Origin of the sequence: Streptomyces sp. NRRL S-340, assembly GCF_000720185.1 — a bacterium.
In the GTDB taxonomy this organism is placed as follows: Bacteria; Actinomycetota; Actinomycetes; order Streptomycetales; family Streptomycetaceae; genus Streptomyces.
Window position 1 is genome coordinate 1 of the sequence record NZ_JOIY01000060.1, and the last position, 41,676, is coordinate 41,676.

The window sequence follows — 41,676 nt, forward strand, 5'->3', positions numbered from 1 at the left end:
AGCGGGCCGAGGCCACCGCCAAGCTCAAGGACCTCGCCGCCACCCGCACCGAACTGGGCAGCAAGAAGAAGGAAGTCCAGGGCAAGCTCGCCGAGGCGCAGAAGCTGCTCAACACGCTCACCGCCCAGGAGAAGCAGCAGCTCGCCGCCGCCGAGCAGACCCGCGCCACCCGGGGCACCGAGCGGGTCTCCATGGGCAAGATCACCCCGGGCAGCGGCCACGCGGGCGCCGCCTTCTCCGCCGCCCAGAGCAGGATCGGCAGCCCGTACGTCTACGGCGCCACCGGCCCGTCCTCCTTCGACTGCTCGGGCCTGACCTCCTGGGCGTACGCGCAGGCCGGCGTCTCCATCCCGCGCACCTCCGAGGCGCAGGCCAACGCCGGCCAGCGCATCTACTCGCAGAGCCAGCTCCAGGTGGGCGACCTGGTCCTGTTCTACGGCGACCTGCACCACGTCGGCCTCTACGCCGGCAAGGGCATGGTCCTGCACGCCCCGCACACCGGTGCCAACGTGCGCTACGAGTCGATCGGCAACATGCCCTTCCAGTTCGGCGTGCGCATCTGACGCGGAGGCACCCCGTCCCGCACCTCGGCCACCGCACGCACACCGTCTGCCCCGGCCTGCGCACCGCACACCCCCGCACGCTGTCACACCGCCCGAACGGGCGAATCGCATCAACGCACGCTGACCCCACGCCCCGCCCCTGACCTGTGTCGGAGGCGGGGCGCCCGGTTGCGCGCCCTCCGAGGTCTTTGGCCGGTGCCCGTCGGCGCGGCTACTGTCGGGCGCGTTTCCCCCCTGCCGCCGCGGCGCATCCGCCCGGCCCACGGCAGCGGGGGAGGCAGTCCGTGCTGGCCAGTGGAGGAGTTCGGCTTCCTGTGGGGTCCCATCGCCGCCTTGCACCATCCGCGTCCGACCGGGGCACCGGTGCCGCCCGCGCCGCCGTCACCCTGCTGTCCGCGGCGGCCGCCGCGCTCGGCGCCCTCCCGGTCACCTCGGCCGCCGCCGCACCGCACGGCGACCCGCGGGCGGAGGTGGACCGGCTCTACCACGAGGCCGAGCAGGCGACCCAGGCCTACGACCGGGCCGACGAGCGCGCCGATGTGCTGCGCCGTCAGGTGCGCGACGCGCAGGACCGCATCGCCCGGCACCAGCAGCACGTCAACACGCTGCGGGAGTCGATCGGTTCGCTGGCCGGGGCGCAGTACCGCTCCGGCGGCATCGACCCGTCCCTGGCGCTGCTGTTCTCCCGCGACCCGGCCGAGTACCTCGACAAGGCGACCACGCTCGACCGGATCGGCGCCCACCAGGCCGGCGAACTCCAGGAACTGCGCCACGCCCTGCGCGCACTCGCCCAGGAACGCGCCGAGGCCACCGGCGCGCTGGCCGAACTGGAGAAGAGCCGCAGGGCCGTCGCCGCCCACAAGCACACCGTCGAACGGAAACTGGCCCAGGCCAGGCGGCTGCTCAACTCCCTCGACCGCTCCCAGCGCGACGCCTACGAGCGGGCCTCCCGCTCGGCCGGCGACGGCCCCCTGTCCGGTCGCGACGACCTGCTGTCCGGTCCCGGCGGGGGCCTCGCCGCCTCCTCGCGCGCGGCCGCCGCCGTCGCCGCGGCCCGCTCCGCCCTCGGCCGCCCCTACGTGTGGGGCGCCAACGGTCCGGCCGGGTTCGACTGTTCGGGCCTCATGCAGTGGTCGTACGCCCAGGCCGGGGTGCACCTGCCGCGCACCTCGCAGGAGCAGCGCTACGCCGGCCGGCGGATCCCGCTCTCCCAGGCCCGCCCCGGCGACCTCGTCGTCTACCGCTCCGACGCCAGCCACGTGGCGATGTACGTGGGCGGCGGCCGGGTGATCCACGCCCCCTACCCGGGCGCCCCCGTGCGCTACGACTCCGTGCACATGCTGCCGGTCTCCTCGGTCACCAGGGTCTGACGGCGCGCCCGAGCGGTCGTACGATCGGAAAATGGCTGGTCGAGGGCGGGTGCCGGGAACGATGGCGGCGGCGGCGTCCCTGCTGCTCGCCTCACTGACGGCCTGCGGCGGGCACTCCGCCACCGACACCGCCCGTGACCAGGTGCAACGGCTCCTCGACTCGCGTGCGGCGGCGGTCCTCCACCACGACCCGGCGGCCTACGCCACCACCGGCGACCGGGCGCCGTACACGAAGCTCGACGCCGTCCCGTTCACCGCCTGGTCCTATCGCGTCACCGCCCTGCACCGCAGCGGCGGCCGCACCACCGCCGACGCCGACCTGAGCTACCGGGTGACCGGCTACGACACCGCCCCCGTCACCGTCGGGCGCACCGTGACCCTGTCCACCACCGCCGACGGGAAGTGGTACGTCGACTCCGACCGTCCCGCGCGCGGCTTCGCGCAGCAGCTGTGGGACCAGGGGACCGTGTCGGTGGTGCGCGGCCGCAGCAGCATCGTCCTCGGCGTCGGACAGAGCGCCGGGGCGCTGCGCGGTTACGCCGGGCTCGCCGACCACGCGGTGCCCGCCGTCTCGGACGCGTGGGGCACCGACTGGAGCCGGCGGGTGGTCGTGCTCGTCCCCGGGTCGCTGGACGGGATGGCCGCGCTGCTCGGCTCACCCGCCGACGACTACCGCGGCATCGCCGCCGTCACCACCGGCGAGGCGGGCGGCGGCGGGCGGGCGCCGGCCGACCGGGTCGTCGTCAACCCCGACGCCTACAGCCTGCTCGGCCCGCTCGGCAGACAGGTCGTGCTCACCCACGAGACCACCCACGTCGCCACCCGCACCCACACCGACGCCGCCACCCCGCTGTGGCTGTCCGAGGGCTACGCCGACTGGGTCGGCTACCGGCGCTCGGGCCGCACCCCCGAGCAGGCCGCGCCCGAACTCCAGCACGCCGTGGCCGACGGGCAGGTGCCCGCCGCGCTGCCGTCCGACAAGGACTTCGGCTTCGCCGGGGACCCCACCCGCCTCGCCCAGGCCTACGAGGGCGGCTGGCTGGCCTGCCGGATGATCGCCGCGCACTGGGGCGAGGACCGGCTGGACGCCTTCTACCGCGCCGTCGGCGCGCACCAGCGGCGGGCGGGGGCGGTTGAGGACGCGCTCCGCACGGAGCTGGGCACGACCCTGCAGCGGTTCACCGGGCAGTGGCGGGAGTACGTGCGGGCGCAGCTGGGGTGAGGGCGTGCGGGGGCCGCGGGGCCGGGGGGAGCTTTCGGGAGGGAGAGAGCCTTCAGGAGGCGGGGGACGGCTGCCTGCCGTGGGCGGCGGTCTGCTCCGGCAGGGCCGGCTGCCCGCCCCCGGCGGCGGGGCGCCACAGCCCCCGGGCGGCGCTCACCGCGGCGGCCACCAGCAGCCCGTTGCGCAGGAACAGCAGCGTGACGCCGAGCAGGTCGCTCGCCACGACGTTCCCGAAGTACACCGGGAACTCCAGCACCGTCACGAAGGCCGCGGCCAGGACCAGACCGACCGGCAGCCGCATCCGGCTCCTCGCGAAGGTCCCGCAGACCGCGCCGAGCCCCACCAGCCACACCAGGTACTGCGGACTGATCACGCGGCTGGTGACCGTGAACAGCAGCACCGCCGTGAACGCGGCGTCCGCGACCGTGTGCGGCGCCGGGGACGGCACCTGGTGCCGCGCGGTCCGCCGTGAGCGCAGCCGCCACCACAGCAGCCAGCCGAAGGCCGCCGCCGTCAGCGCCTGGGCGCCCGCGCTCACCGCACCGACGTGCGGACCGATGAACTCCATCGAGCCGTAGTGGAGCTGGACCTCACCGCGCCAGCCGAGGTGCCGGGCCACGTGCAGGACGAGCGCGCCCACGGACTCCACCTCCGTGCCCCGGCCGCCCTGCGCGCCCAGGAACGACAGCGCCCCGGGCACGAGGGCCGCGCACAGCGCCACCGGCACGGCCGCCGTCACGGCCGCCGCCGTCCACGCCCGCCGCCCGGCCGCCGCCCGCGCACCCGTCAGGAGCAGCACCGGCCACACCTTGAGCAGCGCCCCGAAGCCCGCCAGCGCCCCCAGGACACGTGGTCTGCGGGCGCCCGCGAGGAGCGCGGCCACGGCGACCGCGGTCACCATCACGTCGTAGCGGGCGTACAGGGTCGGGCCCAGCAGGGGCGCGCCCGCCGTCCACACCCAGGCACCGCGCAGCGGGCGCCCGGGTGGCCGGCCGCCGTACAGCAGCAGGCACAGCACCGCCAGGTCCGCCGCGCACGCCAGGACGAAGAACGCCGGGGCGTAGCCGAGGAACGGCAGCGCCGCCGGGGCGAGGACGGCGAGCGCGGCGCCGGGCGGGTACTGCCAGGCGACGTCACCGGAGGGGAAGACGCCCTGCCGCAGCACGTCGTACCAGTCCCGGTAGATCACGGACACGTCGCTGGTGACGTCCGGCCCCGGGAAGTCCAGCACCCCGGACACGACGAGCAGCAGCACCGCCCGGGTCAGCACCCAGGACGCCAGGAGCCCCGCCAGAAGCCCCGCCCGGGGCACCGCCCGGGCCGCCGCAGGGAACCCGGCCGGACGCCCCGCCGTGCCCGCCTCGTCCACCACGGCCACTCCCCGTCCCTCCGCACCGGCTGCCGTCCCGGGCTCCCATGCTGCCCCGGGCCCCGGTGGGCGGGCCACGCGAGTACCGCCGCACGGGGGCCGGCGGGGCGGACGGACGGCCGCGAGGACTCCGGCCGGGCGGGGATCCGGGTCGGGCGGGCCGATTGGGTAGGGTCTGCGGCGATGCACAAGACCCTCGTCGTCACCAACGACTTCCCGCCCCGCCCCGGCGGGATCCAGGCGTTCCTGCACAACATGGCGCTGCGGCTGGACCCCGAGCAACTCGTCGTCTACGCCTCCACCTGGAAACGGAGCGCCGAGGGCGTCCGGGCGACGGCCGCCTTCGACGCGGAGCAGCCCTTCACCGTCGTGCGCGACCGTACGACGATGCTGCTGCCCACCCCGGACGTCACCCGGCGCGCGGCCGGCCTGCTGCGGGAGCACGGCTGCACGTCGGTGTGGTTCGGCGCGGCGGCCCCGCTGGGGCTGATGGCCCCCGCGCTGCGCAGGGCCGGGGCCGAGCGGCTGGTGGCCACCACCCACGGCCACGAGGTCGGCTGGGCCCAGCTGCCCGCGGCACGGCAACTGCTGCGCCGCATCGGGGAGTCCACGGACACGATCACCTACCTCGGCGAGTACACCCGCTCCCGGATCGCCGCCGCGCTGACGCCCGCCGCGGCCTCGCGGATGGTGCAGCTCCCGCCGGGGGTGGACGAGAAGACCTTCCACCCGGGATCCGGCGGTGACCAGGTGCGGGCCCGGCTCGGGCTCACCGGCCGGCCGGTGGTCGTGTGCGTCTCCCGGCTGGTGCGGCGCAAAGGGCAGGACACCCTGATCCGGGCCATGCCCGCGATCCTGGCCGCCGAGCCGGACACGGTGCTGCTGATCGTGGGCGGCGGCCCCTACGAGAAGGACCTGCGGCGGCTGGCGCGCGAGACCGGCGTGGCCGCCTCCGTACGGTTCACCGGACCGGTGCCCTGGAGCGACCTGCCCGCCCACTACGGGGCCGGTGACGTCTTCGCCATGCCCTGCCGCACCCGGCGCGGCGGACTCGACGTCGAGGGCCTCGGCATCGTCTACCTGGAGGCGTCCGCGACCGGACTGCCCGTCGTCGCCGGCGACTCCGGCGGCGCGCCCGACGCCGTGCTCGACGGCGAGACCGGCTGGGTCGTGCGCGGCGGCTCCCCCGAGGAGACCGCCGACCGCGTCACCGCCCTCCTGGCCGACGAGGAACTGCGCCGCCGGATGGGCGAGCGGGGCAGGCAGTGGGTCGAGGAGAAATGGCGCTGGGACCTGCTGGCGGAACGCCTGCGCGAGCTGCTTTAGAGCTGCGGACAAAAGGGGCGCCCGGCTCGCGACGCCCGGCACGCACGCTCGCGGCGTTGCCGGAAGGCCCTGGTAGCTCCGCTACAAGGACCTTCCGGCGCCTTGCGATCGCACGCACCGGACGCCGCGAGCTGCGGGGCGGAGCCCCGCGGGGGCCCGCCTTGCCGCTCACCGGGTCGGACGGCCGGCGGGCGAACTCCCTGCGGGGTCCGGATCCCCGCGAGGGCGCGTCTGACAACCGACCGGGTCGGACGGGCCGGCGGGTGGACTCCCCGTGGGGTCCGGACCCCCGCGAGGGCGCCCGGCGGCCCGCCGAGCCGGGCGGCGGGAGGGGCGGCGAATCCCGCCCTCCGCCGCACTACTTCGCGTAGATCGCCTCGATCTCGTCCGAGTAGTCCTTCGCCACCACGTTCCGCTTCAGCTTCAGCGACGGAGTCAGATGTCCCGACTCCTCGGTGAACTGCGCCGCCAGCACACGGAACTTGCGTACGGACTCCGCCTTCGACACCGCCGCGTTGCCGTCGTCCACCGCGCTCTGGACCGCCGCGAGCAGATCCGGGTCCTCGCGCAGCGACGCCGCGGTGGACCCCGCCGGCTTGCCGTGCTCGGCGCACCAGCGGCCCAGGAACTCCTCGTCGAGGGTGACCAGCGCGCCCACGAACGGCCGTCCGTCCCCGACCACCATGCACTCGGCGACCAGCGCGTGCGCCCGGATGCGGTCCTCGATCACGGCCGGTGCGACGTTCTTGCCGCCCGCGGTGACGATGATCTCCTTCTTGCGGCCGGTGATCCGCAGGTACCCGTCCTCGTCCAGGGTGCCGATGTCACCGGTGTGGAACCAGCCGTCCGCCAGCGCCTCCGCGGTGGCGGACGGGTTGTTCCAGTACTCCTTGAACAGGTGCTCCCCGTGCAGCAGCACCTCCCCGTCGTCCGCGATCCGGATCACCGAACCGGGCAGCGGCTGCCCGACGGTGCCGATCTTCGGCCGGTCCCAAGGATTGAAGGCGGTGGCCGCGCAGGACTCCGTCAGCCCGTAGCCCTCCAGCACGGTGAAGCCGATGCCGCGGAAGAAGTGACCGAGCCGCTCACCGAGCGGGGCGCCGCCCGAGATCGCGTACTCGCCGCGCCCGCCGAGCACCGCGCGCAGCTTGCTGTAGACCAGCTTGTCGAACGCCTTGTGCCTGAGCTTGAGGCCGAACGACGGACCGGACGCCGTGTCCAGCGCCCTGCTGTAGGCGATCGCCGTGTCCGCCGCCTTGTCGAAGATCTTCCCCTTGCCGTCCGCCTGGGCCTTGGCGCGCGCCGAGTTGTAGACCTTCTCGAACACCCGCGGGACGCCCAGTATCAGCGTCGGGCGGAACGCGGCCAGCTCGTCGGTGAGGTTCTTGATGTCCGGGACGCAGCCCAGCTTGATCGGCGCCATCATCGGCGCGATCTGCACCAGCCGCCCGAAGACGTGCGCGAGGGGCAGGAACAGCAGCACCGAGCACTCGCCGGTGCGGAACAGCGGACGCAGCCGCTCCACCACGTTGCCGCACTCGGCGAAGAAACTGCGGTGGGAGAGCACGCAGCCCTTGGGACGCCCTGTGGTGCCGCTGGTGTACACGATGGTCGCCGGGTCGTCGGCCTTCGCCAGCGAACCGCGCTCCTCGACCGTGGCGTCGCTGATCCCCTGGCCCGCCCGGCCCAGCTCCGCGACCGCACCGGCCTCGATCTGCCAGACGTTCTTCAGCGCGGGCAGGCTCTCGCGCACCGACTCCACGGCGGCGGCGTGGGCGTCCGTCTCCACCAGGCAGGCCGTCGCCCCCGAGTCGCCGAGGATCCACTGCACCTGCTCGGGCGAGCTGGTCTCGTACACCGGCACGGTGACGGCGCCCGCGCTCCAGATCGCGAAGTCCAGCAGCGTCCACTCGTAGCGCGTGCGGGACATCAGGCCGACCCGGTCGCCGGGCTGGACGCCGGAGGCGATCAGGCCCTTGGCGGCGGTGTGCACCTCGGCGAGGAAGTCCCGCGCGGTGACGTCCTGCCAGACGCCACCCGCTTTGCGGGCGATCACGGCGACCTCGGGATGCTGCGCGGCGTTTCTGCGGACGATGTCGGTCAAGTTCCCGTCCGTGGGGACCTCGTACAAAGCCGGAAGGCTGAACTCGCGCAAGACTGCTGCTCCTCATAGGGCGCCGGCGCCACGACGTTGTGTGATGCGACGGTGCGGTCCAAGGCTCGGTCGGGTGCCCAGGGGCTTCGCCAGGGAGCCGCTTCGGGCCCGGTGGTTGAAATCCAGAGCACGACTGGACTGCCCGGAGGTTACCCGTCGGTATGCCTTTTTCGACAGGGGGTCCCCGTGAGATGTTCGCTGCGTCACACGATGGGTGTTTCCTCGCGCACAGTAGTCGACCGGCTGAACGACTGGCCAGTAACCGCAGGTCCGGCCGCCAGTGTTCACCGCATACCCTTTGTCTCCATGGCACCCACACCACCCCGTCACAGCGGCACACGTGTCCATGTGGTCAGCGACGTGCACGGCAACGCCCGTGACCTGGCCCGGGCCGGCGAGGGTGCCGACGCCCTGATCTGCCTCGGCGATCTGATCCTCTTCCTCGACTACGCCGACCACTCGCGCGGGATCTTCCCCGACCTGTTCGGCGTGGAGAACGCGGACCGCATCGTCGAGCTGCGCACCGCCCGCCGCTTCGGCGAGGCACGCGAACTCGGCGCGCGGCTGTGGGCCGGCCTGGACGGCGACCGCGCCCAGGTCGTCGAACAGGCCGTGCGCAAGCAGTACGCCGAACTCTTCGCCGCCTTCCCCGCCCCGACGTACGCCACCTACGGCAATGTCGACATGCCGCCCCTGTGGCCGGAGTACGCCCGCGAGGGCACCACCGTTCTCGACGGCGAACGCGTCGAGATCGGCGGCCGCGTCTTCGGCTTCGTCGGCGGCGGCCTGCGCACCCCCATGAGAACGCCGTTCGAGATCAGCGACGAGGAGTACGCCGCGAAGATCGAGGCGGTCGGCGAGGTCGACGTGCTGTGCACCCACATCCCGCCCGACGTGCCCGAACTCGTCTACGACACCGTCGCCCGCCGCTTCGAACGCGGCAGCCGCGCCCTGCTCGACGCCATCCGCCGCACCCGCCCCCGCTACGCCCTGTTCGGCCACGTCCACCAGCCGCTGGTCCGGCGCATGCGCGTCGGCGCCACCGAGTGCGTGAACGTCGGCCACTTCGCCCGCACCGGCACACCCTGGGCCCTGACGTGGTGACCACGTCCACCCGCGGGCGCGTCCTTCCCGCCATGTCCGCAGGTGGGGGTGGAGTCCGCCGCTCGCCTGCGCGGTAGCCTTCACGCTGCACACCCGTGCGCACGACGACCGACTTCCGGCCCGTATCTGGAGGAGCCACGGCGATGGCGGAACACACCAGCTCGAGCATCACGATCGAGGCGGCCCCCGCCGACGTCATGGGGGTGATCGCCGACTTCGCCCGCTACCCCGACTGGACCGGCGAGGTCAAGGAGGCCGAGGTCCTCAGCACGGACGGCCGCGGCCGCGCCGAGCAGGTCCGCCTGGTCATGGACGCGGGCGCCATCAAGGACGACCAGACCCTCGCCTACACCTGGACCGGTGACGACGAGGTCTCCTGGACCCTGGTCAAGTCCCAGATGCTGCGCTCCCTCGACGGCTCCTACCTGCTCCGGCCGGCCGGCGCGGGCGCCACGGAGGTCACGTACCGCCTCACCGTCGACGTCAAGATCCCCATGCTCGGCATGATCAAGCGCAAGGCCGAGAAGGTCATCATCGACCGCGCCCTGGCGGGACTGAAGAAGCGGGTCGAGTCGGGCGAGACCCACGACGGGTTCCACGAGTCCGAGAAGTAGCGGAAGCCGCAGGGCCACGCCGCCACTGCCCGCCCCGCGTCAGGGCTCACCGTCCGCCGGGCGCGTGCCGCCGCGGGCCGCGCGTCCTGACGCGCCGGCCGCGGGAGGTCCGCAGGGGCGCGCCGGTGCCGGCGGCACGAGCGCGCGGAGCGCGTGGCGCCGAGCACGCACGCGCCGGCGGCACCGGCCCGGGCGCCCCGCAGGCGGACGAGCCGCCGGACACGGCTAGCGTTCAGCCCCATGCGCACCCTGCTGATCACCGGACCGGGCGGTTCCGGTCGTACCACCGTGGCCGCGGCCACCGCGACCGCCGCCGCCCGCGAGGGCACCCGCACCCTCGTCCTCAGCGGCGACCGCACCGACACCCTCGGCGCGGCCCTGGGAGTGCCCACCGGCGCGCGCCCCGGACCGGCCGCCCCGGACCTCACCGCCTGGCGTCCCGACGCCGCCGCCGGCTTCCGGGCCGACCTCGCCGCCTTCCAGGACCGCGCCGCGAGCGTCCTCGACCTGCTGGGAGCCTCCCGGCTGGACGCCGAGGAGGTCACCCCCCTGCCCGGCGCCGAGGAACTCGCCCTGCTGCGCGCGCTGCGCGACGCCGCCCTCAGCGAGCGCTTCGAGCTGCTGGTCGTCGACCTGCCGCCCGCTCCGCAGGCCCTGGCCCTGCTCGCCCTCCCCGCGGAACTCCGCCGCTACCTGCGCCGCCTGCTGCCGCCCGAGCGGCAGGCCGCCCGCGCCCTGCGCCCGGTCCTCGGCCGCCTCGCCGGTGTCCCCATGCCCGCCGACCGGTTCTACGAGACGGCCGCCCGCTGGGACGTCGAGCTGGCCGCCGTCGAGGCCGTCGTCGCCGACCCGGGCACCGCCGTCCGGCTGGTCGCCGAGCCCGGCCCGGCCGGCACCGACGCCGTCCGCGACACCGCCCTGGGCCTGGCCGTGCGCGCCCTGCCCGTCGAGTCCCTGGTCGCCAGCCGCGTCCTGCCCGACGCCCCGGCGGACTCCTGGCTGGCCGGTCCGGCCGCCCAGCAGCGCAAGGCTTTGGAGGAGTGGGGCCAGACGTACACCGTCCACCCGGCCGCCCACCTGGGCCGGGACCCGCGCGGCCCGGACGACCTCGGCGCCCTCGCCGTCCCCGCGACCGGACCGGCCCCCCTCACCGCCCCCGTCGAGTGGCCCGTCGAGGACCGGCTGGCCGAGGACGGCGTCCTGGTGTGGCACATCCCGCTGCCCGGCGCCCGGCGCGACGAACTGGACCTCGTGCGGCGCGGCGACGAACTCGTGCTCACCGCCGGCGGTTTCCGCCGCATCGTGGGCCTCCCCTCGGCGCTGCGCCGCTGCACCGTGGCCGGCGCCGCCCTGCGCGAGGGCGAGCTGCGCATCAGGTTCGCGCCGGACCCGGCGCTCTGGCCCCGCGACAGGTGAACCGGCGCCCCGCGTTCGGGTAACGTCGGAAGGACGAACCGTAGTCAGGAGTGCGCCATGAGCGAAGAGCGCCCACCGTCCGACGACGCCGCACGGGACGACGCCGCTCAGCGGACCGAGGAGGAGCGCCGGGCCGCGGACGCGGACGCGTGGGCCACGGCCTGCGCGGAGGACCTGGAGGCGGAGAAGGCCCGGCGCCGCGCCCGGTACGGGCCGCCCCCGGGTTCGGCCGCCGAGGAACTGCGCAAGCTCGTCGACACCGTCGCCGACAAGCTGTCCTCGCTGCGCTCACCGCTGCTCGGCCCGGTCGCCGGGCCCGCCGCCCAGGAGATGGTGCGGCAGGTCGTGCAACAGGCCAGGGCCGCCGTGGAACCGGTCCGCGAACGCAATCCGGACGTGTTCGGCCACCTCGCGGCGGCCGGCGGCGAACTGCTCGCCGCCTACCGCTCCGCCGTCCAGGCCCAGGAACGCCGCTGGACCTCCCGTACGGGCGGCGCCGAGGACGACCGCAGGGACGGCGGCCCCGGCGAGGACGGCCCGTGGGACAGCCCCCGCCGAGGCCCGCAGGACGGCCCGCACACCCGTCCGAGCGGCGGCGGGGAGGGGCCCGGCGACCGCCGCGACAAGGGCGAGGGCACCGGCGGCGGGGAACGCATCGACCTGGACTGACCCTCCGCCGGGACACTGCCGCCGGGACCCCGACGGCAGTGCCTCGGGTACGGTTGGCCGTAGCGGGGCTCGACCGGAACTGAGGGATTCATGGGACTCACCATCGGCGTCGACATCGGCGGCACGAAGATCGCGGCCGGCGTGGTCGACGAGGAAGGCAACATCCTCTCGACCTTCAAGGTGCCGACCCCCACCACACCCGAGGCCATCGTGGACGCCATCGCCTCGGCGGTGGAGGGCGCACGCGCGGGGCACGACATCGTCGGCGTGGGCATCGGCGCCGCCGGATACGTCAACCGGCAGCGCTCCACCGTCTACTTCGCGCCCAACATCGACTGGCGCCAGGAGCCGCTCAAGGAGAAGGTCCAGGCACGCGTCGGCCTCCCCGTCGTCGTGGAGAACGACGCGAACGCCGCGGCCTGGGGCGAGTACAAGTTCGGTGCCGGCAAGGGCCACCGCAACGTCATCTGCATCACGCTCGGCACCGGCCTCGGCGGCGGCATCATCATCGGCAACAAGCTGCGCCGCGGGCACTTCGGCGTGGCCGCCGAGTTCGGGCACATCCGGATGGTCCCGGACGGCCTGCTGTGCGGCTGCGGCTCGCAGGGCTGCTGGGAGCAGTACGCCTCCGGGCGCGCCCTCGTGCGCTACGCCAAGCAGCGCGCCAACGCCACCCCGGAGCGCGCCGAGGTGCTGCTCGCCCTCGGCGACGGCACCCCGGACGGCATCGAGGGCAAGCACATCTCCATGGCCGCCCGCCAGGGCTGCCCGGTCGCCGTCGACTCCTACCGCGAGCTGGCCCGCTGGGCCGGTGCGGGCCTGGCCGACCTGGCGTCCCTGTTCGACCCGTCCGCCTTCATCGTGGGCGGCGGCCTCTCCGACGAGGGCGACCTGGTCCTCGACCCCATCCGCAAGTCGTACAAGCGGTGGCTGGTCGGCGGCAACTGGCGTCCGGTCGCGGACGTGATCGCCGCCCAGCTCGGCAACAAGGCCGGACTGGTGGGCGCGGCCGACCTGGCCAGGGAGCCCGACCCGGTCATGTGAGGCACCCGCCGCGGGGGCCGGCTCCGGCCGCCCGCGGCGCACACGAGGCCATGAGCGCCCACCGTCCCCTCCGTCCGGGCCGGTGGGCGCCGTCGTACGGGCAGGCCGCGGGCCGGCGCAGGAGACCGCGGGGACGGCGGACCGGCGCGCGCGGGTACCCGGGAGACCGGGCGGACCGCCGTGCGGGAGCGGTTCCGCCGCCGCGTATGTTGATCGTCATGCAGCTGCCCAACTCCCGCACTGAACCCGACGGTTCCGCCGTCGTCCGCGTCCTGAGCCTGAACATCCGGTCGATGCGGGACGACACCGCCGCCCTCGCCCGGCTGATCAGCGCCTGCGCGCCCGATCTGGTCCTCCTCCAGGAGGCGCCCCGGTTCTTCCGCTGGCGCAAGAAGCTGGCGCGGCTGGCCTCGGCGTCGGACCTGGTCGTCCTCACCGGCGGTGCGACGGCCGCGGGGCCGGCGGTGCTGTGCTCGCTGCGGGCCACGGTCGAGCGCACCGAGGACGTCCTGCTGCCGCTCACCCCCGGCCTGCACCGGCGCGGCTTCGCCACCGCCGTGGTCCGGTTCGGGGGCGCCCGGCTCGGTGTGCTCGGCTGCCACCTCTCGCTCGACAAGGAGGAGCGGTACGCCCAGAGCGGCATGCTCCTGGACCGGATGGCCGGGATGGGTGTGGAGCACGCGGTCGTGGGCGGCGACCTGAACGAGGGGCCGGAGGGACCCGCCTTCCGCCGGCTGGCCGGCGCGCTCCAGGACGGCTGGGCCACGGCGCCGTGGGGCGGCGAGCACACCTGGACGGCCCGCGACCCGCACCGGCGTATCGACGCGCTGTTCGCGACGCGGGGCGTCGAGGTGCTCGGCTGCGGGGTGCCGCACGGTCTGCCCTCGGTGACGGAGGCGGACCTGAAGGCGGCCACGGACCACCTTCCGGTCCTGGCGGCCCTCCGCATCCCGGCCGGCGCCTGACGCTGACGCGCCCGGCGCCGGCGGCGCCCTGTCCCGCGCCCGGCGCGGCGGCGCCGTCCCGCCGCCCTGGACGACGGCGCCGTCCCGCCCTGGCCGGCGGCGCCCTCCTGCCCTAGACGACGGCCCCGCGGCCGGGGTCGTCGTCCTCCTCGTCGCCCGGGTTCATGCGGGCCACCAGGGTGGCGACACCGCCGATGAAACCGCCGATGCCGAGGGTGGTCAGCCACCAGGTCATGTCCCAGCCGAGCAGGACGGCCAGCAGGAGCAGGACGGGCCCGCCGATCACGCCCAGCCAGGCGAACTTCGCGGTCGCGTCCGCCTCGGGCAGCGGCGGCGGCTCCGGCGGGACGAAGTGGCCCTCGTCGTCCGCGTCGAAGTCGTCGTCGGAGGGCTCGCGCGACGCGAAGTCGCGCGGACCCGTACCGGGTGCGGCGAGGCCGGGCGCGAAGGACACCGAGCTGCCCAACGGCTTGGCCGGGTTCTTCCCGCCGCCCTCGGCTCCGTCCGCGTCCGGCGGTTCGGGCAGCATCAGGTCCTCGATGGGCTTGAAGGGCCTGGCGCCCGGCGGGTCCGGCGGCTCCTGCCCGTATCCGGCGACGATCGCGGCCCACGCCGCCTCCTCGTCGAAGCCGGCCCCACCCGCATCGGACCCGGCGCCACCGGCGGAAGCCCCGGTGCCGCCGGAACCGGCGGGAGCCCCCGAGCCGTCGGCACCCGTGGAACTCCCGGGGCCACCGGCACCCCCGGCGCCGCCGGAACCGCGAGGACCGGCAGAACCCGCGGAATCCAGGGAGCGGCCGCCGGCCTCGGCCGGCTCCACGGCCTCGGAAGCCTTGACCGGCTCGGAAGCCTTGACCGGCTCGGAAGCCTTGACGGGCTCGGCGGGCAGCACCGTCTCCTCGGACCGCCCGGCGCTCCCCGGCCCCCCGGTCCGCGCCGACTCCACGACGTCCGCCGGGTCCACGGCATCCGCCGGTCCTTCGGCGTCCACGGCGCCCCCGGCGCCCACCGGAGCCGGGGCGCCCACCGGGCCCACGGCCTCCACCGATCCCACGGGATCCCCCGCCTGCACGGGCTCGACCGGCTTGACGTGGTCCCCGGGCCGCCCGGAGTCCGCTGCCCGTACCGGCTCCGCGGGCCGCGCCGGGTCGGCCGTGGGCTCGCGGTGCTCGCGGCCCTCGCGGTCGGAGTCGTGCTCAGCCACCTGCGGCCGTCCCTTCCTTGCCGACACTGGGTGCGATCCGGCCGATGAAGGCGAGACTCTCCTCGAAGATCCGGTCCGCGTCGTGGTCCAACGTCGCGACGTGGTAGCTCTGTTCCAGCAGGATCTCCGTGACGTCCACGGAGGAGACCCGGCTGAGGATCCGCGCCGAGTCGGCGGGCGGCACCACGTGGTCCTGCGGGCTGCGCAGGAGCAGCAGCGGCTGCGTCACCTGCGCCAGTTCGCCGTCCACCAGCCGGAAGAAGGTCCGCAGGGAGTGCGCGCAGTGCAGCGGCACCCGGTCGTAGCCCAGCTCCGCGCCGTCCTCCTTCGCGATGTCGCTGGCGATGCCCTTCGTCGTGCGCACCAGGTGCCGGGCCACGGGCAGCGCGTACGCGGACAGACCGTGCACCTTGTTGGCCGGGTTGACCACCACCACCCCGGCCACCGCGTCCCCGTGCTTGGCGGCGAGCCGCAGCGCCAGCGCGCCGCCCATGGACAGCCCGGCCACGAACACCCGCGCGCAGCGCTCGCTCAGGGCGCGCAGCTCGCGGTCCACCTCCGCGTACCAGTCCTGCCAGCCGGTGACCTGCATGTCCTCCCAGCGCGTGCCGTGCCCGGGCAGCAGCGGCAGCGAGACCGTCAGGCCGTGCTCGGCCAGGTGATCGGCCCAGGGGCGCAGCGACTGGGGGGAGCCGGTGAAGCCGTGGCAGAGGAGGACGCCGACCTCGCCGCCCTCGTGGCGGAACGGCTCGGCTCCGGGGAGGACCGGCACGTCGGTCTCCTGTTCGTGAAGTGGGCTGGGCACGTCGGTGACAGGTGTGCGGCGCGGCAGGGTGGTGCGCCGACGGCACCCGGCAGCCGATCGCGGGTACTTCACCGTACGCGACGGCACTGACACCGACCAGGGCCGCAGGCGCCTTCCGCGCCGCTGCGGGTTATGGTCTGAGCGACACACACGGGAGGCAGTCGGTTGTTCTACGGCACGATGAAGGTCGCCATCGGGGGGCCGCTGAAGCTCGCCTTCAGGCCCTGGGTGGAGGGCGTGGAGAACATTCCGGCCGAGGGCCCCGCCATTCTGGCCAGCAACCACCTCTCGTTCTCGGACTCGTTCTTCCTGCCCGCGGTGCTCGACCGCAAGGTCACGTTCATCGCCAAGGCCGAGTACTTCACCACGCCCGGCGTGAAGGGCCGGCTGACCGCCGCGTTCTTCAAGGGCGTCGGCCAGCTCCCCGTGGACCGCTCCGGCGCGCGCGGTGCGGGCGAGGCGGCGGTGAAGAGCGGCATAGAGGTGCTGGAGCGCGGCGAGCTGTTCGGCATCTACCCGGAGGGCACCCGCTCGCCCGACGGGCGCCTCTACCGCGGCAAGCCGGGGGGCCTGGCCCGGGTGGCGCTGGCCACCGGGGCGCCGGTCATCCCGGTCGCCATGATCGACACGGAGAAGATCCAGCCGCCCGGGAAGGTCGTCCCCAAGCTGATGCGGCCGGGGATCCGGATCGGCGAGCCGCTCGACTTCAGCCGGTACCAGGGCATGGAGCACGACCGTTTCGTGCTGCGCGCGGTGACCGACGAGGTCATGTACGAGATCATGAAGCTCTCCGGCCAGGAGTACGTCGACATCTACGCGACCGCGGCCAAGCGGCAGATCGCGGAGGCGGCGAAGGCGGAGAAGGAGGCCGGGAAGGCCGAGAAGGCCGAGAAGGAAGCGGAGAAGGCGGAGAAAGAGGCGGAGAAGGCGGCGCGGACCGCCTCCGCGCAGGGCGGGTCCGGAGCCGGGAAGAGCCCGGTGGGCCCCGAGCGGGAGACGGACGCGCACTAGGGTCTTCTCGCGGATCGGGGCGGGCAGCCGGGGCCGCGGTGCCGGACCCCGCGAGCCCGGCGGCGCGATCCGAACGGGAGGCCCTGGCGCTCCGGGGGGCGCACGGGGACGGAACGGGGACTGGGGGGACATGGCCAGGCGCGAGCGCGTCATGAGGATGTCGGTCGAGCAGCCGCTGTGGCGTGCGCTCACCGCCTACCGGGTGCTGACCCTGTTCTACGCGGTGGGCCTGTTCGCCACCGCCTACAGCCGTTTCCCGCACCCCTGGGTCGCCATCGGGTACTACTGCGTGCTGTTCGTGTGGACCCTGGCCACCCTGCCCCGGGTGGCGAGCGCCGCGCACTGCACCAAGCGCTTCCTCGCCGCCGACCTGACGCTCGCGGTGGGCGGCATCCTGCTCACCCCGCTCGCCGACACGCACGCGCGGATCGCGGGCGGCGGCCCGACGCTGCCGTCGATATGGACCGCCGGCTCCGTCCTCGCCTTCGCCGTCAAGGGCGGCTGGCGCTGGGCCGCCGTGGCCTCCACCGCGGTCGCCCTCGCCAACCTGGTCGAGCGCGGCACCCCGGCCCGCGACACCGTGCACAACGTGATACTGGTCTGGGTCGCCTCCATCGCCATCGGCTACGTCGTCGAGGTGGCCCGCGCCTCCGAGCGCACTCTGGCCCGCGCCCTGGAGATCGAGGCGGCGACCAGGGAGCGCGAGCGGCTGGCCCGCGACATCCACGACAGCGTGCTCCAGGTGCTCGCCATGGTGCAGCGGCGCGGCGCGGTCATCGGCGGCGAGGCGGCGGAACTGGGCCGGATGGCGGGCGAGCAGGAGGTGGCGCTGCGCACCCTGGTCTCCGGCGGGCTGGTCCCCGTCTCGCGGGTCTCCCACGACGCGGCCGACGGCGCGGTGGTCCGGGTGGTCGAGGAGCACGAGGAGCACGGGGAGCACGGGGAGGAGAACGGCGGCGAGCCGGTCGACCTGCGCGCGCTGCTCGCCCCGTACGCCGGTTCCCGGGTCAGCCTCGCCGAGCCCGGCGCCCCGGTCCCGCTGCCGCCCGCCGCCGCCCGGGAGGTGGCCGCCGCGGTCGGGGCCGCGCTGGACAACGTCCGCCGGCACGCGGGTCAGGACGCGCGCGCGTGGATCCTCGTCGAGGACGAGCCGGACGCCGTGCTCGTGACCGTGCGCGACGACGGGCCCGGCATTCCGGCCGGGCGGCTCGCGCAGGCCGAGGGCGAGGGCCGGCTCGGGGTGGCCCAGTCGATCCGGGGCCGGCTGCGCGACATCGGCGGCACCGCCGAACTGGTCTCGGTGCCCGGCCAGGGCACGGAAGTCGAACTGAACGTACCGAAGCGGGCGAAGCCGGCGCGGGGGAAGGCGGAGAGCCGATGAGCACACAGCAGGACCCGATCAAGGTGATGGTGGTCGACGACCACCCCATGTGGCGCGACGCCGTCGCCCGCGACCTGGCCGAGTCCGGACTCGACGTGGTCGCCACGGCGGGCGACGGCGAGCAGGCGGTGCGCCGTGCCAAGGCCGCGGCGCCGGACGTGCTCGTGCTGGACCTCAACCTGCCCGCCAAGCCCGGTGTGCAGGTCTGCAAGGAACTCGTCGCGCACAACCCGGCGTTGCGGGTGCTGGTGCTCTCCGCCAGCGGTGAGCACGCCGACGTGCTGGAGGCCGTGAAGTCGGGCGCGACCGGCTACCTGCTGAAGTCGGCCTCGACGGAGGAACTGCTGGACGCGGTGCGCCGGACCGCCGTCGGCGACCCGGTGTTCACGCCCGGGCTGGCCGGGCTGGTCCTCGGCGAGTACCGGCGCCTGGCCGCCGAGCCGGCGCCCGCGGACGCCGTCGCCGACAGCGGCCCGAAGGCACCCCGGCTCACCGACCGCGAGACCGAGGTGCTGCGCCTGGTCGCCAAGGGCCTGAGCTACAAGCAGATCGCCGAGCGTCTGGTCATCTCGCACCGCACCGTCCAGAACCACGTGCAGAACACCCTCGGCAAGCTCCAGCTGCACAACCGGGTGGAACTGGTCCGCTACGCCATCGAGCGCGGACTCGACGGCGAGTAAACCCGCGTACGCGGCCCACCCACTCTTTCGAGTGGATTCGCGGTGATCAACTACCGGACATTCCACCGGAATTGACTTTTCCGCCCATGTCGGAGTGACGTGGGTCACCATTAACGTGCCCTTCACCAGGCAACCGCGGCGAAGGGACATTTCCATGCGCGTCGGAGTACTGACCGGTGGCGGCGACTGCCCCGGGCTCAACGCCGTCATCCGGGGCGTCGTCCGCAAGGGCGTGCAGGAGTACGGCTACGACTTCGTCGGCTTCCGGGACGGCTGGCGCGGCCCCCTGGAGAACGACACCGTCCGCCTCGACATCCCCGCCGTCCGCGGCATCCTGCCCCGCGGCGGCACCATCCTCGGCTCCTCGCGCACCAATCCGCTCAAGCAGGAGGGCGGCATCCGGCGCATCAAGGACAACCTCGCCAAGCAGGAGGTCGGGGCGCTCGTCGCGATCGGTGGCGAGGACACCCTCGGTGTGGCCGCGCGGCTGAGCGACGAGTACGGCGTGCCCTGCGTGGGCGTGCCCAAGACCATCGACAACGACCTGTCGGCCACCGACTACACCTTCGGCTTCGACACCGCCGTCTCCATCGCCACCGAGGCCATCGACCGGCTGCACACCACCGCCGAGTCCCACATGCGGGTCCTGGTCTGCGAGGTGATGGGCCGTCACGCCGGCTGGATCGCCCTGCACTCCGGCCTCGCGGGCGGCGCCAACGTCATCCTCGTGCCCGAGCAGCGCTTCGACGTCGACCAGGTCTGCGCCTGGATCACCTCCCGGTTCAAGGCGTCCTACGCCCCCATCGTCGTCGTCGCCGAGGGCGCCATGCCCAAGGACGGCCAGATGGTGCTCAAGGACGAGTCGCGGGACTCCTTCGGGCACGTCCGGCTCTCCGGGGTGGGGGAGTGGCTGGCCAAGGAGATCGAGAGGCGCACCGGCAAGGAGGCCCGGACCACCGTCCTCGGGCACATCCAGCGCGGCGGCACGCCCAGCGCCTTCGACCGCTGGCTCGCCACCCGCTTCGGCCTGCACGCCGTCGACTGCGTCCACGACGGCGACTTCGGCAAGATGGTCGCCCTGCGCGGCACCGACATCGTCCGTGTCCCGATCGCCGAGGCCACCGCGAAGCTGAAGACCGTGGACCCGAAGCTCTACGAGGAGGCGGGGGTCTTCTTCGGCTGACGGCGCGGCCCGGGCGCGGTGCCGGTCCGGTCACGGTGCGGGCCGGTCGTGGTGCGGGTCCGGTCACGGTGCGGGCCGCGCGCGGTGCGGTCCGGTCGCGACGTGACGCGGCACGGCCGTGGTGCGGCCCGGTCGCGCGTGGGCAGGGGCCGTCTGTCGTCCGTCCCCGTATATTCGGGTATATGGCGCATTCGGCCCATGTCCCACCAGAACGGGAGCCGCTGTGGAGATCCTGGCCTTCGGAGTGCAGGCCGACGAGAAGCCCCTGATCGAGCACGCCTTCCGGGACCACCACGAGGTCCGCTGCCTGGACGTCTTCCTCAACGAGGACACCGCGCCCATCGCCGCCGGCTACGAGATCGTCTCCACCAGCGTCAACGCCGAACTGGGCGCCCGCGTCCTGGAGACCCTCGCGGCCGGCGGCACCCGGCTGGTCGCCCAGCGCTCCACCGGGTTCAACAACATCGACCTGCACGCCGCCGAACGGCTCGGCCTGACGGTCGCCCGCGTGTCCTCCTACTCGCCGTACGCGGTCGCCGAGTTCGCCTGGGCGCTCGCCCTCGCCGTCAACCGGCGCATCGTGCGCGCCTCCACCCGCACCCGCGACTTCGACTTCCGGCTCGACGGGCTGATGGGCCGCGACCTGCACGGCCGCGCCGCCGGAGTGATCGGCACCGGCAAGATCGGCGAGGCGTTCGCCCGGATCGCCCACGGCTTCGGCATGCGGCTGCTCGGCTGGGACATCGCCGAGAACCCGTCCTGCATGGAACTCGGCATGAAGTACGTCCACAAGGACCAGCTCCTCGCCGAGTCCGACCTGGTCTCCCTGCACGTCCCGCTGATGCCCCAGACCCAGCACCTGATCGACGCCCGCGCCCTGAAGACGATGAAGGACGACGCGATCCTGGTGAACTCCAGCCGCGGCGGCCTCGTCGACACCGCGGCCCTCGTCGCCGAACTGCGCGAGGGCCGCTTCACCGGCGTCGGCCTGGACGTCTACGAGTCCGAGGAGGGCGTGTTCTTCCTCGACAAGTCCCTGGAGGCCATCGAGGACGACACCCTCGCCCGCCTGGTCACCTTCCCCAACGTCCTGGTCACCTCCCACCAGGCGTACTACACCGAGGACGCCCTGCGGCAGATCGTCGACACCACGGTGCGCAACGTCCTGGACTACAAGGCGGGCCGCCGTTCGGAGAACGTGCTGGTGCCGCACAGCTGACCCACCAGGCCCGTCACCACGGCCGCCCCGTTCAGCGTCAGCACCGACTCCGGGTGGAACTGCACCGAGGCGAAGCCGGCGCCGCGCAGCGCGTGCACCTCGCCGCTCTCGCCGCGGCTCACCTCGATGCCGTGCGCGGCCAGTTCGGCGTGGGCCTCGTCGTCGCAGCGGGCCACGAAGCTGTTGTAGAAGCCGACCGTCTCCGGACGCCCGAACAGGTCGATCACCGTCTGCGCGCCCTGGTACGGCACCTCCTTGCGGACGATCTCCAGACCCAGCTCGGCCGCGATCAGCTCGTGCCCGAGGCAGACGCCGAGCAGGCCGTGCCGGTGGCCGGCGATCACCTCGGCGGTCAGCGCGCGCAGCGTCCGCATCTTCGGATCGGCCGGGTCGGAGGGGTCACCGGGGCCGGGCCCGAGCACGACCGGGCCCTCGTGGGCGAGGACGGCCTCCCGCAGCCCGGGCTCGTCGTGGCGGCGGACGGTGACGTCCAGCCCGGAGGAGCGCAGCACGTGCGCGAGCATCGCGGTGAACGTGTCCTCGCCGTCCACCACCAGGGCGTGTCCGGACAGTACGTCCGACGCCTCCTGCATCCGCAGCCAGAACGGCGCGAGCGAGGCCCGGCGCCCGTCCAGCGCGGCCCGCACCCGCGGATCGCCGGCGAGGCGGGGCAGCTCGCGCTCCGCGCGCGGCCGGGAGGGGCCTACGCCCAGCGCGGCCAGCACGCCGGCCGCCTTCGCGTGGGTCTCCGCGACCTCGCCCGCCGGGTCCGAGCCGCGCACCAGCGTCGCGCCGACCGGGACGCGCAGCCGGCCGGCCGCGTCGATGTCGGCGGTCCGGATCAGGATGGGGGAGTCCAGGGTCTGGGCCCCGCCCGCGTCCCGGCCGAGCAGCGCCAGCGCGCCCGCGTAGTAGCCGCGTCCGCCGGTCTCGTGGCGTTCGATGACCCGGCAGGCGTTCTGCACCGGCGACCCGGTGACCGTCGCCGCGAACATGGTCTGCCTGAGCACCTCGCGCACGTCCAGCGACGACCGCCCGCGCAGCTCGTACTCGGTGTGCGCGAGGTGCGCCATCTCCTTCAGCCGCGGCCCGACCACGACCCCGCCCATGTCGCCGACCGTGCACATCATCTTCAGTTCCTCGTCGACGACCATCGACAGCTCCTCGATCTCCTTGCCGTCGGCGAGGAAACCGAGCAGGTGCCCGGCGGTCGGCCCCCCGGCGGGATAGCGGTACGTGCCGCTGATCGGGTTCATGACGACCGTGCCGCCGGACATCCGCACGTGCACCTCGGGGCTCGCGCCCACCAGCGTCCGGTCCCCGGTGTGCACGACGAACGTCCAGTACGCCCCGCGCTCGCCCTCCAGCAGCCGCCGGAACAGCGCCAGCGCGTCGGCCCGGGAGAATCCGGGGATCGCGCCCTCGTACGTCCGCCGGATCACGAAGTTGGCGCCCTGGCCCGTGCCGATCTCCTCGCGCAGCACCCGGTCGACGATCCGCGCGTACTCCTCGTCACCGACGTCGAAGCCCCCGCCCTCCACCCGGACCTCGTGCGCGGGCAGTTGCGCCAGCGCCCCGGCGAGCGGGAGGGCGTACGTCTCCTCGGGGACCAGCACCGTCAGCGGGGTGCCGTCGTCACGGACGTCGAAACCGCGCTCGCGGATCTGCCGGAACGGCACCAGCGCAAGGCCCTGGCCGGGCAGGTCCGCGAGGCGCTCGCACGTGGTCACCGGGCCGAGGAACACTTCGACCAGGTCGTGGTCGTGCCCCGGGGTGCGGCGCCGGAGCAGCGCGAAGGGGCGGTCGTCGTGCAGGAGCCGAGCCAGGTCCATGGTTCCTCTTCCGTCGATGGGAGCGACCGGTGCGGTCACGGATGCGGTGACCGACGCGGTGATCGATGCCGGTGAGGAACGACCCCGGAAACACCGAAGGCCGCCCCTCGGGCGGCCTTCGCGAAGTCTGGGATACGCGCAGTCAGCGGGCCGCCGGAGAAGCGGTCCACCACCAGTTCTGGATCTGGGTCGAGTGCGCGAACATGCCCGCACCCTACCGCATCCGGCCCGCACGCCGGGTCGCCCGGACGCACCACACCCGGTTTCCGCCGGGCACGGGCGGTGGAAGGACGGCGGGCGTCCGCACCCGCCCGACCGAGGAGCACACCATCTCCGCACCCCGCCCGCCCCGCGCCCTGGTCCTCCTGACCGCGCTGACCGCCTGCGCCGCCCTGGCCGCCGGCGCCACCTGCCTCCCGGCCGCCGCCCGCCCCGCGTCCGGCGGTGCCCCCGGCCCCGCGTCCGGCGCGACCAGGAACGTCGCCTACCGCGGCCACACGTTCACCGTCCCCGCCGACTGGCAGGTCGTCGACCTCACCGCCGACCCCACGGCCTGCGTCCGCTTCGACCGGCACGCCGTCTACCTCGGCGACCCGGCCGGGAACCAGGACTGCCCGGCCCGGGTCACCGGCCGCACCGAGGCCCTGTGGGTACGGCCCGCCACCACCACGAAGGCGGCCGTCACCGAGAACCGCACCGCCCACCTCTTCCACGCCACGGCCGCCGCCGAGGGGATCGCCGTCACCGCCCCCTACCGCGACGACCGGGCGACGGTCGAACGGGTGCTGGACAGCGCCGGGCTGCCCGTCGCCACCGCCCGCACCGAGACGGCCGACCCGGTGACCGACCCCGCCCAGTCCGTCCCGGCGCTGCCCGCCGACGCGACCGCCCACCGGGGAAAGGGCTTCGACACCTGCGCCGCGCCGGGCCAGAGCGCCATGGACGCCTGGAAGGCCGGCTCGCCCTACGGCGCCGTCGGCATCTACATCGGCGGCGTCAACCGCGGCTGCGCCCAGGCGAACCTGACCGCCGACTGGGTGCGCACGCAGTACACCAAGGGCTGGCGCGTCCTGCCGCTCTACGTCGGCCCGCAGCCCTCCGCGGGCGCCGGGAGCTGCGCGGACGACTGCGCCGCCATCACCGACCCGGCGGCGCAGGGCAGGGCCGCGGCCGAGGACGCGGCCGCCCAGGCCGGCGCGCTCGGGCTGGGCAAGGGCGCGGTGCTCTACAACGACCTGGAGCAGTACACGCCCGGCGCCGCCGTCACCGCCCGGGTCCTCGGCTACCTGGAGGCCTGGACCGGCCGGCTGCACGAGCTGGGCTACCGCTCCGGCGCCTACGGCAGCGTCTCGTCCCTCGTCGCCGACCTGGTCGGCAACGCCACCGGGACCACCTTGCCCGACGTGATCCACTTCGCGCACTGGAACGACGAGGCCGTCACCACGGACGCGGCCCTGCCCGCCGCCCTGTGGGCCGACGGGCAGCGGGTCCACCAGTACGCGGGCGACCGGACCGAGACGTACGGCGGGGCGAAGATCAACATCGACCGGGACCAGCTGGACGTGGGCACCGGCGCGTGAGCCGGGCGCGCGCGGGGTGTCCGCGACCGAGCGCCGTTCGTCTCACTTGATGAGCAGATGAAGGGACCCGCTGAGTGACCCCGTAGTGTTTGTGGTGTGACCGTGAACGCTAAGACCAGCGCGAGCGCTGGCAACACCTGGCGAAACCTGCCCGCGGCGCAGCAGCCCGAGTACCCCGACGCCGAGGCTCTGCGCGCAGTGATCGCGGACCTCGAGTCGTATCCGCCGCTCGTCTTCGCGGGCGAGTGCGACCAGCTGCGCGCCCGCATGGCGGCCGTCGCCAAGGGAGAGGCGTTCCTCCTCCAGGGCGGCGACTGCGCCGAGGCGTTCGACGCGGTGTCCGCGGACCACATCCGCAACAAGCTCAAGACCCTGCTCCAGATGGGCGCCGTGCTGACGTACGCCGCCTCGGTGCCGGTGGTGAAGGTCGGCCGGATCGCGGGCCAGTACTCCAAGCCGCGCTCCAAGCCGACCGAGACCCGCGACGGCGTGACGCTGCCGACCTACCGCGGCGACTCCGTCAACGGCTTCGACTTCACCGAGGCCGCCCGCGTCCCGGACCCGGAGCGGCTGAAGCGGATGTACCACGCCTCGGCCTCCACGCTGAACCTGGTGCGCGCCTTCACCACCGGCGGCTACGCCGACCTGCGCCAGGTGCACGCCTGGAACCAGGACTTCGTGAAGTCCTCCCCGTCCGGGCAGCGCTACGAGCAGCTCGCCCGCGAGATCGACAACGCGCTGAACTTCATGCGGGCCTGCGGCACCGACCCGGAGGAGTTCAAGACCGTCGAGTTCTACTCCTCGCACGAGGCGCTGCTGCTCGACTACGAGTCCGCGCTCACCCGCACCGACTCGCGCACCGGGCAGCTGTACGACGTCTCCGGGCACATGGTGTGGATCGGCGAGCGCACCCGGCAGCTCGACCACGCGCACATCGAGTTCGCCTCGAAGATCCGCAACCCGATCGGCGTCAAGCTCGGCCCGACCACGACGGCCGAGGAGGCGCTGCAGTACATCGAGCGCTTGGACCCGGACCGGGAGCCCGGCCGGCTGACCTTCATCGTCCGCATGGGCGCCGACAAGGTCCGCGACAAGCTGCCCGAGCTGGTCGAGAAGGTCACCGCCTCGGGCGCGACCGTGGCCTGGGTGACCGACCCGATGCACGGCAACACCTTCGAGGCGGCCTCCGGGCACAAGACCCGCCGCTTCGACGACGTGCTCGACGAGGTCAAGGGCTTCTTCGAGGTGCACAAGGAGCTGGGCACGCACCCCGGCGGCATCCACGTCGAGCTGACCGGTGACGACGTCACCGAGTGCGTGGGCGGCGGCGACGAGATCTTCGTCGACGACCTGCACCAGCGCTACGAGACGGCCTGCGACCCGCGGCTCAACCGCAGCCAGTCGCTCGACCTGGCCTTCCTCGTCGCGGAGATGTACCGGGACCAGTAGGCGCCGCGCCGGGGCCGCCGGAAGCCCGGGGCCCGTCGGTGCCGGACTGGGGCGCGGATCACACATGGTCCGCGCCCCACCCGCTTTCCCGGGTCCGGACCGAAAGGTAAGGTTAGGTTTGCCTCACCGAGAAGTCGGGGCGGCACCACTGATCGATCCCGGCGGGAGGTGAGCCGAACGTGTACGTCTGCAGTTGCTTCGGCATCACCGAGCAGCAGGTCAAGCAGCACGCGGAGAGCGGCGCCTGCACGCCCCGCCAGATCGCCTCGGCCTGCAAGGCGGGCACGGACTGCGGCGGCTGCGTCCGCCGCATCCAGGCCCTGCTCGGCCGGGGCGCGTGCCCGCGCCGGGAACTGATCGAACGGCGCGCCCCGGCGTTCGTGGAGCTCGGCCCCCAGGCGGCCGACGCCGCCGCACAGGCCGCCGACGCGGTCCCCGGGGAACTGGGCGACGCCGCCTAGCGGTCCGTCCGGCCGGCCACAGGCCCCCTCAGTGGGCGGAGAAGCCGCTGGTGCCCGGGCCCGACGAGTCCGGCTGGCTCTGCTCGATGACCGTCGACAGGTACAGCGCCTCGCCCAGCTTGTCGACCAGTTCCAGCTGGGTGTCCAGGTAGTCGATGTGGTGTTCCTCGTCGGCCAGGATCGCCTCGAAGACGTTCGCGGAGGTGATGTCGCCCTTCTCGCGCATCACGTCCACGCCCCGGCGCAGCCGGTCGATGGCCTCCACCTCGATCTGCCGGTCGGCCCGGAACATCTCGGTCACCGTCTGCCCGACCTGCACGTGGAAGAGCCGCTGGTAGTTGGGCAGACCGTCCAGGAGCAGGATCCGGTCGGTCAGGATCTCCGCGTGCCGCATCTCGTCGAACGACTCGGCCCGGGTGTACTCCGCGAGCTTCGACCACCCCTTGTGGTCCTGGAGCTTGGCGTGCAGGAAGTACTGGTTGATCGCGGTCAGCTCGGCGGTGAGCTGCTCGTTGAGCAGTTCGATGACCTCGGGGTCGCCTTGCATGCGGGTAACTCCTTCTGGCTGACGGGGGCTGACTGGACGGATACGGGCCGGTATAGACCGATATCCGCCGCATGATTTCACCGGCACCCACGGTCGTCCAGTAAGTGCACGCTTAGTGCGAGTTGTCCGTATCGGCGCGGGGCTGGTCCTGCGCACCCCGCCCGGTCTGTCAGGATGGAGGCATGGGTCAGCCGGTGGAACGCGCATCTGGGGAGGCGTCGGGAGCAGCGCCGGGAGCAGCGGCACAGCCGGGGCTTCCGCCGGGTCAGCGGCTGCAGCGGGGCTGGCCGGTCACGCACTACGGCCCGGTGCCGAAGTTCCGGCCCGAGCGCTGGGACTTCCGGGTCTTCGGCGCCACCGCCGACGGCGAGAAGCACTGCTGGAACCACGACGAGTTCACGGCCCTGCCGTACACCACCGTGGTCGCCGACCTGCACTGCGTCACGAAGTTCAGCATGCTCGGCGCCGAGTGGGGCGGCATCCCGGCCCGTACGATCCTGGACATCGCCCCGCCCGCGCCGGACGTCACCCATGTGATGGTCTGGGCGGAGTACGGCTTCAGCTCGAACCTGCGCCTGACGGACTTCACCGCCGACGGGACGCTGTTCGCCACCCACAAGGACGGGGAACTGCTGACCGCCGAGCACGGCTTCCCGCTCCGCCTGATCGTCCCCCACCTGTACGCCTGGAAAGGCCCCAAGTGGGTCCGCGGCGTGGAGTACATGACCGCGGACCGCCGCGGCTTCTGGGAGGAACGCGGCTACCACAACATCGGCGACCCCTGGCGGGAACAGCGCTACTCCTACCAGGAGGGACCGGGCGACGGCCCGGGGCTGTGACCGGGGACGGGGCACGCGTGCGCCCCGGGACGCGGCTGGTCGGGCGTGAGTCCGGACCGGGGTCCGGCCCTCGCCGGGTGCGGGCGCGGCTCAGCCGTCCCTGAGTTTCTTCAGGCGGGCCACGTCCGCGGCGTGCCCCTCCTTGCCGCCGGGCGTCTCGATGACCAGCGGAACGCCCGCGGTCGCCGGGTGGGTCATCAGGGCGCGGAAGGGATCCTCGCCGATGTGGCCGCCGCCGATGTTCTCGTGCCGGTCCTTGTGGGCGCCCACCACGTCCTTGGAGTCGTTGGCGTGGATCAGCTTCAGCCGGCCCTCGCCGACCGTGTCCACCAGCAGGTCGAGCGTCTGGTGCATGCCGTCCGGGCCGGTCAGGTCGTGCCCGGCGGCGAAGATGTGGCAGGTGTCCAGGCACACGCCCAGCTTCGGGTGGGCGTCCAGGGCCTCGAAGTACGGTCCGAAGTCCCAGGTGCGCGAGCACAGCGACGCGCCCTGTCCGGCGGTCGACTCCAGCAGCAGGTACGGATCGTCCTCACGGGTCAGCTCGTCGAGCAGCGGCAGCAGGTGCTCCCGTACCTGCTTCAGGGCCGGTGCGCGGTCCCGGCCGCCGGTGGCGCTCCCGGTGTGCACGACGACCCCGAGTGCGCCGATCTCCCGCCCCCGCCGCAGCGAGTGCCGCAGCGAGTGGACCGAGCGCTCCACGGTCGCCTCGGTGTGCGAGCCGAAGTTGATCAGGTACGGCGCGTGGACGTACGCCGGGACCGACGCCTCGGCGCAGGCCGCGCGGAACGCCTCGTCCTGGCGCGGGTCGCCGGTGGGCGTGGCCCAGCCGCGCGGGTTGGCGACGAAGACCTGCACGGTCTCGGCCTCCAGCTCACGGGCGTAGGACAGGCCCACGGAGTGGAGGCCGCCGGCCACCGGCACGTGGCCGCCGATCGGATTGCGGGCGGCGCCCGTGCGGGGAGGGGAAGCGGGGGACTGCTGACTGCTCACCCGTTCAGGGTGTCATGCGGCCCGTGGCCGGTGGCCGCGGACCGTCGTGATCCCCGTCTCGTCACCTGATGGTGATCTTTATCGTCGAGCCCTTCGGCGCCTGCTCGCCGCCCCGCACCGACTGCTTCTTGACGGTGTCGCCGAACAGACCGAGGAGCCCGCGGTCCTCCTCGACCTGGAAACCGGCGTCCTGGAGCGCCTTCTTCGCGTCGTCGACGCTGTCGCCCGTGACGTCGGGGACGTCGGCCATCTCCGGGCCCTTGGACAGCGTCAGCGTGACCGTGTCGCCCTCGGCCGCCCTGCCGTCGGGTCCCGGCGTCTGCCGCGCGACCTGGCCCTTGTCGAACTCGGAGTTGACCTGCTCGGACGCGATCGTCACCTTCAGGCCCGCGTCCTCCAGGTCGGACTTCGCCTGGTCCAGGTCCTCGCCCGTGACGTCCGGCACGTCCACCGGGCGGCCCCTGCTGACGACGAGCGCGATCGCCGAGCCCGCGTGGCGCGCGGTGCCCGTCCCCGGGTCCGTGCTGATCACCGAGCCCGCCTCTACGTCCTCGCTGAAGGCGCGGCTCACCATGCCCGGCTCCAGCCCGGCCTTCCTCAGCAGGTCCTGGGCCTCGTCCAGCGGGCGGCCCCCGAGGTCCGGCACCTTCACGGTCTCCGGGCCGTCGGAGACGGTGAGGGTCACCGAGTCGTGGCTGCGGATCCGGGCGCCCGCCGCCGGGTCGGTACTGATGACCGTGCCGCGCTTGACGGTGTCGCTGTAGGCGTGCTTGACGTCCTTGACGTCGAGACCGGTGTCCCTGAGCCGCTCGCGGGCCTGCGCCTCGGTCTTCGCCAGCAGCGGCGGCACCTTCGTGAACTGGCCGGAGTTGATGTACCAGACGCCCCCGCCCAGGGCGAGGACGAGCAGTACGGCGGCGACGACCGTCAGCACCAGCCGCCGGGGCCGCCGGGCCGGGCGCCGGGGCGCGAGGGCCGCGGGCGCCTCCAGGCGGCTGGTGCGGTGCAGCGCGGCCCCCGCCGCGGCGTCCTCGTCGTCCTCGTTGACGGGCAGCGGGCGCGGCATCGTCAGCGCGCGCGGGATCACGCTCGTGCGGTCCTGCGCGTTGTCGTGCTCAGCGCTGCGGGCCTGCGGCGGCAGGGCGTCCAGCTGCTGCGCGGTGAGCGCCGCCCGGGCCTGCCGGGTCCGGGCGAGCAGCGCCACCGCGTCGTGCGGCCGCACGTCCGGGGTGCGCGCGGTGGCCGCCGCGACCAGCTCGTCCAGTCCGACGGGCAGCCCGGGGACCGCGGCGGACGGGGCCGGCACGTCCTCGTGCAGGTGCTGGTACAGCACCTGGGCGGGACTGTCGCCCGGGTGGGGCTTGGCGCCGGTCAGCATCTCGTACAGCACCACACCGCACGCGTACACGTCGACCCGGGGGTCGGCGGTGCCCTGCTCGATCTGCTCGGGGGCGAGGTAGGAGACGGTGCCGAGGACGGCGCCGGTGGTGCTGGTGACCGAGTCCACGGCCCGGACCAGTCCGAAGTCGGCGACCTTGACCCGGCCGTCGTCCCCTATCAGGACGTTCTCCGGCTTCATGTCGCGGTGCACGAACCCGGCGCGGTGCGCCGCGCCGAGCGCCGCGAGCACCGGCTCCAGGATGTCCAGCGCGGCCCGCGGCTGCAGCGCCCCGCGCTCGCGCAGCACGTCCCGCAGCGTGCAGCCGGCGATGTACTCCATGGCCAGGTAGACGTACGACCCGTCGGTGCCCTGGTCGAAGACCTGCACGACGTTCGGGTGGTCCAGGCGGGCCACCGACTTGGCCTCCCGGATGAACCGCTCCACGAACGACCCGTCGGCGGCGAGCGCCGGGTGCATCACCTTGAGGGCGAGCACCCGGTCCAGGCGGGTGTCCAGGCCCCGGTAGACCGTGGCCATCCCGCCGACGGCGATCCGCGCGTCGACGCGATACCGGCCGTCGAGCACCTGCCCGACGAGAGGGTCCTGAAGGGTCGTATCCACGCAGGGGAGTCTACGAGCCGCCACGGACACCCGAGCCGCCGAGCGGCGCTCCGCGGCGGGACTGCAGCCGACCTGTGACGCTTCCCACGCGCGCGGGCGGCGAGCCGGGGGCGTGCGCGGGGCGCGCAGGCGAGGCGCGTTCTCGGGCGGCAATCGCGGCCCCCTCCCTGTGCGAGGGGGGCCGCGGAAGACCGGGGGCGCCTGACCGGCTTCAGAAGGCCGGGCGTTCCGGGTCCAGGTCGGCCAGGCCCTCCACCGGGGACGAGGCCTCGGCGAAGTGGCGCCGCGGGATGCGGCCCGCCAGCCGGGCCAGGCGGCCGGCCGTCACCGCGTGCCGCATCGCCTCGGCCATGACCGCCGGCTCCTGCGCCCGCGTCACCGCGGAGGCGAGCATCACGCCCGCGCACCCCAGCTCCATGGCCAGCGCCACGTCCGAGGCCGTGCCGGCGCCCGCGTCCAGGATCACCGGCACGCGCGCGTGCTCCACGATCAGCTGGAAGTTGTGCGGGTTGCGGATCCCGAGCCCGGAGCCGATGGGCGAGCCCAGCGGCATGACCGCGGCGCAGCCGACGTCCTCCAGCTTCCGGGCGAGCACCGGGTCGTCGTTCGTGTACGGCAGCACCGTGAAGCCGTCGTCGACCAGGGTCTCCGCCGCGTCCAGCAGTTCGATCGGGTCCGGCAGCAGGGTGCGCTCGTCGGCGATGACCTCCAGTTTGACCAGGTCGGTGCCGAGCGCCTCCCGGGCGAGCCGGGCCGTGAGCACCGCCTCGCCCGCCGTGAAGCAGCCCGCCGTGTTGGGCAGCACCCGGATGCCGAGCTTCTCCAGCACGGACAGCACGGAGCCGTGCACGGAGGGGTCCACCCGGCGCATCGCGACCGTGGTCAGCTCCGTGCCCGAGGCCACCAGGGAGCGTTCGAGAACGTCCAGGCTGGGCGCACCGCCGGTGCCCATGATCAGCCGGGACGTGAAGGACGTACCACCGAGGACGAAGGGGTCGTCGGCCATGGGTCAGCCTCCTTGGACGGCGGTGAGGATCTCGACGCGGTCGCCCTCGGCCAGGGCCGTGGAGGGCCACCGGTCGCGCGGGACGACGGTCTCGTTGAGGGCGGCGGCCACGCCCGAGGGCGCCGCGGTCAGGGTCCGTACGACGGCGTCGAGGGCCGTGCCGGGCGCGAACTCGCGCGGCTCGCCGTTGACGGAGATGCGGACGGGGGTGCTCATGCGGGCTGCTCCGTGAGGGTGGCGGCGTGGAAACGCCGCGGGCTGAAGGGGCGGGCCTCGTCCGGCAGCTCGCCGGTGGCCAGGACGTGCGCCATGACGTCACCGGTGACCGGGGTGAGCAGCACACCGTTGCGGTAGTGCCCGGTGGCCACCAGCAGTCCGTCCAGACCGGTCGGGCCGAGCAGTGGCGCGTTGTCGGGGGAGCCGGGGCGCAGCCCGGCGCGGGTCTCGGTCAGCGGCAGCTCGGTGATGCCGGGCACCAGCTCGTGCGCGTCGCGCAGCAGCTCGTAGACGCCGCCCGCCGTCACCGTGGTGTCCCAGCCCAGTTCCTCGCTGGTGGCCCCGACGACCAGCTCGCCGCTGAGCCGCGGCACCAGGTAGAGGTGGCCGCCGCGCACCACGGCCCGCACCGTGCGGCTCAGGAACGGCGCGTACCGCTGCGGCACGGTCAGCCGGAGCACCTGCCCCTTCACCGGCCGCACCGGCGGCAGCAGGTCGTCCGGGACCCCCGCGAGGCGTCCGCTGAGGCTGCCGGCGGCCAGTACCACCTGCCCGGCGCCGAGCGCGGTGCCCTCGCGCAGCACGCAGCCCGTGGCCCGCTCCCGTTCGACGGTGAGCCGCTCGGCCCAGGCGCGGTGGAAGACCACGCCCGCGTGCTCGCAGGCCACGACCAGGGCGGCGGCCAGCCGCCGCGGGTCGATCTGGTGGTCGCCGTCCACCCGGAGCCCGCCGCGCACGCCCGGCGCGAGCATCGGCTCCAGGCGCCGGCACTCGCGCCCCGACAGCCACTCCGACTCCAGCCCCGAGCGGCGTTGCAGGGCGTGCAGTTCCCGCAGGTGGGCGCGGTCGTCGGCGTCCAGCGCGACGGCCAGCGTGCCGCACCTGCGGTAGCCGAGGTCGTGGCCGGTCAGTTCGGTCAGCTCGGCCGCGAAGTCCGGGTAGCGGCGGGCCGAGGCCAGGTTCAGGCCGAGCAGGGTCTCCTCGCCGTAGTGCAGTTCCGTGACGGCGGCCAGCATCCCGGCGGCCACCTGCGCCGCACCGCCGCCCGGCTCGGGGTCCACCACGGCCGCGGAGAGCCCACGCCGGGCCGCGCGCCAGGCGGTCACGAGCCCGATGATCCCGCCCCCGACGACGAGGACGTCAGACGTACGTGGCAACGACATGGGCGTCCAGCCCCTCCCTTCGCCGGCATGACCCGGATCAGGTTCGTACGGTCGGAGGCCGCCAGCCTCCCTCTCAGCCCGGTGCGTCCGGGCTCCCGCGAGTGCTTGTACGGTGGCCACCCTAGTCCTTGGAGCAGCGCTTTTGTAAGGGAGCCTCCCGTATGCCGCCCTCGCTGGACGGTCTCGTCCTCGCCCCCGTCGCCGACCAGGCCCCCGGCCAGGTGGGCACCCGGACCCGCTTCACCTACCACGAACGGGGCGGGGAGATATGGGCCGAGTACGCGGGCGGCGACGTCGTCCGCGGTCACCTGGTGGGCACCAGGGAGGGCGACCGGCTCGACTTCCGTTACGTCCAGCTCAAGCACGACGGCACGACCTCCTCGGGGCACTGCGTCTCCACGGTGGTCGAACTGCCCGACGGCCGGGTGCGGCTGGAGGAGACGTGGGAGTGGGAGTCGCAGGCGGGGAGCGGCACGAGCGTGGTGGAACAGGTGGGTGACTGACGGCGGCGGGCGCGGCGCGGCTCCGGCGGGGGCATGACATGACCTCGGCCGGGTGACAGGGAATCGGCGGGCGTGGCACGGCCTCGACCGTGTGACACGGACGCGGCGGGCGTTGTGGAGCACGTCACTCCGCACGCCCCCTGACTGACTGAACGTCAGCTGACTATGGTGATCAGGTGAGCGAGCAGACGCAGGAACAGGGCACGGCTCAGCCGCGGCGCGTGGTCGTCGCCGGCGCGGGCATGGCCGGTGTGCAGACCGCGGTCGCCCTGCGCGAGCAGGGCTTCACCGGCACGATCACCCTGATCGGCGCCGAACCCCACCAGCCCTACGACCGGCCACCGCTGTCCAAGGCCGTCCTGCTCGGCAAGGCCGAGGGGTCCGCCTTCGACGTCGACTTCGAGGCGCTCGGCCTGGAGCTGCGGCTCGGCTGCGAGGCCCTGGCCGTCCGCTCGGAGGCGCATGTGCTCGACACCTCCGAGGGACCCGTCCCCTACGACGTCCTCGTCCTCGCCACCGGCGCCGAGCCGGTGCGGCTGCCCGGCGCGGAGGACGTCCCCGGCGTACACCTGCTGCGGACCCTGGACGACGCCGAACGGCTGCGGCCGGTCCTCGCCGAGCAGCACGACGTCGTCGTGGTCGGCGCCGGCTGGATCGGCGCCGAGTTCGCCACGGCCGCGCGCGAGGCGGGCTGCGCGGTGACGGTCGTGGAGGCCGCCGACCGGCCGCTGGCCGGTGTGCTGCCCGCCGAGGTGGCCGCTCCGATGACCGCCTGGTACGCCGACAGCGGCACCGCGCTGCGCACCCGCGCGCGCGTGGCACGCGTCGAGCCCGGCGCGGTCGTGCTCGACGACGGGTCACGGCTGCCCGCGGGCGCCGTCGTCGTCGGCATCGGCGCCCGCCCCGCGACCGCGTGGCTGGCGGGCTCCGGCGTCGAGCTGGGCGAGCGCGGAGAGGTGCTCGCCGACGACCACCTGCGCACCAGCGCGGCGGACGTGTACGCGGTCGGCGACTGCGCCTCCTTCCCGTCGGGCCGGTACGGCGAACGCCTGCTCGTCCACCACTGGGACAACGCGCTCCAGGGCCCGCGCACGGTCGCCGCCAACGTGATCGGCCTGACCCCGGCCGTCTACGACCCGGTGCCGTACTTCTGGTCCGAGCAGTTCGGCCGCTTCGTGCAGTACGCCGGCCACCACACCGCGGCCGACGCCACCGTCTGGCGCGGCGAGCCCTCCGGCCCGGCCTGGACGGTGTGCTGGCTGCGCGACACCCGGCTGGTCGCCCTGTTGGCGGTCGGCCGCCCGCGGGATCTCGCCCAGGGCCGACGGCTGATCGAGGCCGGTGCGGTGATGGACGCGGGGCTGCTGGCGGACCCGTCGAGGCCGCTGAAGGCGGCCACCGCGTAGCCCGCTCGCCGGACGGTCTCCGCCCAGGTGGACGGGGTCGGCTTCCGAGTGTCAGTGGCAGATGGCACGCTTGGTCCCGTGACCGAGATTGACGCGAAGACCGATGCGCTCGTCCCCGCCTGGCTGACCCTGCCCGACATCGCCGAGATGCTCGGCGTCGACGTGACGCGTGTGCGGCAGCTGGTCAAGGAGGGCCAGCTCATCGCCGTACGCCGTGGTGAGAACCGCGCGCTGCACGTCCCCGCCGCCTTCATCGACGGGGACAAGGTCGTCAAGGGCCTGTCCGGGACCCTGACGCTCCTGCGGGACGACGGCTTCACGGTCGAAGAGATGATCGAGTGGCTCTTCACCCCCGACCCGACCCTGCCCGGCACCCCCGCCCAAGCCCTGAGCGAGAATCGCGGCACGGAGGTGAAGCGCCGCGCCCAGGCGCTCGCCGTCTGACCCCGGGCGCCACCGACAGGGCGGCCCGCCGGCAGGGCCGCCCGCTGCCCGGACCGAACCGTTCGTCCGGCGTGCGGGTGCCGCCGCCGTGGACCGGGCCCCGCCCGGGCCCCGGAGCCGCGGCCCGTACGCCGTCGAAACCACCGCAACCCACCACGGGGGGACCCACGCATGTCCGACACCGCCGCAGCCGCCGCCCGCGCCCGCCTGGCCGACGCGCGCCTGTACCTGTGCACGGACGCCCGCAGGGACCGCGGCGACCTGCCCGAGTTCCTGGACGCCGTGCTCGCGGGCGGCGTCGACATCGTGCAGCTGCGCGACAAGGGCATGGAGGCCGGGGAGGAACTGGAGCACCTCGCGGTGTTCGCCGACGCCTGCGCCCGCCACGGCCGGCTGCTCGCGGTCAACGACCGCGCGGACGTCGCACACGCCGCCCGCGCCGACGTGCTGCACCTCGGCCAGGGCGACCTGCCGGTCCCCGCCGCGCGCGCGATCCTCGGTGACGACGTCCTGATCGGCCGCTCCACGCACGCCGGGTCCGAGGCCGCCGCGGCCGCCGCGCAGGACGGCGTGGACTACTTCTGCACGGGCCCCTGCTGGCCCACCCCGACCAAGCCCGGCCGTCACGCGCCCGGCCTCGACCTGGTCCGCTCCACCGCCTCCCTCGGTACCGACCGCCCCTGGTTCGCCATCGGCGGCATCGACCTCGGCAACCTCGACCAGGTGCTGGAGGCGGGCGCCCGGCGCGTCGTCGTGGTGCGGGCGATCACCGAGGCCGACGACCCGGGAGCGGCCGCGGCCGAGTTCTCGAAGCGGCTGCGGCAGGCCTGACCGGGCCGACCGCCGGCGATCACCGGGGCGCCCCGGGAGCCGGTGCGCCGAAGTGTCCACGGAGTGGACAACAAGTCGGCAAATCGGGCAAAACACCAGCGTTCGGTTGGGGGACCGCCACACCCTGGCTAACCTGCGGGTATGGCCCTCGGCACCGCATCCACCAGGTCGGACCACGCCCGCACCGTCCGCGACATGCTCGCGACCGGCAAGACGACGTATTCCTTCGAGTTCTACGCCCCCAAGACCCCGAAGGGCGAGCGGAACCTGTGGAACGCGCTGCGCCGGGTCGAGGCCGTGGCGCCCGACTTCGTCTCCGTGACCTACGGCGCGGGCGGCTCGACCCGCGCGGGCACGGTCAAGGCGACCGAGGCCATCGCGTCGGACACCACCCTCACCCCGATCGCCCACCTCACCGCCGTCGACCACTCCGTGGCCGACCTGCGCAACATCATCGGGCAGTACGCCGACGCCGGGATCCGCAACATGCTGGCACTGCGCGGCGACCCGCCCGGCGACCCGATGGGCGAGTGGGTGCCGCACCCCCGCGGACTGCGCTACGCCGCCGAACTCGTCGAACTGATCAAGACGTCCGGCGACTTCTGCGTCGGCGTCGCGGCCTTCCCCGCGATGCACCCGCGCTCCGCCGACGCGGAGACCGACGTCCGCCACTTCGTCGACAAGTGCCGCGCGGGCGCCGACTACGCCATCACACAGATGTTCTTCCACCCGGAGGACTACCTGCGGCTGCGCGACCGGGTCGCCGCCGCCGGCTGCGAGACGCCGATCATCCCCGAGGTCATGCCGATCGCCGGCGCCAAGACGCTCGCGCGGATCCCGTCCCTCACCAACGCGGCCTTCCCGGACGCCCTGAAAGAGCGGATCCTCGCGGCGAAGGACGATCCGGCCGCTGTACGCTCCATTGGCATCGACTTCGCCACCGAGTTCTGCGCGCGGCTGCTGGCCGAAGGAGTGCCCGGGCTGCACTTCATCACGCTCAACAACTCCACGGCGACACTGGAAATCTACGAGAACCTGGGTCTGCACCACCCGCCGCAGGCCTAGACCGGTCGCACCCCTGTACGACACACTGCGGAGCGACCACTGGGAGAGGGGCGTACATGGGCTGGGCGGTCCTCTACATCGCGTTCGGCGGTGTCGCGCTGTGGTTGCTCGGCGAGGTGCTGTTGCAGTACAAGGCGCGCCTGCGCTGGCGGCTGCTCGCCTTCGGCGGCTTCCTCTGCGTCGTGCTCGGTGTGCTGATGCCCTCCGTCCTGGTGATCGCCCTGGGGGCGATCGCGTTCGCCGTCGGGCAGACCTTCGTGACGCTGTCCTTCCGCCGCGGTTTCGTCGCGGGCTGGGCGGTGCGCCACCCGGGCGCCGAGGCCACCGGCAGCAAGCGCCGCCGCGGCCGGGGCGGCCGCAAGGACCCGGCCCCCGACGCCGCGGGCCCTGACGCCGTCGACGGCGCATCCGCCGAGCCGGTGGGCGAGGAGGGGCCGGCCGACGCGGAGGGCGCGGACGGCCGGTCCGTGCACGGCGGCCCGGCGTACGGGCGCGACGACGACGAGCACGACGACGTCTTCACCCCCGCCCGCCCCCTGGAGCCCACGGCCGCCGAGTCCACGGCGGTGTACGCGCCCCAGCCCCTGCCCGACGACACCGGCTCCTACGGCGTCTACGGCGACTTCGGCGGCCAGTCCGGCCAGTCCGGCCAGTCCGGCGGGGCCACCCCGGACCCGTACGCCACCACCGCCCAGGGCTCCGACGCGGGCTACGGGTACGACTACTCCGGGTACACGCAGCAGGGTTACGGCTACGACGGCACGGGCCAGCAGCAGTACGCCGCCTACTCGGACCCGTACATCGGCACCCAGACCTACGACGGCGCCCCCTACACCGGCGGCTACGGCCAGCAGGGCTACGGCACCCAGGAGCCGTACGCCCCGGGCGGGTACGGCGGGGAGACCCCGGCCGGCGGGGTGTGGGTCCCGCAGCAGCGCGCCGATGACCCCTACGGCGGGGAACTCCCGGCGGAGCAGACCTACCCGTACCAGGGCAACGGCCAGGGCGGCACCGCCCCAGGGCAAGGCCAGGGACAGGGCCAGGGACAGCACGGCGCGGGCCACGACGAGCAGTACCGTTTCTGAAACGGCCTCACGAGTTCCGACGGGCTTCCGGTTCCGCACCGGGGTTCCGGTTTTCCACCGGGGTTCCGGTTCCCACCGGGGTTCTGGTCTCCCACCTGGGTTCCGGTTTCCGACCGGGCTTCGGGGTCCGTGCCGGGCGATCGGTCGCTTGCGGGGCTTCCGGTCCCGTGCCGGACCACCGGGCCGCGCCGGGGAGCCGGCCTCGCGCCGGACCATCGGTCCCGCGCCGAGGTGCGGGCCTCGCGTCGGACCATCGGCCTCGCGCCGGGCGTCCGGTCCCGTGCGGGCTCACTGGGAGCCGCGGAACTCCGGTCCCTCGACGACGAGTCCGGCCACCAGCGCCCCCGACATCCCGGCGTGCGGCAGACCGCCCCCGGGATGGGACCAGCCGCCCACCGTGTAGAGGCCCTCGACCCGCGTCGAGTTCGCCGGGTGCAGCAGCCGCCCGCCGGCCGAGGCCAGCGCCGGTGCGGGCACGGCGCCGCCCGCGGCGCCCGTCACCCGCTCGATGTCGGCGGGGGTGCGCACCTCGTGCCACAGCAACCGGTCGCGGAGACCGGGCACGGCACGGTCGGCCACCCCGATCATCCGCGCGACACGGTCCTCCACGGACCCCTGCTCCATCTCGCCCGCCGGGACCGTGGCCGTGAGCGTGACCGCCTCGTGGGCGGCGTCGGGCACCAGCGCCGGGTCACCGGGACGCAGCACGGTGACGGTCGCGTCCGAAGCCGCCACCGGAGCCGTGCCGAACAGGCCGTCCAACTCGGCGTCGCGGTCCCGCGCGTGCACGACGGTGCGGTGGGCCGTCCCCTCGGGACGGCCACCGCGCAACGCCAGCAGCACGGTCAGCCGGCTCGGCGCGCCCCGCTGGGGCGGCACCGCGCCCTCGCCCCGGAGCGCCGCCCCGGGGGTGAGGCCGCTCAGCGTCCCGGGCGCCACACCGGCGACCACGTACTCCGCGTCCGCCGTGCCCCCCGTGGCCAGCTCCACGCCCGTCACGCGGCCGTCCTTCTCGGTGATCCGCGTGACCTCGGCGCCGAAGACGAACTCGACCCGGCGCGCCACACACCGCTCGTACACCGCCCGGGCCAGCTCCCGCAGTCCGCCGCGGACGTACCACATGCCGAACGCGTGCTCCATGTACGGCAGCACGGCGGCGCTCGCCGGAGCGGTCCGGGGATCGAGGCCGTACGCGAGGGCGTGGCTCTCCAGCAGCGCGGCCAGGCGCGGATCGCGCAGCTCCCAGGCACCGACCTCCGCGAGCGTGCCCGCCCGCCGGGTGCGCAGCAGACGCTTGTGCGGCACCGCCGGATAGGGCTCCCGCTCGGCGAGCACCTGCCAGTCGGGCCACAGCGGCTCTTCGAGGAGGGGGCGGCGGGTGCGGTCCCAGGCTTCGCGCGCCCGGACCAGGAAATCGCCCCAGCGCTGCCCGGCGCCCGCGCCGAGTGCCTCGTCCAGGGCCGCGACGACACCCGCGCGGGACGCGTTCGGCAGGGAGACCTCGGTGCCGTCCGCGAAGACGTGCCGGGCCGCGGGGTCGACCTGGACCAGCTCGACGCGGTCCTCCAGGGGCTCCTTGCCGGTCTTCACGAACAGGTCGCGGTAGACCGCGGGCAGCGGGAGCAGGCCGGGACCGGTGTCGAAGGCGAAACCGTCGCGCTCGAAGCGGCGCACCGCCCCGCCGTACGTCTCCGTCCGCTCGTACACCGTCACCCGGTGGCCCGCGACGGCCAGCCGGGCAGCCGCCGCCATCGCGCCCGTCCCGGCGCCGATCACCGCAATCCCTGCCATGCCCGCGACTTTAGCGACCACCGCTGACAATCCCGGCCCTGGGGCCGGTGACCAGCGGCTTTCCGGCTGGCTCACAACGGGTGGGGCGGGTGCCCGGGGACCTGCGCGCAGGGCTGAGTACCTGTACCTAGGCGGCGAGATGAGTACCTGCGCGGATGGGCCCCGACCTGCGCGGACGAGAGAGTGGAGGCACGGGAAGGGGCACGGCACCGGTACCGCCGGCACGGGGCGGCGGAACGGCGCCGCCCTGGACCGCTCCTTCCGCCGGCTCGCGTCGGCGGGAGCGAGGCACGGGGGAGCCCGGAGCCGACCGAACGGGGTCCGACGGGGGAACGGGGGACACGGGGGAACGGGTTCGGGGGAGCAGGAGGGGCGCCGGTGCGTGGTGGCCCGCGGTGACGCGGCCACGGCGCACCGGCGCCCTCGTCTCAGCGGAGGCCGCTCACCCTGCCCTGGAGGAGCCTGGACAGCGCGGCGTGGACGTCGTCCAGGGAGCGCTCCGGCTGGAACGCCTTCCAGTCCAGGGCGGCCACCAGCACCATGCCGACCAGCGCGGCGGCGGTCAGCGGCACATCGATCTCCTCGCTGAACTCGCCGCTCGCCACCCCGTCGCGCAGCACGTCCTCGACGACCGCGACCGCCTGCCGCCGGACCACCATGAGCGTGGACTGCCAGGCCCGGTTGGTGCGCCACAGTTCCGCCACGTACAGCTGGGTGAAGGCGGGATAGCGGTCGATGAAGACGAGGCCGGCCCGGATCATGGCGTCCAGCGCGTCGACCCGGCCGCCGCCCTCCCGTGCCGCGCCCTCGGCCGCCTGCTGGAGGGAGGCGGTGAGAAGGCCCACGCCGTGCCGCAGCAACTCCTCGAAGAGGACGGACTTGCTGGCGAAGTTGTAGTAGACCGTGCCCTTGGCGACCCCGGCCCGCTCGGCGATCTCGTCCACCGTGGTCGCGGAGAAGCCCTGTTCGGCGATGAGGGTGACGGCCGCCTCGTAGAGCTTCTGCCGGGTGGCCTCGCGGCGGGTACGGCCGCCCGACGTGGCGCTGCTGCTTTCCATGGCCCTGATTGTCACAGGAGCACGTTGCCCGCCGACCGGCGCCACCGGCGTCACCAGTGCGTCGGCCGGCGGGCGGGGCGGGGGCGGCTGCGGCAGGGGGGGCGGGCG

39 protein-coding genes and 1 riboswitch are annotated in these 41,676 nt (G+C 74.1%); of the genes, 25 read left to right on the top strand and 14 right to left on the bottom strand.

Features of this window, described 5'->3' with window-relative positions; genetic code table 11:
- The 3 genes from IG64_RS33720 to IG64_RS33730 all read left to right on the top strand — a co-directional run.
- Positions 1 to 563, top strand: a 563-nt coding sequence (locus IG64_RS33720; RefSeq protein WP_037863413.1) for a C40 family peptidase, incomplete at its 5' end; no start/stop codon positions are given.
- A gap of 314 nt (positions 564 to 877) precedes the next feature.
- Positions 878 to 1,933: an NlpC/P60 family protein gene (locus IG64_RS33725; protein WP_037863416.1), complete on the top strand. Its 1,056-nt coding sequence runs from the start codon at positions 878 to 880 to the stop codon at positions 1,931 to 1,933.
- 31 nt (positions 1,934 to 1,964) lie between these two features.
- The gene (locus tag IG64_RS33730) at positions 1,965 to 3,155 is read left to right on the top strand and encodes a hypothetical protein (RefSeq protein WP_078884374.1); all 1,191 of its coding nucleotides are present in this window, start codon (positions 1,965 to 1,967) and stop codon (positions 3,153 to 3,155) included.
- Between the two features lie 52 nt (positions 3,156 to 3,207).
- On the opposite strand, the gene IG64_RS33735 is transcribed toward IG64_RS33730, so the two are convergent.
- The gene (locus IG64_RS33735; protein ID WP_420710032.1) at positions 3,208 to 4,524 is read right to left on the bottom strand and encodes a glycosyltransferase 87 family protein; all 1,317 of its coding nucleotides are present in this window, start codon (positions 4,522 to 4,524) and stop codon (positions 3,208 to 3,210) included.
- A gap of 183 nt (positions 4,525 to 4,707) precedes the next feature.
- Between IG64_RS33735 and IG64_RS33740 the strand changes: the two genes are divergently transcribed.
- Entirely contained in the window at positions 4,708 to 5,850 is a 1,143-nt protein-coding gene (locus tag IG64_RS33740) for a glycosyltransferase family 4 protein (RefSeq protein ID WP_037863420.1), read from the top strand.
- A gap of 358 nt (positions 5,851 to 6,208) precedes the next feature.
- On the opposite strand, the gene IG64_RS33745 is transcribed toward IG64_RS33740, so the two are convergent.
- Positions 6,209 to 8,005 (bottom strand): AMP-dependent synthetase/ligase, encoded by a 1,797-nt coding sequence (locus IG64_RS33745; RefSeq protein ID WP_037863422.1) that lies wholly within the window; start codon positions 8,003 to 8,005, stop codon positions 6,209 to 6,211.
- Positions 8,006 to 8,353: 348 nt separating this feature from the next.
- On the opposite strand from IG64_RS33745, the gene IG64_RS33750 reads away from it, so the two are divergent.
- The 6 genes from IG64_RS33750 (at position 8,354) to IG64_RS33775 (ending at position 13,817) form a co-directional block, all read left to right on the top strand.
- Positions 8,354 to 9,109: a metallophosphoesterase family protein gene (locus IG64_RS33750; RefSeq protein WP_037863424.1), complete on the top strand. Its 756-nt coding sequence runs from the start codon at positions 8,354 to 8,356 to the stop codon at positions 9,107 to 9,109.
- Positions 9,110 to 9,252: 143 nt separating this feature from the next.
- Positions 9,253 to 9,723: an SRPBCC family protein gene (locus tag IG64_RS33755; RefSeq protein WP_037863426.1), complete on the top strand. Its 471-nt coding sequence runs from the start codon at positions 9,253 to 9,255 to the stop codon at positions 9,721 to 9,723.
- Positions 9,724 to 9,963: 240 nt separating this feature from the next.
- Entirely contained in the window at positions 9,964 to 11,139 is a 1,176-nt protein-coding gene (locus IG64_RS33760; RefSeq protein WP_037863427.1) for an ArsA family ATPase, read from the top strand.
- Between the two features lie 57 nt (positions 11,140 to 11,196).
- Positions 11,197 to 11,808, top strand: coding sequence for a DUF5304 domain-containing protein (locus IG64_RS33765; protein WP_037863428.1), 612 nt, complete (start codon positions 11,197 to 11,199; stop codon positions 11,806 to 11,808).
- Between the two features lie 90 nt (positions 11,809 to 11,898).
- Positions 11,899 to 12,852: an ROK family glucokinase gene (locus tag IG64_RS33770; protein ID WP_037863429.1), complete on the top strand. Its 954-nt coding sequence runs from the start codon at positions 11,899 to 11,901 to the stop codon at positions 12,850 to 12,852.
- A gap of 218 nt (positions 12,853 to 13,070) precedes the next feature.
- Positions 13,071 to 13,817: an endonuclease/exonuclease/phosphatase family protein gene (locus IG64_RS33775; RefSeq protein ID WP_420710031.1), complete on the top strand. Its 747-nt coding sequence runs from the start codon at positions 13,071 to 13,073 to the stop codon at positions 13,815 to 13,817.
- A 112-nt stretch (positions 13,818 to 13,929) separates the two neighbouring features.
- On the opposite strand, the gene IG64_RS42600 is transcribed toward IG64_RS33775, so the two are convergent.
- Entirely contained in the window at positions 13,930 to 14,418 is a 489-nt protein-coding gene (locus IG64_RS42600; protein ID WP_037863476.1) for a hypothetical protein, read from the bottom strand.
- 595 nt (positions 14,419 to 15,013) lie between these two features.
- Positions 15,014 to 15,793 (bottom strand): alpha/beta hydrolase, encoded by a 780-nt coding sequence (locus IG64_RS33785; protein WP_037863432.1) that lies wholly within the window; start codon positions 15,791 to 15,793, stop codon positions 15,014 to 15,016.
- A gap of 198 nt (positions 15,794 to 15,991) precedes the next feature.
- Here IG64_RS33785 and IG64_RS33790 point away from each other — a divergent pair, with 198 nt between their 5' ends.
- The 5 genes from IG64_RS33790 to IG64_RS33810 all read left to right on the top strand — a co-directional run bounded on the left by IG64_RS33790 (position 15,992) and on the right by IG64_RS33810 (position 21,300).
- Positions 15,992 to 16,837 carry a lysophospholipid acyltransferase family protein gene (locus IG64_RS33790; protein WP_234438697.1) on the top strand — a complete coding sequence of 282 codons (846 nt, stop codon included), beginning with the start codon at positions 15,992 to 15,994 and terminating at the stop codon, positions 16,835 to 16,837.
- A gap of 130 nt (positions 16,838 to 16,967) precedes the next feature.
- Positions 16,968 to 18,218 (top strand): MacS family sensor histidine kinase, encoded by a 1,251-nt coding sequence (gene macS / locus IG64_RS33795; protein WP_037863433.1) that lies wholly within the window; start codon positions 16,968 to 16,970, stop codon positions 18,216 to 18,218.
- Entirely contained in the window at positions 18,215 to 18,898 is a 684-nt protein-coding gene (locus tag IG64_RS33800) for a response regulator (RefSeq protein WP_037863435.1), read from the top strand. The genes macS and IG64_RS33800 overlap by 4 nt, the downstream gene beginning before the upstream one ends.
- Before the next feature lie 154 nt (positions 18,899 to 19,052).
- Positions 19,053 to 20,081 carry a 6-phosphofructokinase gene (locus IG64_RS33805; RefSeq protein WP_037863436.1) on the top strand — a complete coding sequence of 343 codons (1,029 nt, stop codon included), beginning with the start codon at positions 19,053 to 19,055 and terminating at the stop codon, positions 20,079 to 20,081.
- 223 nt (positions 20,082 to 20,304) lie between these two features.
- A complete protein-coding gene (locus IG64_RS33810; protein ID WP_037863438.1) occupies positions 20,305 to 21,300 on the top strand; it encodes a 2-hydroxyacid dehydrogenase in 996 nt (331 codons plus the stop codon).
- Here IG64_RS33810 and IG64_RS33815 read toward each other — a convergent pair.
- Entirely contained in the window at positions 21,252 to 23,132 is a 1,881-nt protein-coding gene (locus IG64_RS33815) for an anthranilate synthase family protein (RefSeq protein ID WP_037863440.1), read from the bottom strand. The genes IG64_RS33810 and IG64_RS33815 overlap by 49 nt on opposite strands.
- Positions 23,133 to 23,274: 142 nt before the next feature.
- Positions 23,275 to 23,337 (bottom strand): trp operon leader peptide, encoded by a 63-nt coding sequence (locus tag IG64_RS43390; protein ID WP_107474434.1) that lies wholly within the window; start codon positions 23,335 to 23,337, stop codon positions 23,275 to 23,277.
- Here IG64_RS43390 and IG64_RS33820 point away from each other — a divergent pair.
- The 3 genes from IG64_RS33820 to IG64_RS33830 all read left to right on the top strand — a co-directional run bounded on the left by IG64_RS33820 (position 23,336) and on the right by IG64_RS33830 (position 26,622).
- On the top strand, positions 23,336 to 24,712 hold the full coding sequence (locus tag IG64_RS33820; RefSeq protein WP_078884376.1) for a glycoside hydrolase domain-containing protein: 1,377 nt from the start codon (positions 23,336 to 23,338) through the stop codon (positions 24,710 to 24,712). The two genes, IG64_RS43390 and IG64_RS33820, sit on opposite strands and share 2 nt — an antisense overlap.
- Positions 24,713 to 24,808: 96 nt before the next feature.
- Positions 24,809 to 26,161 (top strand): class II 3-deoxy-7-phosphoheptulonate synthase, encoded by a 1,353-nt coding sequence (locus tag IG64_RS33825; RefSeq protein ID WP_037863441.1) that lies wholly within the window; start codon positions 24,809 to 24,811, stop codon positions 26,159 to 26,161.
- A gap of 179 nt (positions 26,162 to 26,340) precedes the next feature.
- Positions 26,341 to 26,622, top strand: coding sequence for a (2Fe-2S)-binding protein (locus tag IG64_RS33830; protein ID WP_037863443.1), 282 nt, complete (start codon positions 26,341 to 26,343; stop codon positions 26,620 to 26,622).
- A 28-nt stretch (positions 26,623 to 26,650) separates the two neighbouring features.
- Here IG64_RS33830 and bfr read toward each other — a convergent pair whose 3' ends face one another.
- Entirely contained in the window at positions 26,651 to 27,169 is a 519-nt protein-coding gene (bfr, locus tag IG64_RS33835) for a bacterioferritin (protein ID WP_037863445.1), read from the bottom strand.
- Between the two features lie 182 nt (positions 27,170 to 27,351).
- On the opposite strand from bfr, the gene IG64_RS33840 reads away from it, so the two are divergent.
- Positions 27,352 to 28,008, top strand: coding sequence for a sulfite oxidase-like oxidoreductase (locus IG64_RS33840; RefSeq protein ID WP_037863447.1), 657 nt, complete (start codon positions 27,352 to 27,354; stop codon positions 28,006 to 28,008).
- 90 nt (positions 28,009 to 28,098) lie between these two features.
- Here IG64_RS33840 and IG64_RS33845 read toward each other — a convergent pair whose 3' ends face one another.
- The 5 genes from IG64_RS33845 to thiO all read right to left on the bottom strand — a co-directional run bounded on the left by IG64_RS33845 (position 28,099) and on the right by thiO (position 33,385).
- On the bottom strand, positions 28,099 to 28,998 hold the full coding sequence (locus IG64_RS33845) for a deoxyribonuclease IV (protein ID WP_037863448.1): 900 nt from the start codon (positions 28,996 to 28,998) through the stop codon (positions 28,099 to 28,101).
- Between the two features lie 61 nt (positions 28,999 to 29,059).
- Positions 29,060 to 31,000 carry a Stk1 family PASTA domain-containing Ser/Thr kinase gene (gene pknB, locus IG64_RS33850; RefSeq protein ID WP_037863449.1) on the bottom strand — a complete coding sequence of 647 codons (1,941 nt, stop codon included), beginning with the start codon at positions 30,998 to 31,000 and terminating at the stop codon, positions 29,060 to 29,062.
- Between the two features lie 211 nt (positions 31,001 to 31,211).
- Positions 31,212 to 32,006: a thiazole synthase gene (locus tag IG64_RS33855; protein ID WP_037863451.1), complete on the bottom strand. Its 795-nt coding sequence runs from the start codon at positions 32,004 to 32,006 to the stop codon at positions 31,212 to 31,214.
- A 3-nt stretch (positions 32,007 to 32,009) separates the two neighbouring features.
- Positions 32,010 to 32,222: a sulfur carrier protein ThiS gene (gene thiS, locus IG64_RS33860; RefSeq protein ID WP_037863453.1), complete on the bottom strand. Its 213-nt coding sequence runs from the start codon at positions 32,220 to 32,222 to the stop codon at positions 32,010 to 32,012.
- The gene (gene thiO, locus IG64_RS33865) at positions 32,219 to 33,385 is read right to left on the bottom strand and encodes a glycine oxidase ThiO (RefSeq protein ID WP_037863456.1); all 1,167 of its coding nucleotides are present in this window, start codon (positions 33,383 to 33,385) and stop codon (positions 32,219 to 32,221) included. The genes thiS and thiO overlap by 4 nt, the downstream gene beginning before the upstream one ends.
- Positions 33,383 to 33,494: riboswitch (TPP riboswitch) on the bottom strand. (Overlaps the previous gene by 3 nt.)
- A 52-nt stretch (positions 33,495 to 33,546) precedes the next feature.
- Here thiO and IG64_RS33870 point away from each other — a divergent pair.
- From IG64_RS33870 to IG64_RS33895, 6 genes are all read left to right on the top strand, one after another.
- Positions 33,547 to 33,888: a hypothetical protein gene (locus tag IG64_RS33870; RefSeq protein WP_037863459.1), complete on the top strand. Its 342-nt coding sequence runs from the start codon at positions 33,547 to 33,549 to the stop codon at positions 33,886 to 33,888.
- Between the two features lie 176 nt (positions 33,889 to 34,064).
- Entirely contained in the window at positions 34,065 to 35,294 is a 1,230-nt protein-coding gene (locus IG64_RS33875) for an NAD(P)/FAD-dependent oxidoreductase (protein ID WP_199811708.1), read from the top strand.
- Positions 35,295 to 35,372: 78 nt separating this feature from the next.
- On the top strand, positions 35,373 to 35,738 hold the full coding sequence (locus IG64_RS33880; RefSeq protein ID WP_037863461.1) for an Rv2175c family DNA-binding protein: 366 nt from the start codon (positions 35,373 to 35,375) through the stop codon (positions 35,736 to 35,738).
- Positions 35,739 to 35,909: 171 nt separating this feature from the next.
- Positions 35,910 to 36,569, top strand: coding sequence for a thiamine phosphate synthase (gene thiE / locus IG64_RS33885; RefSeq protein ID WP_037863463.1), 660 nt, complete (start codon positions 35,910 to 35,912; stop codon positions 36,567 to 36,569).
- A gap of 141 nt (positions 36,570 to 36,710) precedes the next feature.
- Positions 36,711 to 37,634, top strand: coding sequence for a methylenetetrahydrofolate reductase [NAD(P)H] (gene metF, locus IG64_RS33890; RefSeq protein WP_037863464.1), 924 nt, complete (start codon positions 36,711 to 36,713; stop codon positions 37,632 to 37,634).
- 56 nt (positions 37,635 to 37,690) lie between these two features.
- A complete protein-coding gene (locus tag IG64_RS33895; RefSeq protein WP_037863467.1) occupies positions 37,691 to 38,719 on the top strand; it encodes a hypothetical protein in 1,029 nt (342 codons plus the stop codon).
- Between the two features lie 288 nt (positions 38,720 to 39,007).
- Here the strand turns inward: IG64_RS33895 and IG64_RS33900 are convergent, their stop codons facing one another.
- The gene (locus IG64_RS33900; protein ID WP_037863469.1) at positions 39,008 to 40,510 is read right to left on the bottom strand and encodes a phytoene desaturase family protein; all 1,503 of its coding nucleotides are present in this window, start codon (positions 40,508 to 40,510) and stop codon (positions 39,008 to 39,010) included.
- A gap of 428 nt (positions 40,511 to 40,938) precedes the next feature.
- Positions 40,939 to 41,568, bottom strand: coding sequence for a TetR/AcrR family transcriptional regulator (locus tag IG64_RS33905; RefSeq protein WP_037863471.1), 630 nt, complete (start codon positions 41,566 to 41,568; stop codon positions 40,939 to 40,941).
- Positions 41,569 to 41,676: the final 108 nt, after the last annotated feature.

What these genes read in the sequence shown, in the direction of transcription:
- IG64_RS33730 (WP_078884374.1), top strand. Translation starts at nt 1,965, where the DNA reads ATGGCTGGTCGAGGGCGGGTGCCGGGAACGATGGCGGCGGCGGCGTCC.
- IG64_RS33740 (WP_037863420.1), top strand. Translation starts at nt 4,708, where the DNA reads ATGCACAAGACCCTCGTCGTCACCAACGACTTCCCGCCCCGCCCCGGC.
- IG64_RS33755 (WP_037863426.1), top strand. Translation starts at nt 9,253, where the DNA reads ATGGCGGAACACACCAGCTCGAGCATCACGATCGAGGCGGCCCCCGCC.
- IG64_RS33760 (WP_037863427.1), top strand. Translation starts at nt 9,964, where the DNA reads ATGCGCACCCTGCTGATCACCGGACCGGGCGGTTCCGGTCGTACCACC.
- IG64_RS33765 (WP_037863428.1), top strand. Translation starts at nt 11,197, where the DNA reads ATGAGCGAAGAGCGCCCACCGTCCGACGACGCCGCACGGGACGACGCC.
- IG64_RS33770 (WP_037863429.1), top strand. Translation starts at nt 11,899, where the DNA reads ATGGGACTCACCATCGGCGTCGACATCGGCGGCACGAAGATCGCGGCC.
- IG64_RS33775 (WP_420710031.1), top strand. Translation starts at nt 13,071, where the DNA reads ATGCAGCTGCCCAACTCCCGCACTGAACCCGACGGTTCCGCCGTCGTC.
- macS (WP_037863433.1), top strand. Translation starts at nt 16,968, where the DNA reads ATGGCCAGGCGCGAGCGCGTCATGAGGATGTCGGTCGAGCAGCCGCTG.
- IG64_RS33800 (WP_037863435.1), top strand. Translation starts at nt 18,215, where the DNA reads ATGAGCACACAGCAGGACCCGATCAAGGTGATGGTGGTCGACGACCAC.
- IG64_RS33805 (WP_037863436.1), top strand. Translation starts at nt 19,053, where the DNA reads ATGCGCGTCGGAGTACTGACCGGTGGCGGCGACTGCCCCGGGCTCAAC.
- IG64_RS33815 (WP_037863440.1), bottom strand. Translation starts at nt 23,132, where the DNA reads ATGGACCTGGCTCGGCTCCTGCACGACGACCGCCCCTTCGCGCTGCTC.
- IG64_RS33820 (WP_078884376.1), top strand. Translation starts at nt 23,336, where the DNA reads ATGCCCGCACCCTACCGCATCCGGCCCGCACGCCGGGTCGCCCGGACG.
- bfr (WP_037863445.1), bottom strand. Translation starts at nt 27,169, where the DNA reads ATGCAAGGCGACCCCGAGGTCATCGAACTGCTCAACGAGCAGCTCACC.
- IG64_RS33840 (WP_037863447.1), top strand. Translation starts at nt 27,352, where the DNA reads ATGGGTCAGCCGGTGGAACGCGCATCTGGGGAGGCGTCGGGAGCAGCG.
- IG64_RS33855 (WP_037863451.1), bottom strand. Translation starts at nt 32,006, where the DNA reads ATGGCCGACGACCCCTTCGTCCTCGGTGGTACGTCCTTCACGTCCCGG.
- thiS (WP_037863453.1), bottom strand. Translation starts at nt 32,222, where the DNA reads ATGAGCACCCCCGTCCGCATCTCCGTCAACGGCGAGCCGCGCGAGTTC.
- thiO (WP_037863456.1), bottom strand. Translation starts at nt 33,385, where the DNA reads ATGTCGTTGCCACGTACGTCTGACGTCCTCGTCGTCGGGGGCGGGATC.
- IG64_RS33870 (WP_037863459.1), top strand. Translation starts at nt 33,547, where the DNA reads ATGCCGCCCTCGCTGGACGGTCTCGTCCTCGCCCCCGTCGCCGACCAG.
- thiE (WP_037863463.1), top strand. Translation starts at nt 35,910, where the DNA reads ATGTCCGACACCGCCGCAGCCGCCGCCCGCGCCCGCCTGGCCGACGCG.
- metF (WP_037863464.1), top strand. Translation starts at nt 36,711, where the DNA reads ATGGCCCTCGGCACCGCATCCACCAGGTCGGACCACGCCCGCACCGTC.
- IG64_RS33895 (WP_037863467.1), top strand. Translation starts at nt 37,691, where the DNA reads ATGGGCTGGGCGGTCCTCTACATCGCGTTCGGCGGTGTCGCGCTGTGG.
- IG64_RS33900 (WP_037863469.1), bottom strand. Translation starts at nt 40,510, where the DNA reads ATGGCAGGGATTGCGGTGATCGGCGCCGGGACGGGCGCGATGGCGGCG.
- IG64_RS33905 (WP_037863471.1), bottom strand. Translation starts at nt 41,568, where the DNA reads ATGGAAAGCAGCAGCGCCACGTCGGGCGGCCGTACCCGCCGCGAGGCC.